The following is a 50,332-nucleotide window of genomic DNA, read 5'->3' as shown; positions in this document are numbered from 1 at the left end:
CTCGAGCGCGAGCATCCGGAGCTGCTGACTCCCGATTCGCCTACGCAGCGCGTGGGTGCCGCGCCCAGCGAGAAGTTCGGCGTCGTCGTCCATCGCAAGATGATGATGTCGCTGGCCAACGCGATGGACGCTGAGGAGATGGCCGAGTTCGACAAGCGCATCAAGCGCCTGATTCGCAGCGAAGCCGAAATCGAATACGTCGCCGAGGTGAAGCTCGACGGCCTCGGGATCGAGCTTGTGTATGAGGATGGGCGGCTCGTCGTTGGCTCAACGCGCGGCGATGGAATCAACGGCGAGGATGTTACCGCGAATATCCGCACTATAAAGAGCGTGCCGCTGCGCCTCCAGAAGCCATCGCACGGCAAGATCCCGAAGCTGCTCGAGGTCCGCGGCGAGGTGATTATTCCGCGCAAGGCCTTCGAGCGGATGAACGAGGAGCGCGAGCAGGCGGGCGAGTCGATTTTCGCCAACCCGCGCAATGCCGCGGCGGGAGCGTTGCGCCAGCTCGATCCGCGCATTACAGCATCGCGCCCGCTTGACATATTTCTCTACGCGCCCGGTACGATCGAAGGCGCCGAATTCGCGACGCAATGGGATTTCCTGAATGGGCTTCGCGAGCTGGGACTCCGCACCAATCCGCTCTCGCGCGTATGCCACGGCGTTGGCGAAGTTATCGAGTATTGGAATGAGACGACGGAGAAGCGCCTCGGCCTCGACTACGATGCGGACGGCGTCGTGGCGAAGGTCAATTCATTCGCGCTGCAGGATCAGCTCGGCGAAGTGTCGCGCTCGCCGCGCTGGGCGATCGCATACAAGTTCAAAGCGCAGCAGGCCGAAACTGTAGTCGAGAAAATCGACGTCCAGGTCGGACGTATCGGATCGCTGACTCCGGTCGCCAAGCTCAAGCCGGTCGCGCTCGCGGGCGTTACAATCTCAAACGCGTCGCTGCACAACCTCGACGAGATTCGCCGCAAAGATATCCGCGAGGGCGATACGGTTCTCATCGAGCGCGCCGGCGACGTGATCCCGTACGTGCTCGAAGTCACGAAGAAGGCGCATCCGCGCGCGCCCGAGTTCCAGATGCCGGAGCATTGCCCGGAATGCGGCGCCGCGATCGTTCACGAGGAAGGGGAGGTCGCGTACTTCTGCGTCAACGCCAACTGCCCGATGCGGATGCGCGAGTCGATTCGCCATTTCGCGTCGAAAAACGCGGTCGATATCGAGGGCCTCGGCGACAAGCTCGTCGCGCAACTCGTCGACAAGGGGCTGCTCAAGGAACTCGACGATATCTACAAGCTCAAGAAGTCCGACCTCACCGAGCTCGAGCGGATGGCCGACAAGAGCGCGCAAAACGTCCTCGATGCGATCGACAAGTCGCGCCGCGTCAAACTCGACCGGCTGATCAACGGCCTCGGGATTCGCCACGTCGGCGAACACACCGCGCGCGTGCTCGCGCTCAAGTTTCGTTCGATGAAGGCGTTGATGAACGCGAGCGAAGACGATCTCCAGGGCGTGCGGGATATCGGCGGCGAAGTGGCGCACAGTATCCGCGAGTACTTCGATGAGCCGCGCAATCGCCAAGCCGTCGAGCGCCTCGAAAAGGAGCTGGAGGTTGAGGAGGTCAAGGAGGCCGCCGGGCGCGGCGCGCTCCGCGACAAGAGCGTCGTGCTGACTGGCAGCCTCGAATCGCTAAGCCGCGACGACGCTGAAGGCCGGATCATGGCCGCAGGCGGACGCGTCACGGGATCAGTCAGCCGCAAGACCGACTTCGTGGTCGCGGGCGCCGATCCTGGCTCGAAGCTGCGCAAGGCGCAGGAGCTGGGCGTGCGCGTCCTCGACGAAAAAGAATTTTTGAAACTCCTCGAGGGCGGGGACGTCTGAATGAAGGGTGAGCCGCAGCGCCTGCATATGGTGATTTCCGGCCGGGTGCAGGGCGTGGGTTTCCGCGCTTGTGCCTATGACGAGGCGCGATCGCTGGGGCTCAAAGGATGGGTACGTAATCTCGCGTCGGGTGAGGTGGAGATGGTGGTTGAAGGGAGTCGCGAAAGCCTGGAGATTCTACTGGCCTGGGCTCATCTCGGCCCGTCGGGTTCTCGCGTGAGCGATCTGCGCGAAGATTGGAGCGCGGCTGAGGGCGATTTCGCCGATTTTCGTATCCGCTATTGAGCGCCCCTTTAAAGGCTGACAGGCATTAGCTATACTTCAACTCCGCACCTTTTGGTATTTGTATTCCTTCGAGTATTCGGAGTAATTTTCGGACAGGCTTAAAGCATAAGGAGATTGGACTGAGATGGCTGTACCACCTGAGGCGGCTGGACAAGCCGCCGAGTCTCATGGCGGCAGCGCCGGCGCGCCGCACAAACCAAATGAGCGTCGCGACAAAGTTGTAATTCGCTTCGCCGGAGACTCGGGCGATGGGATGCAGTTGACCGGGATGCAGTTTACGTCGGAGTCGGCGCTGGCCGGCAACGATATTGCCACACTGCCCGACTTTCCCGCCGAGATTCGCGCCCCTGCGGGCACGCTCGCCGGCGTCAGCGGCTTTCAGCTCAACTTTTCGAGCAATGAGATTTTCACGGCCGGCGACGAGCCCAACGTGCTCGTGGCGATGAACCCCGCGGCGCTCAAGGCGAATATTGACGACGTTCCGCCCAATGCCGTGCTTATCGTCGACCGCGAGGCGTTCACTGAAGCCAACCTCAAGCGCGCCGGCTACAGCGCCAATCCGCTTACCGATCACTCCCTCGACAAGTTCCAGGTTATCCAGGTCGACGTGACCAAGATGACCACGAACGCGCTGCACGGCTCGGGCCTCACCAATCGCGACGTATTCCGCACGCGCAATATGTTCGTGCTCGGGATGCTGTCGTGGCTCTATCAGCGCCCGATCGAGAGCACGGTCAAGTACCTCGACAGCCGATTCAAGAAGCGCCCTGAGATCCTCGAAGCTAACATCAAGGCGCTGAAGGCCGGTTACAACTACGGTGAGACGGCCGAGCTGTTCACCAGCTCGTACGAAGTGCCGCCCGCGCGGATCAATCCGGGCGTCTATCGCAATATCACCGGCAACAGCGCGACCGCGCTGGGCTTCGTCGCCGCGGCGGTGAAGTCTGGCCGCCCGCTCTTCCTGGGCTCATATCCGATCACGCCCGCCAGCGACGTGCTGCACGAGCTTTCGGGTTACAAGAACTTTCCGGTTTACACTTTCCAGGCGGAAGACGAGATCGCGGGCGTATCGTCGGCGATCGGCGCGGCCTTCGGCGGCGCGATCGCGATCACGACGACCTCCGGCCCCGGCATGAATCTCAAGGCCGAGGCGATCGGCCTCGCGATGAAGACTGAACTGCCGCTGATCATCACTGACATCCAGCGCGCTGGTCCCTCGACTGGTATGCCGACCAAGCCCGAGCAGGCCGATTTGATGATGGCGATCTATGGGCGCCACGGTGAATCGCCCATGCCGGTGATCGCGGCCTCGACTCCCGCAGACTGCTTTGAATGCGCCTACGAAGCCGTGCGGATCGCGCTCAAATACATGACGCCCGTGATTTTGCTGACCGATGGCCAGCTCGCCAATGGCGCCGAGCCGTGGCTGCTGCCGGACGCCGACAAGCTGCCCGAGATCAAAGTCGAGCTTCGTACCGATCCTGAGGGCTTCATGCCCTATATACGTGATGAAGAAACGCTGTCGCGGCCATGGGCGGTGCCTGGCACGAAGGGCCTCGAGCATCGCATCGGCGGCCTCTCGACCGAGAACCTCACCGGCAACGTCAGCTACTCGCCCGCTAACAACGAGTTGATGGTTCGCACGCGTGCTCGCAAGATTGCCGGTATCGCGCGCGACTATCCGCCCCTTTCGATCTTCGGTGATGCGGCAGGCGGAGACCTCGTCGTGCTCGGCTGGGGCTCGACCTTCGGCCCGATTCGCGAGGCCGTCAAGCAGTTGCGCGACAAGGGCAAGAAAGTTTCGCACATCCATCTGCGCTACCTGAATCCGCTCCCTCGCGATCTTGAGGAGAAATTGCGCCTGTTCAAGCAGGTGCTGATTCCCGAGATGAACATGGGACAACTGGTCAAGCTGGTGCGCGCCGACTATCTGATCAACGCGTCCGGCTTCAACAAGATCCAGGGCCGTCCCTTCAAGGTCAGCGAGATCGTTAACCGCATCAACCGCGCCCTGGAGGGCTGATCGAGCAATGGCTACCGCGCTTACTCGTAAGGATTTCGTCTCTGACCAGGAAGTACGCTGGTGCCCCGGATGCGGCGACTACGCGATCCTGGCCGCAGTGCAAAAGGTGATGCCGGAGTTCGGCGTGCCGCCGGAGAATGTCGTGTTTATCTCGGGCATCGGATGTTCGAGCCGTTTTCCGTATTACATGAACACGTACGGCTTCCATACGATTCATGGCCGTGCGCCGGCATTCGCAACCGGGCTCAAGATTTCGCGCCCCGAACTCGACGTATGGGTCGTCACCGGCGACGGTGACGGGCTGTCAATCGGCGGCAATCATCTGATCCACGTGCTGCGCCGCAACGTCGATTTGAAGGTGCTGCTCTTCAACAACCGCATCTATGGATTGACCAAGGGCCAGTACTCGCCGACCTCCGAAGTCGGCAAGGTCACCAAGTCGACACCGGCAGGATCGGTGGACTTCCCGTTCAATCCAATTACGCTCGCGCTCGGTGCTCATGCGACGTTCGTCGCACGCAGCGTTGACGTCGAGCAGAAGCATCTTGGCGATATGCTGAAGCGCGCGCATGGGCATCGCGGCGCGTCATTCGTCGAGATTCTCCAGAATTGCAATATCTTCAACGATGGCGCGTTCAACGACGTGACCGACAAGGCAATCAAGTCCGAGCATCAGCTGGTGCTAGAGCACGGCAAGCCGCTTATCTTTGGCAAGAACCGCGACAAGGGTGTGAAGATGAACGGCCAGCGGCCCGAGGTGGTGACGCTCGGCAACGGCGTGACCGAAAAGGATATCGTCGTGCATGACGAGACCAACCTCGCGCTCGCGTTCATGCTCGGCAACTTCGAAGCTCCGCTGCCCACGCCGGTAGGAGTGTTCTACGCGACCTCGCGTCCGACCTACGACGCGGCGGTCAACAAGCAGCTCGCAGACGCCAAGGCCAAGCAAGGGCCCGGCGATCTGAAGAAGCTGCTCGAAAGCGGGGACACCTGGTCCGTGAACTAAGCAGGCCATATACGATCGATGAAAGCAGGGCGGGACAAATGTCCCGCCCTTTTCTTTTTGCGGCTTCGCGAGTGAGGGCGACTTCGCACCAACGTCCGCGCCTCTCAGTGTCGACTCGCGCAATGTCGATTACAGAACGTCAGCGGACCTTGAATTGCTATTGCGGCAGTTGTTCGACTAAACGAGCACCAGCGAATCTTCGCCACGCGTTCGCGAAGATGCGCCGCAACTCGTCGGGATGCAGCCTGCTCAAATGCGCCAGCACCATCGGATAGTTGCGATAGTGCTCAGTGATGTAAAAGATCCGCGGCTCGCCTTCCATCAAAATTTCGCGCTCGCCGAATTCCATCCGAATCGCGAGCGACTCGCCATCTTCCTTCATGCGGCAGATGAGTTTCTTGCGCACGCGAAAAGCGAGGGTGCCGTAGGAGACGCCTTCCGCGACGCCCGGAAACGAAAGCGCGATTTCACGGAGCGTAACGACGCTTGATGTATGCCTATCTCGCGCGGGTTTTTTCGCAGCCATCAGCGGCTCAGGCGCAGTTGTAGACCTTCATCACGTTGGTGCCGAGCACCTTTTCGCGATCGCCGGGTTTCAGCTTGTGATGCAGTTCCTCGACTTCCTCGATGTAGTTGCCGACGTGGTCGGGATGAGGAAAATCCGAAGCCCAGAAGAATCGATCCGCGCCGCACAGATCGACCATCGCCGGCAGTGCGCGCTCGTCGGGATCGGCTGAGATCCACACTTGGCGATTGAAGTAGAAGCTCGGCTTCTCCTTGAGCGGCACGGTATTGCCGACGAAGGTGCCGTAGACCGCATCGAGGCGATCGAGCCAGTACGATATCCACCCCGCGCCGGCTTCGAGCAGCACAAGCCGCAGCTTGGGAAACTTCTCGAATGTACCGTATTGGAAGAAGCTCGTGAAAGCGTGACGAATCGCGTCTGCCGCCGTGATGCTTAGAAAGTAATACTGCCCGCGCATGTACTTCTTGTAGTCATAGCGGCCAGGCAGTGCCCATACGGGCTCGATCGACGGATGAATCCCGAGCGGCACGTCGAGCTCCTGCGCCTTGGCGAACAGCATATCGTGATCGGGATGCGCATGCGGTTTGCGCGTCATCACGAACTGACAAACCCATCCGCCTTTGCATCCGTCCTTGACCGCGCGTTCGAGCTCGCGCGCAGCGGCCGCAGGATCACCAAGCGACAGATGCGCGATCGGAATCAGCTTACCGCCGCTGTCGGAGCAGAAATCTACTACCCAGCGGTTGTATGCACGCGTGTACGCCTGTGCGAGGTCGGCGTCTTCAGTCTCGGTTTCATAAAGGAGCGAGAGAGTCGGGTAGAGGAATGCCGCGGCGAGGCCTTCCTGGTTGATACGTTGCAGGCGTTCCTTCGCGTCCATCGCGCCGAACGGCGCCATCCCGCCGTAGGTCGGCCGATTCTGCCACTGCTCGCCGCGCGTCGTGCCCATCGCGGAGAGCCCGCCGAGCCGCCCACCGCTGAAAATCTTCGACGGCTTGCCACCAATCTCGAGAAACTCAAGTCCCTTGTCATCAAGGCCGATCCTGAGCGCGACGCTCTTGTACTTGTCCTCGATGTAGCGCTGCCAAAGCGTTGCATCCTCGAGAATATGCCCGTCAGCATCGACCGCACCGGGAAAGGTGAGTCTCTGAATCTCGTCGTGATTGGAAGACATCGTATTTCTTTCTCCGACACAAGAAGGGATCGCGTACCTGTTCGGTAGTCCGCCCGCGGCCAATTCGTCAAGCGTGATCGGTTCCACGTATCAGACTGCGATGAGGTGCAGGTTCTCCGGCATCGCGCCGCTTATAGCTCGAAGTGAAATCGCGGCGTCAAACGTGGCGAGCCTGCCTCGATTGGCGACTGACAGGGCAAGCAAGTAGACATCAGTTAATTGGCGATGACCGCGGATATGCTGCCATCTGAAGGTTTTTTCTTCGCGAACGCTCACCGAGTCGCTCCAGAAAACGTGGTGGCGCTCGGTGCAGAAAGCTCTGAGACGCGAGGCCGCATCTTCGGGAGTAGTGCGCGCACCAGGATAGGCGGGGTTTGCCAAGACCCGAATAAATGCGGTCTCGGTCATCGCGCACGTCGCCCACCGACGCTTGCGATTCAGTGCGAACCAGGCATGCGCCGCATCGTGATGCAGATGAGATGGATCGAACAGTGCGATGAGAACATTGACGTCCAGGAGTGCGATCAAAATGAACGCTAATCCTCGTCGCGAAGTCGGTTAACCGTTTCTAACGTAACCAGCGGTCCGTGTTTCCGAATCGGCAGGAGTGGAACGCCGTTGCGAACGCGAGACTTCCGTTCACTCGGCGCCAGCGCGCTGCGCACAAGATCGGAAATCACTCGTCCTGCTGTGGTGCCTCGTCTCGCGGCCAGCTCCTTAGCCGTCTGAAGAACGTCTTCATCGATATCAAGAGTGGTGCGCACAGGCTGAGCATCATGCATCACCCATCAGATGTCAAACACATCGACTGATCACTACGTCCTTGTTTGTCTTCGTTAGAAGCTGACGCGTTTGAATTGGCGCTCTGGGATGAGGCGCAGGGCGGTCATGATTGGGCGCCAGAACCACGGGACGAATACTACTTCGGATCGTTTGCGATAGGCGCGGTAAATTAGGTCGGCGGCTTTGTCGGGCGAGATGGAGAGCAGGGCGCCTTCGCGGCCCCAGGTCATCCGCGTGTCAACCGTGCCGAGCTTCACTGTCATCACGCGGACGTTCGTGTTGGCGAGACGGCCGCGCAGGCCTTGCGCGAAAAGATGCAGGGCGCCCTTGGCCGAGCCATAGACGTAGTTGCGCGCGCGGCCGCGCTCGCCGGCGACAGAGCCGATGACGATCATGAAGCCTTCGCCCTGGTTTTCCAGATGGCGCGCGACGAGCGTCATCAGCGATACGGCGCCGGTGAAGTTCTGGCTGATCGTCGCGAGCGCCGCGCGCGGATCGATCTGCGCCTGCTCTTCGTCGCCGAGCGTGCCGAAGCATACGACGACGCCGTCGAGTCCGCCGAGCCTGGCGACCGCCTCGCGCAGAAACTCTTCGTGCAAGCTGACGTCGGCCGCGTCGAACGTGCCCGCAAAAGTCTCGACGCCCGCGCGCACTGCAATATCATCGGCGACGCGCTGCGTTTCGTTGGCATCGCGCGAGGCGAGATAGAGCTGCGCACCGTCGGCCGCGAATCGTATCGCGAGCGCACGTGCGATCGGGCTGGTCGCGCCGAGAATCAGAACTTTAGCCATTGTGATTCATTCTAGTCGGGGTCGAGTCCCAGTCGCCGCGAGAGGCTCGACGAAAAGCGGCCCTCGGGATCCGCCGTGGCCTTGATTGACTGCCAGTTAGCAAAATTCGGGTACATCGCGCGGAAGATCTCGGGGCGCATCCGTGCGTCCTTGGCGAGATAGACCCTGCCGCCGCGCTTCAGCACCATCTCGTCGAGCTCGTCGAGGAATTGCAGGAGGCCGTCGGCGACCGGAAAATCGAGTGCCAGCGTGTAGCCCGGCATCGGGAAGGAGAGCATTCCGTCCTGCGCCCCGAATTTCTTGAGCACGGTGAGAAACGAGGCGCGGCGGCTGCGGCTGATCGCCTCGAGCACTTCGACGAGCCCGGCGCGGCTCTCAGCCAGCGGCCATACGCATTGATACTGCACGAAACCGCGCTTGCCGTAGATACGATTCCAGTTGCTGATCGAATCGAGCGGATAAAAGAACCATTCCCAGTCGAAAATCTTGTGCTGCGAAGGCCTGCTCGTCGCGTAAATCCCGGCGTTGAACGCCTTGACGGTGAGCGAGTTGAGGGTAAAACCCGGCAACGTGAACGGAACTGCGAGCGGCAACTTCGCCGGTGTGCGATAAGGGTCCTGCGCGGCGCGACGCTGCAGCATCGCGGGATCCGCGAAGTTACCGACATTCAGAGTGCATCGTCCGAGCGTTCCCTGGCCGCCGGCACAATCGATCCACGCGACCGAGTATGCGTACTGTGTATCGGTGCGCTCGAACGCTTCGAGCGCCTCGTCGAGATTGCGCGCGCGAATCAACTCGCCCGCGATCCACGCACTCGGAATCGATTGCAGGCGCAGCTCGACACCGAGGATCACGCCGGTGAGTCCCATGCCGCCGACAGTCGCCCAGAAGAGCTTCGCATTTTCCTCGCGCGAGCATCGCCGGATCTCGCCCGACGCGAGCATCAGATCGAAACTCGTGACGTGAGCGGCGAGCGACGACGCGCGATGGTGATTCTTGCCGTGAACGTCTGCGGCGATCGATCCGCCGAGCGTGACGAAGCGTGTGCCCGGCGTGACGGGCGGGAAGAATCCGCGCGGCATGAACACGTCGATGATTTCCGCGATCGTGACTCCCGCCTCGGCGCGTAGCATTCCTGTCGCCGCCTCGAACGAGAGCATCCGGTTCAGCCGCTCGATATTGACGACGCGATTCTGATCGTTAAGTGCGGCGTCGCCATACGCGCGGCCTGCACCGCGCGCGATCAAGCTCGTCGAGTTGGATGCGACGACAGCCTGCAACTCGGCGCGCTTCTCGGGCCGATAGATGTCGCTCTCGCCGCTCGGATAGCGGCCCCATCCGGTGAGAATTCCGTGATGAGCCTTGGGTGTGGCGAGAGCGGCCGTGCGTGGCCGATCGAAGGGGACGAGGTTGCTTGGTGCGGCGCTCATTTCAGTCACGATTAAAACTAACAGGAAGGACAGGTATGCGGAATGCAGTCGCGTAGCGCAGCAATCGCAAGGCGCCTCTTGCAGCGGGTTCTTCGACCGTGATTGTTAGAGAAACGAGGTCGAGCACGTATGTCGTGGGAAAAAGAAGTCGAAGAGATTCGCCGGCGCGAGGAACTCGCGCGCAACATGGGCGGCGCGGACAACATCAAGCGGCAGCACGACGGCGGCAAGCTCACGGTTCGCGAGCGCGTTGAGAAGCTGCTCGATCCCGGCACGTTCCACGAATACGGCGCGCTCGCGGGATCAACGAAATACGAGGGCGAGACGCTGGCTTCATTTTCTCCGGCAAATTTTGTCGGCGGGGTCGGGCGGATCAACGGACGCCGCGTCGCAGTCGGCGGCGACGATTTCACCGTGCGCGGCGGCGCCGCCGATGCCAACGTCGGAAACAAGCGCGGCTATGCGGAGCTGATCGCGCTCGAATTGCGGATGCCGATCATCAGGCTGGTTGATGGTACCGGCGGCGGTGGCAGCGTCAAGACCTTCGAGACGTCGAAGTACACCTACGTTCCCGCCAATCCCTCGTTCGACGTGCTGGTCAAACTGATGGCGGAAGTGCCCGTGATCGCGGGATGCATGGGCTCGGTCGCGGGGATCGGCGCGGCGCGCGTTGCAGCCTCGCATTTCTCGGTGATGGTGCGCGGCACGAGCCAGCTCTTCGTCGCGGGGCCTCCGGTCGTGAAATGGGGCACCAGCGAAGACCTCACCAAGGAGGAGCTAGGCGGTTCCGAGATTCACGCGCATCAGAGCGGCGCCGTGGACAACGAGGCCGAGAGCGAAGAGGACGCGTTCGCGCAGATCCGCCGCTTCCTTTCGTATCTGCCGCAGAGCGTGTGGCAATTGCCGCCGCGCACTTCGCCCAGCGACGATCCGAATCGCCGCGAGGAAGAGCTGATCTCGATCATCCCGCGCAATCGGCGCCAGGGTTACGACGCTCGCCAGGTTGTCGAGCTCATTGTCGATCGCGATTCGTTTTTCGAGATGGGGCAGTTCTTCGGCTCGTCGCTAATCACGGGCTTTGCGCGCCTCGATGGTTATCCCGTCGGCGTGATGGCCAACGATCCTTACTTCATCGCGGGCTCTCTGGATGCGGCGGCGTCGGACAAGATGGTCAAGTTCGTTGACCTGTGCGACACGTTCCATTTGCCGGTGGTGAATTTCGTCGATCAGCCGGGCTTTCTCATCGGGCGCGAAGCCGAGATGCAAGGCACGATTCGTCACGGCGTGCGCGCGCTTTACGCGGTATTCCAGACGATCACGCCGTGGGTCGCGATTATGGTGCGCAAAGCGTTCGGCGTCGCGGGCGCAGGTCATGGAATCACAACGGGGTTGAACTTCAGATACGCGTGGCCGTCGGCTGACTGGGGCTCGTTGCCGATCGAAGGCGGGATTGAAGCTGCCTACAAGCGCGATCTCGCGGCCAGCGCCGATCCTGAGAAGCTCCGCCGCGAGCTCGAAGAAAAGTTCAACGCCGTCCGCTCGCCGCTTCGCACGGCCGAGGCATTCGGCATCGAGGAAATAATCGATCCGCGCGACACGCGCCCGCTGCTAGTGGACTGGGTGCATCAGGCCTACGAAATAGTGCCAACGCAACTTGGCCCGCGCACCCGCACGATGCGCCCGTAGCGCTAACTAAAGGTTATCTATTCCGACCTTTATTCGTTCTGTCCCCTCTCCGTATCCTAGGAGAGGCCGAGGGAGAGGTTCAGCGCTGGAAGTTCAACGTGTGCAGCGTTTTCGAGCAGTTCTCGGCCAACCCTCACCCGGCGCCGCGGTGCGGCGCCGACCTCTCCCTGGTCAGGGAGAGGGGTTTCAGAGCAAGGGCTGCGAAACGGATGTTAACTGGTCGTTAGCGAGATTGCGCCGCTATCAGATGTCCTTCATGCCGAGCTTCGGGGCGCCTACGAGCGCGACCATCTTGCCTTCGGGGGCGCGGTTTTCGTGCATGGCCTGGTGGCATTCGCCGATGTCTTTGAACTCGTAGGTCTTGGCCAGGCACGGGTCGATCTTGCCGTCGAGCACGAGCTGGTTGAACGCGTATGACTGCTCGTCATTGGCGAAGTGCGAGCCTTGTAAACGCTTCTGGCGCATCCAGAGGTAGCGCAGATCGGCGACCGCGTTGTAGCCGGTGGTGCCCGCGCAGATCACGACCATCCCGCCGGTGTCGCAGACGAACACCGAGGTCGGAATCGTGTCTTCACCCGGATGCTCGAAGACCAGGCGCGGGCTCTTGCGCTCACCGACAACGTCCCAGATTGCTTTGCCGAATGCGCGGCACTCTGCCGCCCACTTGTTGTAGGCGTCGGTGTCCTTCCAGTGCGGCATCATGCCCCAATGCAGGTACTTCTTGCGATTGATGACGCCCTTGGCGCCGAGCTTCATGCAGAAATCAATCTTGCGATCGTCGCCGACGACGCCGACCGGGATCCCGCCCTCGGCGTTCACGATCTGGATCGCCATGCATCCGAGGCCGCCCGAGGCGCCCCAGATCAGCACGACGTCATCTTTGCGCACGGTATGCGGCGGCCATCCCATCAGCATCCGGAACGCTGTTGCTCCGACGAGCGTCGGCGCTGCAGCTTCTTCCCACGTGAGATGCGAGGCCTTGGGCATGCACTGATGCCCCTGCACGCGGGCGAACTGCGCGAAGCTGCCCCAGTTGGTTTCGTAGCCCCAAATCTTGAAGGTGGGATCGTACATCGGATCGTCGCCGGTGCGGGCGGCGTAACAATCGCTGTCCCAGGTGCCGCAATGGATAACGACACGGTCGCCGATCTTGACGTTCTTCACGTCGCGGCCGGCGGCGTACACGATTCCCGAAGCGTCGCTGCCGCCGATATGAAAATCCGACGCGTCGTACTTCGCCTTCTGCCGCGCTGCGATCACGTTGACCGGCGAGCCGAGCGCCGCCCACACGTTGTTGAAGTTGACGCCGGCCGCCATCACATAGACCAACACCTCGTCGGGCTTGAGCTCGGGCACTCCGATCCGTTCGACCTGGAAGGCGCGCTTGGGTTCGCCGAAACGCTCGGCGCGAATAACCTGCGCGTACATTTCCTTGGGAACGTGTCCGATGGGAGGCACTTCGCCGATCTCGTAGATGGTCTTTGTGCTCATGATTCAGTTGTTACCCGCAGGCGACTGGCGCCCGGTCTGGTTGGCTCCGGCCGGTATTTTGGATTTGCGACTCAAGCGGCGACGCAACTAGGTACCTGTTTGTTTGGGAATTCTCAATACCCTTCCAAGCGTTAGGTAGCCCGGCGCGCGAGGCAAGAGGCTCGGTTGACGCGCTGAAACTATTTCCATATTAAACGGGTTCGTCCGTGTCATCGACCCGGGCGTAGCGGCAAGGAATCGCCGCCAAAGCCCGATGCCGCGAGCCTTCGCTTCGTGCTCGGCGTCGAGCTAATATCCGGGGACCACTCAAAGAAGCCAGGCTAATTCATATGGCGGAGCGCAGAATCGAACGTGGCCATTATTATGAGGATTTCGCCGAAGGCCACCTCTTCAAGCATCACTGGGGCCGAACCGTTACCGAGGGCGACAACAGCTTCTTCACCTCGGTGACGATGAACTTCAATCCGATCTACTTCAATCGCGAGTATGCGCAAAGCCTCGGCTTCAAGAACGTCGTGGTCAATCACATGCTGGTGATGAACGTCGTTTTCGGGCTTTCGGTTGAGGATCTCAGCGAGCGCGCGATCGCGCATCTCGGCTACGAGAAGATGAAGTTCGGCGAGACGGTTTACCCCGGCGATACGATCACCTCGCAGTCGCTGGTGCTCAGCAAGCGCGATACTTCGCGGCCCGATCGCGGCGTCGTCAAGTTTCGCACCACCGGCTTCAACCAGCACGGCCGCGTCGTCCTCGAATACGAGCGCCCGGTTTTGATTCGCAAACGCAATCCCGCGTAGGAGTAACGCACGATGCCCCTTGTCAGTCCCGAGCATGAGGAGATTCGCCGCTCGGTCCGCGAGTTCGTCGAAGCCGAGGTCAAACCGATAGCCAACGACCTCGATCGCAACAACCAGGAAATTCCCGAGCACGTCCTCAAGAAGATGGCTGAGCTCGGCTACTTCGGCATCATCTTTCCCGAAGAGCAGGGCGGCATGGGCCTCGATTACATCGCCATGGCGATCGTGACCGAGGAGCTTTCGCGCGGATGGCTCTCCGTCGGCTCGGTGATGACGCGCAACGTGATCACCGGCACGCTCATCGCGGCCAACGGCACGGCCGAGCAGAAGAAGCGTTACATGCCGAAGATCTCGCGCGGCGAAATTCTGACCGCGGCCGCGTTCACCGAGCCCGACTCGGGCAGCGACACGGCTTCGTTCAAGACGCGCGCGGTGAAGCAGGGCGACGGCTACCTCATCAAGGGATCGAAGATGTGGTGCACGTTCGCCAATCGCGCGCAGATGCTGACCGTGATGACGCGTACCGATCCGGACGTATCGAAGCGTCACAAGGGACTGTCGCTGATCCTTTTCGAGAAGGAGCCGGGCGACGACTTCATGCCGCCGCAGCTGACAGGCTCACCGATCCCGACGATCGGCTATCACGGGATGCGCAGCTACGCGCTCCAGTTCGAAGACGCTTATGCGCCCAAGGAGAATCTGATCGGTGGCGAAGAGGGGCGCGGATTCTACCAGCTCATGTCCTCCTACGAGGCGGCGCGAATTCAGACGGCCGCGCGCGGCGTGGGAGTCGCGCAGGCGGCGTTCGAATGCGCGGTAAAATACGCGAAACAGCGCACGCAGTTCGGCCAGCCGATCGGCGACTTCCAGGTGATTCGTCACAAGCTCGCGCATATGGCGGTCGAAATCGAAGCCGCGCGTCAGCTCTGCTACTTCGCCGCATCGCAGAAGGATACGGGCAAGCGATCCGACTACGAGGCAGGCCTTGCCAAGGCATTTGCGGCCGAGATGGCCGAGCGTGTGACGCGCGAAGCGATGCAGGTGCATGGCGGCTACGGCTATTCGATGGAGTTCGAGGCGCAGCGCTTCTGGCGCGACGCGCGCGTGCTGTCGATCTTCGAAGGCACCAGCGAAATTCAGTACGAGGTCATCGGCCGGCGTATCATGGAGCAGAATTGAGGTCGCATCGATGAGTATCACCAGCGACGGCAGCTACTTCGAAGACTTCACCGTGGGCGACACGTTGATTCATCAGCGCGGCCGCACCATCACCGAGGCCGATAATCACAACTTCACCTCGCTCGTGATGAACACGGCGGAGCTGCACTACAACCAGGATTTGATCGACAAGAATCCCGGCGCATACGTCGGCGGCAAGCTGTTGGTGTACGGCGGCGTCGTGCTCGCCTTCACGGTTGGGCTCGCGTCGGAAGACACGAGCGAAAACGCGCTCGGCGAGGTCGAGATGGACAACGGGCGGCATACGAATCCCGTTTTCCACGGCGATACGATCTATGCCCAATCGACGGTGCTCGAAAAACGCGACGCCGAGCGTCCCGACGCGGGAATCGTGAAGTTCAAGCTGGTCGGCAAGAAGCCCGACGGCACCGTGGTCGTCGAAATCGAGCGCACCGTGCTGATCAAAAAGAAATCGCATTACGCCAACCCGGGAGTGTGACCGGGAGTCAATCGATCGGGAGATAACTATGTACGTTCTCGACAAAGGACAGCGCTTCGTAATTCCGCGCACCGAGATGACCTATCCAGGTCACAGCATGAAATTGCATCAGAATGCGGCCGACGCGCAGAAATCGCCGGTCGATCACGTGATGGCGGATTTCGAAGACGCCTGCCCCTACGAGTTCAAGGGCGAGAAGAGCCGCAAGATTATGGTCGAGGCGATGAACACGCTCGACTTCGGCAAGAAGGTCGTGACCATTCGCCCCAACAACATCCACTCGAAGTTTTTCAAAGGCGACATGGAAGCGATCATGCTCGGCGCGCCGAACCGCTTCCACGGTATCATGCTGCCCAAGACGCGCGGTCCCGAGGAGATTCGCGAAGTCTCGAAGCTGCTCGACGATCTCGAAAAGCGCGGCGGATGGACCTACCGCGTGCAGATCGAGTCGCTGATCGAGACGCCGCACGCGGTGGTGAAGGCGTATGACATCGCGACCGCCTCGGATCGCATGTGCGGGCTCGTGTTTGGAATCGCCGACTATGCCGCCAACCTCGGTATCCGCGAGATCGTCGATAATCAGAACCAGAATTTTCACTACTCGAAGCAGGCAGTCGTCGTTGCCGCGAAAGCCGCGGGACTGCATGCGGTTGACAATGTGTTTCTGCGCCTGTGGCGCAAGGAAGATTCGCCCGAGCGCGTCGCCGATCTGCAGAAGCAGCTGCGCGACAAGAACACCGGCTCTGCGAATCTCGGCATGGACGGCACCTGGGTGATTCATCCGCAGCAGGCCGAGATCGCGAATAGCTGTTACTCGCCGACGCAGGAACAGATCGACGAAGCGCGCCGCGTCGTGAAGCTCTACCACGAGAAGGGGGGCGGCTCGATGGCCGATCCCAAGTCCGGCGAGATGATCGACGAAGCGACGATCAAGATCGCGCTGATGGACCTCGCCAAGGGCGCACAGGGCGGAGTCGTGAGCGATGCCGAGCTCCGCGAATGGTCAGCCAAGAGCCGCGACATTACAGGCTACGACATCCTCGAGCTGATGCGCCGAGTCGCGTAAGCATCGAGCAAATCTGCAAGCGAAGAAGGCCGCGAGCGCAAGCCGCTCGCGGCCTTCGTGTTTTCGGTCTTAAGAGCGTGACGTTGGGGCAGTTCTGACCTTTGGCTTTCGCCAGCAGTTTGTCGAGTTCGCGGCTGATGTCGTCGGTGGCTTTCAGCAATATGTCGAGGCTTCGATCCAACGTTTCGGGATCGATGTTGCGGTTGGTTTGATGAAGATCGGCGAAGGACTGCAGCTTCTTCTGATTTTCGCGAGTCTTCTTCACGAGTTCCGCCAGCCGTTCTCGTCCAGTCTGTAGCTGTGAGACTCGCGTGCCTTGGCTAGACACTCAATAGTAAGATGGACGATCCGCTGGAGTTTGTCCCTGAGAGACAGTTATCAAAGCATTGCGGCCGCGCCGGTAACGAGGTGATCTTTTCATGAGCGCGAAAATTCTGATCGTCTTCTACAGCATGTATGGACATATTCATCGCATGGCTGAGGCTGTCGCCGAGGGGGCGCGCGAGGTTGCTGGCGCGGAGGTCACGCTGGCGCAGGTTGCTGAATTGGTGCCTGATGCAGTCCTCGAAAGATCAGGCGCGAAGAAGGCACGCGCGGCTTTTGCGCATATTGCAGTCGCGACGGTCGAGGACCTCGAGCACGCCGATGCGATTATCGTCGGCACGCCGACGCGCTTCGGCAATATGTGCGCGCAGATGCGCAACTACTTCGATCAAACCGGCGGCTTGTGGGCGCAGGGCAAGCTGGTCGGCAAGGTCGGCAGTGTATTCACCAGTACCGGGACGCAGCACGGCGGGCAGGAGACGACGATCGTGAGCGTGCATGCGACGATGCTCCATCACGGGATGATCATCGTCGGCGTTCCCTACACGGCGCGAGGCTTGAGCAACATGAGTGAGATCACCGGCGGAAGCCCATACGGTGCGTCGACGCTGGCCGCATCGGACGGCAGCCGACAGCCCAGCGCGAATGAGCTGGAGATCGCGCGCTTCCAAGGCCGCCATGTCGCGGATGTCGCGCGCCGCCTCAAGGCTGCATGACCAGCAGTCAGGTTGCAGAAATCGCGCGGCGCGGAGGGTATCCTCTGGGATGCTTTGACGTTCGGCAGGAAAGCGGCACGACGCTCTGCGAGGGTGGCGATAATCGCCACTCTTGCGATGCTGGCGAATTCGCGGGTCGCGCACGCTGATCCTACGCCGCGCAGCTACGTCGGAAATTTCCTTGGCTACAACGCGGAGCCGGCAGACTACTTTTCGCTGCAGGGATCGGAGAGCAGCGGTCTCACCGCGGCCTCGGGTTACCTCGAAAAAAGAATCTCCCTCGAGTCGAGCATTTCGATCTTCGGAGGTGCGCAGCGCTACGACGGTCTCGGGGGCAACGGCTGGAACAATATCGAAATTTCTTACAAGCACATCATCCTCGATTTGCGCGACCAGGAGCTGCTGCTCTCGCTGGCGCCCAGTCTGGAAATACCGGTCGGCGATCCGAGCGTATCCGAAACGCATCCGCGCGGCGGTCTGGATTTTCTTTATGAGAAGGGCTTCGCCGGACTGCCCGAGTCGCTCGCTCCGTTGCGGGCATTTGCGATGGAGGGCGATTTCTACTGGGATTCGAAGCTGAGCGGGGCGCGCGACGATCTCATCTTCACCAACGCCGAGCTCGAGTACTCAATCGAGTATCTCAATGAAAACGTGATGCACGTTACGTCGAACGATTTCTTTCGCTATCTCACGCCGCACATCGACTTTGACTACGCGCAGTATTTCAGCGCGCATCGCAATACATCGTATCCTGACTTTGAGCTGACGCCGGCCGTTGCGTGGCTCAACTCGACCTTCGAAGTGAATCTCGGCACGCAAATCGCGCTGAATCCCGCGTCGTCATCGACCGGCTCAGTGGGCTTCGTGTGGCTGGTGGGCGTATCGCTCGATCAGATCTGGAAGGGCTTCGGCTGGACGCCGTTTAAATGAACGGGCCAAATTCCTACGGCACCGGGGCGACGTTGAGCAGGCCGGCGGCTTCGTCGAAGCCGAGCATCAGGTTCATGTTCTGAATCGCCTGACCGGCTGCACCCTTGCCGAGATTGTCGATCGCCGTGATCACGAGGAGCGTGTCTGTTCTGCGATCGAGTGTGTAGGACATCTCGCAGAAATTCGTCGCACGCACGTTTTTGATCTCGGGCAATTCGCCGGGCTTCAGGATCCGCACGAAACGCGATTTCGCGAAACTCGCTTCGAACGCAGCGGCGACATCAGCCTCAGTCGTGCCGGCGCGCGGGCGCATGAAGATCGACGACAAGATTCCGCGCGTCACCGGCAACAGATGCGGCACAAACATGATCGCGACATCGCGTCCGAGCGCCGCGCTGATCTCCTGTTCCATCTCGGGCGTATGCCGATGGTTGCCCACCTTGTAGGCGCGAAAGTTCTCGTTGACCTCGGCGAAAAGCTGTTCGACGGCAGCCGCGCGACGCGCGCCAGTGGTGCCGGATTTCGAATCGATAATGATCGATGATGGTTCAATCAGATCGCGCTTGATCAGGGGCAGCAGCGCCAGCAGCGCCGCGGTCGGAAAGCATCCGGGATTTGCGACCAGGCGCGCCTCGCGAATCTGGCTGCGATGAAATTCAGTGAGACCGTAAACCGACTCTCGCAGCAGAGCGGGCGCCGGATGGTCGACGCCATATGTCGCACGGTACTGCGCTGGATCGTTGAGGCGAAAATCCGCGGAGAAGTCGATGACCTTGACGCCCTCGAGCACGAGCTCGGCGAGCATCGCGGTCGCAGTCTTCTCCGGCAGGCACGACAGGACAACGTCGCAGCGGCCGCGCAGCAGGTCGGGGCGGAGCTCCTCGAAAGGCGGCAGGTCGATACCCGCCATGTGATGGTAAAGGTCAGCGACTTCGCGGCCCGCGTAGTTGCGCGAGCTGAGCACGCTGATTTCGACAAACGGATGGCCCGCGAGAATCCGGACTGCTTCGATACCCGAGTAACCGGACGCCCCGACTACGGCCACTCTGATCTTGTCATGCGACGCCATCGAGATTTTCCCGCCACTTCCTGCAGTTAGGGTTTGATGTGAGGATTTAACCGCGACAAAATCCAAGTATCACGAAATCATCGGTGACGCCACGTTTCGCCCGTCACTTCGTATCGAACTCGAACACCATCTCGCTCGGCGCAGTTTCCGCATCGGCGCCCAGCTTCTCAAGGTACAGCCGCACGACTTCGTCGTTGGGTCGTTCATTGTGCAATGCGAAGAGTTCGTCGCGCGCCTTCGTCGCGGCGCCGTCATGGATCAGATTGATCACAGATGCGAACCGATTGTAGAAGCCGGGCTCGACGCCGTCGCCCTCGTGGCCCGCGACTTCGACGACGGGAACCGCCTGCTCCTTGCCCTTGACCTTGACCAGACCGAGCTCGCGCGCAACATAACCACCGCGCGAATCGGTGAGCGTCAGCTTGCTTACCAGCAGATGCACTTTGAAATGCCGCGTCAGACCTTCGAGGCGCGAAGCGAGATTCACCGTGTCGCCGATCACCGAATAATCGAAACGATTTGCGCCGCCGAAGTTGCCGACGATCGCTTCGCCGGTCGCGATCCCGATCCCGATGTCGATGTCCTTGAAGCGCGGATCGTTTTTTCTGAGCGCGTTGAGCTCGGTGAGCATCGCGAGCGCCGAATCGATCGCCGCGCCGGCGTGATTCGGCACCGCGATCGGCGCGCCCCAGAAGGCCATGATGCCGTCGCCACGAATTTTGTCGACGACGCCGCCGCTCTCCAGAATGCGATCGGTCATCTTCGTCATGTAATCGTTGAGCAGCGCGACCAGCGCGGCCGGATCGGTTTTCTCGGAAAGGCCGGTGTAGTTGACGATATCGGCGAAAAGAATCGTGAGAATTTTTCGCTCGCCACCGAGCTTGAGACCGCCGGGCTGCTCGACGAGAGACGCGATGATATCGGGATGCAGGTAATGTTCGAACGCGTGTCGCAAATAAGCTTTCTCGCGACCCTCTGTCACGTAGCGATAACTGACGAGCGCCAGATACGTCAGCGTGAGAGTCGCGAGCGGAAACACGACGCCGATCACTTCGCCGGTCGCATTCAATCGATGCTGGGCGAAGGCGAAGTAGCCAATACCGAGCAGCACCGCGGCGATCAATGACGCGACGGCTGAAACGGTTCCGGCGGCGATCGCGATCGCCATCCCGAGGATCGCAGCGCCAGCATATTCGATCGTCGGCTCGTGCGGCTCGAAGATGAAATCGCCCTTCAGCACGTCGTCGATCGCGGTTGCGTGAATCTCGACGCGAGGCATCTCGTCGTCGACCGGGGTTACGCCGCGATCGCCGAGGCCAGTCGCGGTCAGGCCGATGATCACGATCTTGTTCGCGAGCAGCTCGGGCGCAATCTTGTGGTGGATGATGTCGGAGATCGAATAGTAGGGGAACGTGCCGCGCGGACCGCGGAACTTGAGCAGCATGTGCCCGGCCAGATCGACTGGAATCTCGACGTCCGCGATACGAACTTTCTCAACGCCGAACTCGCCAACGTTAAGTTGCAGCGGCGCATCGCCGGCGGCGGCTTTGGCAACCGCAAGAAAAAGCGGCGCGCAATAAAGTCCGCCGAATTTGATCGCCGTGTACTCGGAGCGGATCGCGCCGTCGAGATCGTGATCGACATTTACGAACGCGATCGATTTTGCCGCCTCGTTGAGCTGCGGAATCGGCGGCAGATACTCGCGCGCCGAGAATGGAGTCAGCGCGTGCGGTTGCTCGTTGACAATATTGTAAAAGAGCGGACCCGGCATGCGAATTTGTTCGAGTGAACCTTTGACGTGTGTCTGGTCGGCGGCGGCGCCGTTCTCGGAATAAATGTTTTCGAAGTAGTAGCTCAGAATCGTATTGCCCTGCGCTTTGATCGAAGCGGCAAGAGCTTCGTCGCCGCTCGTCCCGACGGCAGCCTTGATTGCGTCGAGCTTGAGTCCGTCGGCCTTGAGATGATCGGCGATAGCGGACCGTGTGATGTCGTTTTCGTCGCGCTCGGAGAAGAGCACGTCCGAGGCGACGATCAGCGCTTTGTAGTCGTTAAGCGCGCTGATGAGCTGGCCCATGACGCTGCGCGGCCAGATCCATTGGCCTAATTCGGCGATCGATTTGTCGTCGATGGCCGCAATCGCGACTTCGCCGCTCGGCGGCGCGATCTTGCCGGAGTACATCCGGACGTCGAAGGCCTTCAGCTCGAGGAACTCGAAGGCACGCGGAAAGCGTCCGTGCGCAACGAAGACGAGCACGACCACGAGCAGGCCAAGCGCGATCGTGCGCTTATGCCCGCGAACACGAACCGCAGTCACACGCCTGGTCGTTTTTCCCGCCATAGCGAACCCGTCGAGCTTAGCGCAGCCTCGGTTGATGCGCTAATCGCGGCCCTCGCTGGATCACGGTGAGGCAAATCTCGTTTCGCGAAAGTAGAGCGGCGCAGGAAAATATTACGACTAAGGCACGAAGGCACTAAGGCAAAGGCAGCAGGATGAGGATGCGGGCTGCGCCCTTCCGATTTTTCTTTGTGTCTTTGTGCTCTTCGTGGTGAGTGTTTTTTCTTGCCTTAATTTGACGTCGGCGTTGCAAAGAAAAAGAGGCGCGGGATTTCTCCCGCGCCTCTTGATGATCTCGAAACGGACAGCGCGTTAGCGCTTGGAGTATTGCGGCCGCTTGCGGGCTTTGTGATGGCCGTATTTTTTGCGCTCGACCTCGCGCGGGTCGCGCGTCAGCATCCCGTTTTTGCGCAGGGGCGGGCGCAACGCGTCTTCGGTCGCATCGACCAGAGCACGTGAGATGCCAAGACGCACCGCGTCGGCCTGTGCCGCGGTGCCGCCGCCCTCGACGCTCGCGAAGACGTCATACTGGCCCGTCGTTTCCGTGACCTCGAAAGGCTCCAGAATTCGCATACGCGAGGTGTCGCGCGGAAAGTAGTCGTTGAGCGTGCGCTCGTTGATAACGATCGTGCCCGAGCCGGGCAGCAGGCGGACTCGCGCTACCGCAGTCTTGCGGCGGCCAGTGGCCCAGATGATGTTCTTTTTTTCTGGCATCTAACGTCCCGTCTCGTTGATCAGACTGTTGCCTGCTCAGGCTTTTGCGCCGCGTGAGGATGCTCCGCGCCGCGATAAATCTTGAGCTTGGTGAAGAGCGCGCGGCCGAGCCGATTCTTCGGCAGCATCCCGCGCACCGCGTTCTCGATGAGGCGCTCCGGCTTCGATTCGAGCAGCTTGCCCGCGGTCGTCGAGCGGATACCGCCCGGGAACGTGGTGTGGCGATGATAAACTTTGTCGATAGTCTTGGCGCCAGTGAGCTTGACCTGGGCCGCATTGATCACGACGACAAAGTCGCCGGTGTCCTCGTGCGGTGTGTAGTCCGGACGATGCTTACCACGCAGGATACTTGCGGCGCGCGACGCCACGCGGCCAAGCGACTTTTCCGTCGCGTCGATCACGACCCATTTGCGGTCGCGGAGCGCGCTCTCGCGCGATGCGCTCCTGGTCTGTTCAGTCAGCTTCAAGTTGGTGCACCCAAAGTAAAATTTTGGCGGGGCCGATGGGATTTGAACCCACGACTTCCGACGTGACAGGCCGGCGTTCTAACCGGGCTGAACTACGACCCCGCCTGAACCATCCTTTGTTACATGTTCCGGCCCGCGGAGCAACATGGCGGGCAATGAGACTGCTTAGATCGAGGCATTCCGCTCGCGCGCATCTCTTATCAGGTCGGCGATGTTCCAGCCGAAGATCGTGAGGCCGGTAATGTTGGCGTCTTCGATGCTGACGTCGGCTAAGCTGACGTTGCGAAGCTTCGAGCCTTTGAAGTTGATGTCGGTGAACGACGCTTCCTGCATGTTCACGCCCTTGAACCGCGACTGCGACAGATTGACGTCATCGAACTCAGCCTGTGCGAGGCCGCATCCCGTGAACTTGGCGCCGATCATCAGTTCCTGACTGAAATTTCTGGCTTCACTCATCCTCTTCTGACTCCCTTCGAGAGCAACAATATAGGGATTCGAAATCGATGCCGCCACGCCGCTCCGATTGAGGATCGCCGATGGCGCCAGAGGCGAAGAATCTTGCCTCGACGGTCTCGACGCCATAATCTGTGCTCCAGTCACGGTTGTGTATTGAACCTGCGTAACTTGAGCCGCTAAAAGCGACGCCTAACATCGCCACGCTGTTATGTGGATAGTCCGATTAGCGCTGCGCCGGCCACTGTCGGTGGCTGTCATGGCGCTCCTGATGCTCGTCCTCGGGGTGTTGTCGTTCTCTCTGATGAACGTTGACATCTTCCCGTCGATCGACCTGCCGGTAGTGCTCGTGGTTTGGAACTATCCCGGCTTGTCGGCCTTCGACGTCGAGCGCCGGATGGTGTTCATCAGCGAGCGCGCATATTCGACGACCGTCAACGGCATCGAGCATATCGAGTCTGAATCGATCAACGGGCTCGGAATCTTAAAGGTTTACTTTCAGCCTGGATCGGATATCGGCGCCGCGATCGCGCAGATCAACGCGGTCTCCGAAACGATCCTGAGTAACCTGCCGCGCGGTATTCAGCCGCCGCAGATCATCTCGTATAACGCCGCCAACGTTCCCGTCGCGCAGCTCAACGTTTACAGCACGACGCTCACGACCAACCGGCTGTTCGACTACGGCCTCAACTTCATTCGTATCCAGCTCTTTACGATTCCGGGATTCTCGTCGCCCGCGCCGCTCGGTGGCGTGAGCCGGGAGGTGATGGTCAATCTCCATCCGACGGCGCTCTACGCCAACGGTCTGTCCGCTTACGATATCGGCAACGCTCTTGCCAACACCAACGTAGTCATCCCGTCAGGCACCGCCAAGATGGGCAACTACGAGTACGACGTTGACATCAACATGAGCGTGCCCAAGGTCAAGGACTTCAACGCACTGCCCATCAAGGTCCAAAACGGCGTGCCGGTTTTCCTTGGCGACGTCGCGCCGGTGACGGATTCGCATCCGCCGCAGACCAACGTGGTGCGCGTCGACGGCAACCAGGCCACCTACCTGATGGTGATCAAGCACGCCGATGCGTCGACGATCAAAGTCGTCGATGCGGTGCGCAACAAGATCCCGGAGATCAGGGCGACGGCGCCCAAGGGGCTCAACGTCTCGCTCTCGTTCGATCAGTCGAAGTTCGTGCGCGCCGCGCTCTGGGAGGTCGTGCAGGAGGCGGTCACCGCCGCGCTTCTGGTTGCGATCATGGTGCTGGTCTTCCTCGGCTCGCCGCGCAGCATGATCATTGTCATCACCTCGATTCCGCTGTCGATTCTGACTGCGATAGTCGCGCTCAAGCTGACCGGGCAGACGATCAACACGATGACGCTCGGCGGAATCGCGCTCGCGGTCGGAATGTTGGTCGACGATGCCACCGTCGAAATCGAGAATATCCATCGCAACCAGGCGATGCATAAGCCGCTGCTGGTCGCGATCCTCGACGGCGCGAGCCAGATCGCGACGCCGACCTTCGTCGGCACGCTCTCGATCTGTATCGTGTTCTTCCCGGTCGTGTTGCTGACCGGAGTTGCGCGCTTTCTGTTCACTCCGCTCGCGCTCGCAGTCGTGTTCGCGATGCTCACGTCGTACCTGCTTTCGCGGACGCTGGTTCCGACGATGGCGCGGTATTTATTGCCGGAGAATCACGAGGAACACGCCGGTAGCGGCCGATGGGGCCGCTTTGCGCACACGTTCGACAATGGCTTCAACCGCGTCCGCGACGGCTATCGCAATTGGCTCGCCGCCTTCATCGCGCGCCGCACTCTCTCGCTCTTATGCGTGGCACTGCTGATCCTGGTCTCGATCACGCTTGCGTTCGTAGTTGGGCAGGATTTTTTCCCGCGGGTTGACGCCGGCATGATGCGGCTCCATGTGCGGGCGCCGACCGGCACGCGTATCGAGCACAGCGAGCTCATAGTCGATGACATCGATCGCGCGATTCGCAAGGTTATTCCCCCCGGCGAGCTCGAGAGCATCAGCGACAATATCGGCTTGCCCATCTCATACGACCTGGCGTTTTATCAGACCGACAGTATCGGCCCGATGGATGCCGACATCCTGATTCAGCTCAAACCCAAGCACGAGCCGACCGCCATGTACGAGGATCGCATCCGGCACGCGCTCGCCCAGCAATTTCCCAACGTGACCACCTATTTCCAGGCCGCCGATATCGTCAGCCAGGTGCTGAACTTCGGCTTGCCCGCCGCCATCGACGCGCAGATCAACGGCAACGATCTCAACAAGGATTACAAACTTGCGGCTCAGCTGGCGCGCCAGATGAAGGTGATTCCCGGCGTCAGCGACCTGCGCATCCAGGAGCCGCTCGATTATCCCGCGTACAAGGTCGAGGTCGATCGTTCGAAGGCGCTCGAGATGGGAATTACGCAGCAGCAGGTCGCGTCGAGTCTGCTCGCTTCTCTCTCCGGCGCGGCGCTGCTCCAGCCGAACTTCTGGCTCGATCCGATAAGCGGCGTTAACTACCAGGTCGTCGCGCAGGCACCGCAGCATCTTATTGATTCGATCGGCGCGCTCTCGAACATTCCGCTCAGCACTCCGCAAATCGACGGCACGCCGAGTCAGGCGCAGTTGCTCGGCAATATCGCGGCGATTCACCGCGATATCGACCCCGCGATGATCGCGCACTACACCGTGCAGCGCGTGATCGACGTCGATTGCGCCGTAACCGGTCGCGACCTCGGCAGCGTGACCAAGGACGTTCAGCGCGAGATCGCAAGGTTGGGGAAATTGCCGCCCGGCACGCACGTTGTAATTCGTGGCCAGAGTCAGGCGATGAATGATTCGTTCCGCACCCTCGGCGAGGGAATCGTCTTGGCCGTTGTACTCGTCTATCTGTTGATGGTCGCGAATTTTCAGTCGTGGCTCGAGCCGTTCATCATCATGATGGCAGTGCCGGGCGCGCTCGCGGGCGTTCTGTGGATGCTCGCGGTTACCGGCACAACGATCAACGTCGAGTCGCTGATGGGCTCGATCATGGCGGTCGGCGTCGGCGTCGCAAATGGCAACCTGCTGATCACGTTCGCCAATGAACTGCGCGAAGAGGGCTATAACCCGGTTGCGGCGGCGATCGAAGCAGGGCGCATTCGCTTCCGCCCGATCATCATGACCGCGATGGCGATGATCCTCGGCATGTTGCCGATGGCGTTGTCGCTCGGCGAGGGCAGCGAGCAAAACGCACCGCTCGGCCGCGCCGTTATCGGCGGCCTTATCGCGGCGACTGCGATGACGCTGTTCGTGGTGCCGGCAGTCTACTCAATCTTCAGCCGCAGCCTGATGGGCAAGCACGAGCGCGACGCCGAGATCGAGGCGATCGGGCTGCCGGGCGCATAGTTTATGGCATCGATGGAAGAAGAAGATCCGCGCAATGTGAAGCTCACGAAGCCCGGCAAGTTTTTCGTGGCCGGGTGGATCGTGGCGGTGGCGATGGTGGTGGTGGCGACGGCGGGCCTCGTGCTCGCGCGCGATCTCTGGATTGGGCGGCAGACTTCCGAGCTCCAGCAGGAGGCTGACCGCGGTCCGCACGTGCTCGTCGCCGCAATCGGTCATAGCGTCGATCGCCGTCAGATTTCGCTACCCGCGACAATCCGCGGCTTCAACGAGACGCAGATCTACGCGAAAATTCCCGGTTACCTCAAGAAGATCTTCGTCGATAAAGGCGATCGCATTCGCGAGGGCGAGGTGATCGCGCTCATCGACTCGCCCGAGCTCGATCAACAGGTTGCTAACGCGCTGGCTACTTTGAAGCTTGCGCAGGTCACCGACCGCCGCAATCAGCTCCTCGTGCAGCAGGGCGTCGTATCGCAGCAGTCGGCCGACGAGACGCATCAGACGATGCTCGCCGACAAGGCTGCTTACCAGCAACTCGTCTCGGAGCAGGACTACAAGGTCATCAAGGCGCCGTTCGATGGAATCGTGACCGAGCGCGAAATCGATCCCGGTCACTTGATTCCGCAGTCGACGTCGGGCGCCGCCGCGACTGGGGCCGCAGTGGTATCGGTCGCGACGCTGAAGCCGCTTCGGATCTTTGCTTATGTGCCGCAGAACGTCGCGCCATTCATCCAGAACGGCGACCAGGCGGCGATCACGGTCACTGAGTATCCGGGCCGCAAGTACACCGGCACCGTGACGCGGCATCCCGAGGCGCTCTCGCCCAACACGCGCACGATGCTGGTCGAGGTCGATTTACCCAACCAGGATGTGTCTTTGCTGCCCGGAATGTACGCGACCGCCGGCTTTACGGTGAACGTCACGGGAGGCACGCCGATGGTTCCCGATGACGCGCTGGTCTTTCGCGACGGCAAAGTCTACGTGCCGGTCGTGGCGCAGAACCATCTGCATCTGGTGGAGGTCGCGCTCGGCTACGACAACGGCGAGCAAGTCGAGATCACAAACGGACTCAGCGGCAACGATACCGTTGCGCTCAACGTCGGGCAGGCCGCCCGCGACGGCGAGCCTGTCCAGCCAGTGCAGCAGGACAGTCACTAAGCCGCGCGCCGCACGAGTCGCGCCGCATAGAAGCCATCCAGGCCGCCCAAGTCGGGACGGGTTTTCATCGTGCCTGATTCGTCGAGCAAATCTTTGGTCTCGCCGATGTTCGGCGGCTTGCGATCGATCTCGAACTCCGGGTGGCGACTTAGAAACGCGTTTACGACGCCTTCGCCTTCTTCCGGCGCGAGGCTACACACTGAGTACACAATTACGCCGCTCGGACGAACCAATCCCGCCGCATTCGACAGCATCCGCAATTGAAGCGCCGCCATCCGCGCTGGATCGTCGGGACTCAGACGCCATCGAATCTCCGGATGCTCGCGCAGTGTGCCAAATCCCGTGCACGGCGCGTCGAGCAGGACGTGAGTGAGGCTTGCCGCACGCAGTGGCGCCGCCTTCGACATATCGGCGCGAACAAAATCGAGATTCCGATGACCGAGGCGTTGTGCCAGGCCGCGCGCGTTCTGCAATCCGCGCAGATTCAAATCGAGCGCGATTACGCGTCCATTACTGCCGACGAGTTCCGTGAGGTGAGTCGATTTGCCGCCGGGCGCGGCCGCGCAATCCGCGACGATCGCGCCGCGCGATGGTGCGAGCATCCGCACCACGAGCTGCGACGCCTCCGACTGCGGATGAAAGATGCCGTCGCGATAGGCAGCGGAATCGAAGCGCGCCGCACTCTCGAGAATTGCGGTCTCGGGAGCGCGGCCGCCGTCGCCGATCTCAAACTCTTCGGCGCGAAGCCTCGCGATGATGTCCTCGCGAGTGCTGCGCGCGAGATTCAGCCTGATTGCGTTGGGCGCAGCCTCGTTGTTCGCCGCCATCAACCGCTCCGCCGCTTCGACGCCGAACCATGCGATGAAGCGCTCGACCATCCAGCGTGGATGCGAGAGCTTCACGGTCAGATGATGCACTTCGTTTTTTTCGCGCGGCGGCAGCGGCACCGTTTCGCGCGTGGCGCGGCGCATTACGGCGTTGATGAATCCTGCGGCGAGGCGCGCGTCGCCGGTGCGCTTCGCCAGCGACACGGCAGTATCGACAATCGCATGTTGCGGCACTCGATCGAGGAAACGGAGCTGAAAAAGTCCGAGTCTCATGATCGCGAGCGCCGCCGGCTGGATCCCATCGAGCGGGCGGCCGGTGAACTGCGCGAGCTCATAGTCGAGTCGACCACGCCATGCGATCGTGCCAAGCACGAGGCGCGTGATCAGCCGGCGATCGTTGGGTGCGAATGCGGGCAGCCGTTCGCCGAGCAGCAGATCGGCGAATGCACCGTGCTCCTCGACACGGCGCAGAATATCGAGCGCGGTGGCGCGCGAATCGAGGCCCTCGCCTTCAGTGCGCGGCGTGCGCCGGCGGACTATGATCTGCCGGTCGCTCACTGGAAACGCGTGCCGGCTTCGAGCCGCTTGCCGCGCGCCCAATCGAGCGCGGGAATTCGCTTGCGCCCGGGAGCCTGAACTTCGACGAGTGCGAGCTGGCCGCGACCGCATTGCACGACGACGTCAGGTTTAATGCTTACGATCGTTCCCGGTGCGTCGCTTGCGGATTCGTCAACGACGCGAGCGCGCCAGATCATCAATTTCTCGCTATTGAACTTCGTGCGCGCCACCGGCCACGGATCGTAAGCGCGAATTGCGCGTTCGATTTCTGGCGCGGTGCGGCTCCAGTCGACCACTGCGTCCTTCTTTTCGATGATGCCGGTGAACGTCGCGAGCGACTCGTCCTGCGGCGTCTCGACCAGCGTTCCGTTGACGAGCTGCTCGAGCGCGTCGAGCAGAGCCACGGCGCCGAGCTCGGCGAGTTTCTCCTTGAGCGTGCCTTGCGTATCGTCAGATGCGATCGGAATCGTGCGCTTCAGGATCGTCGGACCCGCATCCATCTTCTCGACGACGCGCATGATCGTAACACCCGTCAACTTGGCGCCCGCGAGGATCGCGCCTTCGATCGGTGAGGCGCCGCGATGCCGAGGCAGGAGCGACGCGTGCACGTTCATCGGCATGATCCGCGGCGCGTCAAGAATCGACTGCGGCAGAATCCGACCGTAGGCCGCGACGACAATCAGATCCGGCTCGAATGATTTCAGCTCCGCCAGGAATTCCTTCGTGCGAATTTTGGTCGGCTTGAGTACCGGGATTCCGAGGCTTGCGGCCGCCGATCCCACTTCACTCGGCTCCATGACGAGCTTGCGGCCGCGCGGCTGGTCGGGCCGCGTGATTACGCCGACGACGCGATACTTCGACGCGTCGGCCGCCGCGAGGCGTTCCAGGATATGGGCCGCGAGCGCGGGCGTGCCCATGAAAACGATGCGCAGCGGCAATCGAATATCAGATACGGACCTTGGAGGGGCGTTCGAGATCGGCCTTGCCCTCCTTGATCATCTTGTTGAGTTTGCGTTTGTACAGCTCGCGCTTGATGCGGCTGATGCGATCGATGAAGAGCTTGCCGTCGAGGTGATCGATCTCATGCTGCAGCGCCACGGCGAGCAGCTCGTCGGCTTCGATTTCGATCTGCTTCTGTTCGGGCGTCCACGCGCGCACCAGCACGCGCTGCGCGCGCTCGACATCGGCATTGTAATCGATGACCGACAGACATCCTTCTTCCCAGATGATCTTACCCTCGGCTTCGACGATTTCCGGGTTGATGAGCTTGAGCAGATGCTTGCCGGGATTTTCGTGATCGGTATCGATCACGACGACGCGCTGCGATTCGCCCACCTGCGGCGCGGCGAGACCCACGCCCGGCGCGGCGTACATCGTCTGCGTCATGCTATCGATAAGACCCGCCAGCTTGCCGTTGATATTCGCGACCGGCTTGGCCGGCTGTTTCAAAACGTCGTCGGGAAATTTTCTGATTTTGAGAAGCGCCATGTCATTTCTGATTTTACCAAAGCATCCCCAATGCCGATAGTTGGCGCGGCAGGGGTCTAGCCAATAGCCTACAAAGCGTTAGGATTCGTCGGCAGGAGGACGAACATGGCTGCATCGGCAACGCCCGGGATCTTCGAACGCGCGCGCTCACAATGGGGATGGGTTTTAGCGATGGGCATCGGGCTCATCGTGCTTGGTTTTATTGCACTCACGGATACGGTGGTCGCAACGCTGGTGTCGGTGACACTGCTCGGATGGATCCTGATCTTCACGGGAATTTTCCATGCTGTGAACTGGTTCCGCGGGCGCGAAGTGCGCAGCGTCTGGCATTTGATCAGCTTTGTGCTGGACCTCGTCGTCGGCGGGCTGTTGCTGGTCGATCCAGGGATGGGCGCGCTGACGTTGACGCTCGTGCTGGCGATCTTCCTGCTGGTCGGCGGCTCAATGCGCCTGTTCTATGCAATCTCGTCATCGGCGCCGCATCGCGGATGGGCGATACTCGACGGCGGCATCTCCGCGCTCTTGGGAATTTTGCTGTGGGTGCATTGGCCGGCATCGGGCGTATGGTTCATCGGCTTCGCAGTTGGCGTGCAACTAATCTTCCGCGGCTGGTCGTGGATCATCCTCGCGATGTGGCTAAGAAAACCACCCGCGGCAGGCGGCCCGATGGCACCGTCGCCCGCGTAGGAGAATCTCCACATTTTGGCTGGCGCCTAATCTTTATGTAGTGGGGCTGGCGTCGCTGTCCGCCATAGAGACGGCGCGTTGCGCCTTTCCATGCTGAACAAAAGGTGGCGCGAGCCGGGCGGCTCGCGCATCTTAATGGCGGGCAGGGACACCCGCCCCACTACGATAAGAGTGGTCGAGTCATACGGCGCCGAGGCCGAGCGGGCGCAGGAAGTCCTCCATTGCGCGGATGCATTCCTCGGGGCGCTCGATTTGGAGGAAGTGCGATGTTTCCGGGATCGACTCGTAGTTGATGCCGGTGTCCTCGGCGAGCGCCTTGCCGATCAGCGTTGGAGCGTCGGCGCCTTCCAGCGTCGGGTCACCGCATACCAGTTTGATCGGGACCGGGCTGTGCGCGAGGCGCGTCCACAGGTTGACGTCGCTGGTCGATGAAAACACGTGCGCCTCGTACTCGCGCGGGCAGGCGAGCACCCATTCGTCGCTCGCGCGATCGTGACGGAGAGTCGCGCGCGCCATCAGCTCGTAGGCCTCGGGCCGCCAGCGCTTGAAGCGCCGCTCGAACTGCCGCGCCAGCTCCATCGGATCCTTGTAACTCGGCGGCCGGCGCCGCGCGCGATCGGCGAGTCCGCCCTTATCGGTTTTCTGAAAATGCTTCAGCAGATCGTGACCCTCGCGCGGCACGATCGGCGGATCGAACAGCACCAGCGCATCGAAGCGGCGGCCGTGCGAAAGTGAATGGATCGCGGCGACCACGGCGGACATTGAGTGAAACACACCCGCGGCAGGCTTCGCGCCGAGTTCGCGATCTATCGCCTGGTAAATCGTTTCCATGTCGTCGGGAAAATTCGCCCACGAATGGCCTTCGAGCGTGTGCAAGGGATTGCGTCCATGATTGCGCATGTCGAACAGCACGACTTCGTAGCGCTCGCGGAGCGGGCCCCAGAATGGCAGGTAGCCATCGATCGCGAGGCCATTGCCGTGACTCAGCATGAGCCGCGGCGCGTCGGGCTTGCCGTGCTGCCGCACGCGGATAATCGCGCCGTCGCGAAGCGTGACTTCGAACGAATGCCGCGCCGGCGGCACATGATGAACTTCCTGATGCTCATGCTCACTCATGGTTGATTTCTTACAGCATCCTAACCGGATCGACATCCGTAATCAGATAGACGTGATCGCGCTCCGCCTGCGGGCCGACTTCCGAGCGCATCGAAGCGAGCGCCGCACGCATCGGGCGCAACTCGCGCGACTTTATCATCACCTGCCATCGGTAGCGCTGCTTGATGCGCTCGATTGGCGCCGGCGCGGGGCCCAACACCCGGATGCCCTCAGGCGAAGCGGCGCGCGCGAGCGAGGCGGCCACGGCGTCAGCCACGCGCGCGACGAGCCGCGGCTCCGCGCCTTCGATCCGCACCATCGCAAGGCGCGCAAAGGGCGGATACATCAGCTCGCGGCGCAATTGCAACTCGCGGCGGATGAAACGCGCGTAATCCTGATCGCGCGCGGCGCGAATACTGTAATGGTTGGGCGCGTAGGTCTGGATTATCACGCGGCCGGGACGCTCGCCGCGTCCCGCGCGTCCCGCGACCTGCGTCAGCAACTGAAAGGTGCGCTCGGCGGAGCGGAAGTCGGGCATATTGAGGCCGAGGTCGGCGAGCACCACGGCGGCGAGCGTCACGCCAGGGAAATCGAAACCTTTGGTGATCATCTGCGTGCCGATCAGGACATCGATTTCGCCGGCGCGGAGTTCGGCCAGGATTCGAGCGCGCGCGCCCTTGCGCCCGCTCGTATCGGAGTCCATCCGCTCGATATGCGCTTCGGGCAAGAGCTCCGCGAGCCGCTGCTGCAGGCGCTCGGTGCCGAAACCCTCACCGCGCAGGCCGAAGGCGTGGCATTCGGGACATTCGTCCGGCGCGGCCATCCGGTTGCCGCAATAATGGCATCGAAGCGAGCGATCGCGCAGATGAAACGTCATGCTCACCGAGCAGTCGGGACAGGCGATCACGACGCCGCAGGTGTGGCACTGGAGAAAATTGTGATAGCCGCGGCGGTTGAGGAACACCATGCTCTGGCCGCGCGCGACGAGGTTGGCTTTGAGCGCTTCGATGAGAGTCGTGGAAAGCGGGATCGCATCTGCAGCAGCGCTTTCACTGTTTCCATTCGTGGAGGGCGGCGGTTTGGCGGGAGATTCGGCGTTCTCGCGCCGCATGTCGATTACTTCGACCTGCGCGAGCGGGCGATCGTTGATTCGGCGCGTCAGGCGCAGCAGACGGTAGCGTCCGCGGCGCGCGTTGGCGAATGATTCGGCCGACGGCGTCGCCGAGCCCATCACGACCGGGCACTTCGAGAATCCCCCGAACGCAACGGCAAGGTCGCGGCCGTGATAGCGGATGCCTTCCTCGTTTTTGTAGGCGGCGTCGTGTTCTTCATCGACAACGATCAAGCCCGCGTCGGCGAGTGGCGCGAAGATCACGGAGCGCGGGCCGATCATGATTCGCGTCGTGCCGCCGAGCGCCGCCATCCAGCTTGCCCATCGTTCGGCGACGTTCTGCGCGCTGTGCGCGACGCCCACCATCGCGCCGAAGCGGGCGCGGAACGCGCGCACGATTTCGTCGGCGAGCGCGATCTCGGGGACCATCACGAGCACGTTGCGGCCGGCGGCGATCGTGCGCGCGGCGAGATTCAGATAGACCTCGGTCTTGCCGCTCGCGGTAACGCCCCAGAGCAGGAACGTCTCGAAGCGGCGGCTCGCGATCGCGGGCGCGATCGCATCGACGGTGAGCCGTTGCTCATCGGTGAGGTCGAACCCGGGGAGCATATTGGGAGCGGCACGCTCGGCTTTTTCGATCGCGACAAGGCCGCGGCGCTCGAGGCTGCGCAGCACTGGCATCAGTCCTTCGATTTCGACTTTGAGTTCATCGAGCAGGCGCCCCGCAGCGCCGCCAGGTTCGAGCGCCGCGACGACTTCGCGCTGCTTGGGGCCGCGAATCGTATCGAGCTGCGCGCCAGGGACGACCCGCGCGACGAGATCGGCGGTCTCGCGATGGCGTCCGCGCGTCGTATCTTTGCGCACGGCGAAGCCGTCGTTCAGCATCCGCGAAATTGCGTTGCGAACTTCGCTCGGCGGGCCCAGCTTTTCGAGTTGACTCGATGTCATCGCACGGCGCGCGAGCGCATCGAATACTGCCCGCTCAACGCGGGTGAATGTGGCGCGGGCGAGAGGGTCGGGCGCTCGGCCGAGCGCATAAGCGGCCCGCGATTCGATGCGTGCGACGGAAGGCACGACGCTGCGATAAGCGTCGGCGAGCGGCGCCATGTAGTAGGAGGCAAGGAACGCCATCAACTCGAGATGGGCCTGGTCGAAAAGCGGACGCTCGTCGAGAACTTCGAGCAGCGGCTTGAGATTGGCGCTAGAAAGATCGTCTCCGGTCGCGGTGACGACGCCGGTGACCTTGCGCGAGCGCAGCGGCGCGAGCACGCGATGCCCTGGAGCCACGCGATCGGCAAGCGCAGGCGGGACGGCATAGGTGAGCGCATCGAATCCGCGCGTCGCGCCGACCAGCACTACGTTTGCTTGCGTTACCACTATGCAGAATCCTGCTTACGGCTTTTTCTTATAGGCTCTCCCGCGTTGCGGGCGAGGTTATAGGAAGATTGGCGCGAGAGGCCGCTCGAAATCTACACTACCGATGGCGATGGTGCCCGCTTTCGCCGCCCGGCGTAGTCTGGTTGAATCGACATACCCGGTCGCGCCGTTATGGCGCGGCGTACAGGATATCCAACTGATGCTGCGTTTTCTGACTGCCGGTGAATCTCACGGCCCCGAACTTGTCGCGGTGGTCGAGGGCGTGCCCGCCGGCTTCCATATCGACCTTGCCGCAATCAACAACGACCTCGCGCGTCGCCAGAAAGGTTATGGCCGCGGCGGCCGCATGCTGATCGAAAAAGACGAAGCGCGTCCCGTCTCCGGAATCCGCTTCGGCACGACGATGGGCAGCCCGATCACGTTCATTGTCGAGAACCGCGACTTCAAAAACTGGACGAAGCGGATGTCGGCCGACCCCGCTGATCGCGGCGAAGCGAAAGTCGTCACGCGGCCGCGCCCGGGACATGCCGACCTCGCCGGCATTCTCAAGTACGATCTGGACGATATCCGCGACGTGCTGGAACGCGCGTCGGCGCGCGAGACCACCGCGCGCGTAGCGATCGGCGGCCTCGCGAAGGAACTCCTCAAACCGTTCGGCATTACCGTGCTCGGCTACTGCGTGAGTATCGGCGCGACCGAGGCGAAAACGCCTGAGAATCTCAGCCTCGAAGAGCTGGCGCGTGTCACCGAGGAATCGCAGGTACGCGTTGCGGATCCCGAAGCCGAGAAGAAGATCATCGCGGAGATCGATGCTTGCAAGGGCACCGGCGACACTCTTGGCGGTATCGTCGAAGTGGTCGCGGTGGGGCTCCCGGTCGGCCTCGGCAGCTACGTGCAATGGGATCGCAAGCTCGATGCGCGCCTCGCGTTCGCGCTGATGAGCCTGCAGGCGACCAAGGGCGTGGAGTTCGGAATCGGATTTACGGCAGGGCGCGTGCGTGGCTCTGCCCTGCACGACGAGATCGGATACGACCGCGAGGAGCGGCGCTTCACGCGCCATTCGAACAACTCTGGCGGCAGCGAAGGCGGGATGAGCACGGGTGAGCCGCTGCGGGTGCGCGTCGCGTTCAAGCCGCTCTCCACACTGATGCAGCCACTGCGCTCGGTCGATGCGAAGACCAAAGAGGAAGCGCTCGGCACGATCGAGCGTTCCGATGTGTGCGCAATTCCCGCCGCCGCGGTGATCGCGGAGTCGGTAGTAGCGTTCGTGCTGGCACAGATGTTTATCGAAAAATTTGGCGGCGACTCGCTGACTGAAATTACGCGCAACTGGCAGGGCTATCTCGAACAAGTGCGCGACTATTGAGCGCGCGTGCGGCGCGATCTGCGATGACTCCGAAGCTAATCCTCACCGGCTTCATGGCGACCGGCAAAAGCGCCGTCGGCCACGTGGTCGCGGCGCGGCTTGGATGGGAACTTATCGATACCGACGCGGAAATCGTGAGGCTTGCGGGCAAGCCGATCGCGCAAATTTTCGCTGATGAGGGCGAGGCGCGGTTTCGGCAGATCGAGCGCGAGGTGATCGCGTCGATCGGTCGGAGCCATCGCCGATGCCCGCTTTGCCATGGGCATTATCCGGCCGTAGTTTCGACAGGAGGTGGCGCGCTGGTCGATGAATCGAATTGCGCGGCGCTCAAGCGCGCGGGCGTCGTGGTATGCCTCACGGCGCGCGCCGAGGTTATTGCGGCGCGCGTCGAGCGATCGCATGCCAAGCGCCCCAAGCTGACGGAGGGCAGCAAGCCGGTCCTCGACCGAATCAACGAGCTGATGGCGGCGCGTGCCGAAGCCTATGCGCGTGCAGATGTCTGCGTCGATACGTCGGACATCTCGATCGCCGAGGCAGCAGAACGCGTTATCGAAGGTTTCAACAATTACAAACGATGCAATCCTTCCGCGTAGAACTGGGACCCGCTTCGCACGACGTGCACGTGGGGAGCGCGCTGCTCGACGAGCTGGGCGCGCTCGCGCTCGGTGCGGGCCTGAAGCCCGCGAAATCGATCATCGTGACCGATTCGAACGTGACGCAATTCTATGGAAAGCAGGTCACCGGTTCGCTCGAGCGTGCGGGTTTTTCGGTGCAGCTCCTGACGATACCGGCGGGCGAACAAAGCAAGTCGGCGGAGGTTATTGCGGCGATCTACGATATGATGACCAATCTCGGCATCGATCGCTCGGGGACTGTGTTCGCGCTGGGCGGCGGCGTGGTTGGTGATCTCGCCGGCTTCGCGGCGGCGACCTATCTGCGCGGGATCGCGGTGGTGCAGATTCCCACGACGGTCACGGCGCAGGTCGATTCGTCGCTCGGCGGCAAGACTGGGATCAATCATCGGCTGGCGAAGAATCTGATCGGCGCGTTTCATCAGCCGCGGCTGATTGTCGCAGATATCGACACGCTGTCGACATTGCCAGACCGCGAGTTTCGCGAGGGTCTCGCCGAAGTCATCAAGTATGGCGCGATCATGGATGCGCCGATGATCGTCAGCCTGGAGCACGGCCTCGAGGCGATACTGGCGCGCAACCAGGGCGCGCTCGAAGAGATGGTCGCGCGCTCGCTCAAGCACAAGGCCGCCGTCGTCTCCGCCGACGAACGCGAGGGCGGGCTGCGCAAGATCCTCAACTTCGGGCACACGATCGGCCACGCGATCGAGGCCAGTGCCGGCTACGGCGAGTACCTGCATGGCGAGGCGGTTGCGATCGGGATGGTCGCAGCGGCGCGGCTGTCGAGCCTCCATTCGGGTCTTTCGGCCGACGAATCGTCGCGTCTGTTTCGTTTGATCGAGCGAGCAGGGTTGCCGGTGGAAATGCCTTCGGAATGGCGGGACGAGAGCTTTATGAGAGCGCTGAGGCTCGATAAAAAGCGCAGTGACGGCGGGGTGGAGTTCGTTCTTCTCGACCGGCTGGGTCACGCGCTCACGCGGAAGCTGGACGTTGACTCAATTGTAGCATTGTTAAACTAAATGGTTTCTGCAGTGCTACAAGTAACAAATTTTGTTGTTTCAACCCTGCAACAGCTTGCGCGCACTGCGCAGCTATGTTGTCTTTAATGCATACTACTAACGCTCGCCGGGCTTATTGGCCCGATTCTCTTGTTCTGCGGTCTGCGAGCAAGGGAAGGGGGAGGCGTGGGACGCTGAGGTGTTTATGGAACGGTTTGATCAGATGAAAAGCAGGGTTCTTACGGTCCAGGAAGTGTCGAACTATCTACGCGTCCACCCCTCGACGATCTACAGGATGCTCAAGCGCAACCAGATTCCGGCCTTCCGGGTTGGCAGCGACTGGCGCTTCACGGTGGAAGCTATCGATAGGTGGCGCTCGCAGGCGGAATCGTCTGCTCTGCAGCCGGAAGTAAGATCCGCGAAGTAGGAAATGGCAGAAGGGGCCGGATTGAGCCGGTCCCGCCCCTTCCACCTTCCAAATCAGTTTCCGAAGAAGCGGCGCGGATTCTCGACCAACATCGACTTCACTTTTGCCTCGCTGACTCCAGCGCGCTTTAGTGCGGGCACGATGTTCTTGAATACATGGGTCGGCGTCCAGTTCTCGACACCCTTTGCCAGCTCGGGCGGTAGTTCCATGCCGCGGCCGAGCCAGCATGCGACGCTATCGTGTGACAGGACGATCTGCGATTCGTAGCCCACACCGGCGAGGCCGATCAACGCCGCCAGCCGCAGCTTGTCCGGATGTATGAAGTCCAGGCCGAAGCGGTCGAAGCCGAGGACGCATCCGCGATCCAGCATATCGGTGTGATACTTCAAATCCGCTGACCCGCAGCTGTGCCCGATAATCACGTGGCGGAGGTCAACGCCCTCTGATGCGAAGATGTCGAGCTGCTCGCGGCCCATCGTGCCTTCCTCAGTATGGGTCGTGATGGGCACTCCCGTCTTCTTGTGCGCGCGCGAGGCGGCGCGCAGGCACATCTCCTCGTACTTGGTAACTTGGCCCTTGCCGGTCGCGCACTTGATGATACCGGCGCGGATCCCGGTCCCGGCGATGCCTTTTTCGATCTCAGAGGTGTAAACGTCGGCAATATCGTCGATGGTGCGCTGCTTGAAGTAAGCGGTGTTGCCGAGGTCTTCCTTGTAGAGTCCCGTCGCGCAGATGATGTTGACGCCGGTCGCGGAGGCGACTTCAGCCATGAAGCTTACGTCGCGTCCGATATCCATCGGGCACGGATCGACGAAGGTCTGAAGTCCAAGGTCGCGCGTCTCCTTGAGGCGCTCGGTGCAGTTCTTGAGCGCGGTCTTGCGATCGAACTTTGGCGCGGCGGAATCGAGCTCCCATCCGGCCCATCCGATCAGCAGATGCTCATGCATCAGGGTGGTGCCGAGCTGCTCGGGCGAAATCGTTCCTGTGACGGTGTTAATTGACGGCATGGCAGTAGCTCCTTTGCCGAAAGACTCGCGAGCGATGAGGGTGAACTTAGTCCGCGCCAATCGCGATCGTCAAACGAGAAGGCAATTCCGCGCCTCTGACTTTTCTGGGTTTCCTCCCTTGTCTCTGATCCCCTCTCCTAGGATAAGGAGCGGGAACCAGAAGAGAAGGCGAGGGGGCCAAAAAACAGGGAGAGGAGTAGAAAACGGCGGCGGGATTCGGTCCCGCCGCCGTTGGTTTCGAAATTGACGCCGTTTTTTCTTACGCGTCGTAGTAGAGCGCGAATTCGTAGGGATGCGGACGGAGGCGGATCGCGCTTACTTCCTTGCTCATCTTGTAGTCGATCCAAGTCTCGATCAGATCCTCGGTGAACACGTCGCCCTTCAGCAGGTACTCGTGATCCTTCTTGAGATTCTCGAGCGACGCTTCGAGTGACGGCGGCATGCTCGGCACTTCGGCAAGCTCGGCCGGCGACAGGGCGTAGATGTCCTTGTCGAGCGGCTGGCCCGGATCGAGCCGGCGCTGGATACCGTCGAGACCCGCCATCAGCATCGCTGAGAACGCGAGATACGGATTGCAGGTCGGGTCGGGGAAGCGCACTTCGATTCGCTTGGCCTTGGGCGACGGCGAGTACATCGGGATACGCACCGAGGCCGAGCGGTTGCGGCTCGAGTATGCGAGGTTGATCGGCGCTTCGAAGCCCGGCACGAGGCGGCGATACGAGTTAGTACCGGGGTTGGTGAACGCGGCGATCGACGGCGCGTGATGGAGGATGCCCGCGATGTAGTGCATCGCCAGCTCCGACATCCCGGCGTAGCCCGAGCCCGCGAACAGTGGAGTCTCGCCCTTCCAGATGCTCTGGTGGGTATGCATTCCCGTGCCGTTGTCGCCGAAGATCGGCTTGGGCATGAAGGTCGCCGTCATTCCATGACGCTTGGCGACGTTCTTCACGATGTACTTGTACCAGGTCAGCCAGTCGCCCATCTTCACCAGCGACTGGAAGCGCATGTCGATTTCAGCCTGACCGGCGGTCGCGACCTCGTGATGCTGCTTCTCGACGCGGATGCCGACGCGCTCCATCTCGAGCACCATTTCGGTGCGGATGTCCTGCAAGCTGTCGGTCGGGGGAACGGGGAAGTAGCCTTCCTTGTTGCGGACCTTGTAACCGGTGTTGAGCCCGCCGAGAACGGCATCCTGGCGGCCGCTGTTCCAATTACCTTCGTTAGATTCGATGTGGTAGTAGCTCGAATTCTGCGTGGTATCGAAGCGCAGACCGTCGAAAATGAAAAACTCGGGCTCCGGGCCGAAGAAGGCGACGTCACCGATGCCGGTAGACTTCAGATAAGCCTCGGCCTTCTTTGCGATGTTGCGCGGGTCGCGGGTGTAGTCGGCGCGGGTGATCGGATCCGAGATGTCGGCGATCAAGCTGAGCGTCGGGTCCTTGGTGAAGGGATCGAGCACCGCGGTGTCTGGATCAGGGATGACCAGCATGTCGCTCGCGTCGATCGCCTGCCATCCGCGAATCGACGATCCGTCAAAGCCAAGGCCCTCTTCGAACGGGGCCGTGTCTTTGAACTCCGAGATTGGAGCGGAGAAATGCTGCCACGTGCCGAGCAGGTCGATAAACTTGATATCGACCATCACCACTCCCTTATCTTTGATAAACTGCAGTACCTCTTTAGGCGTCATCGAACGACTGTCCCTCCTCGCCGCTAATACGGGGCGGCGAACCCTTCATCTCTAAAAGCCAAATTGGTTTGGTTGTGGGCGGCAGCCGATCGAAGAGAGCGGGGAATCCTCCGCCAAGTCGAAACCGAAACCAACCGCCTTGGTTTCATCATGAAATCCGAGTTATCGCAAATGCACTCAAAAAAGGCATTCGACGCCTGTTTGCGCAGCAAACTGGCGCCGTTGCCATCGCGCTTCCCTTGAAACTCGAACGCAGGTGGCCCTTTTAGCGTCCCGCTCTTCGCTTTCATGAGGCAAGCTTGAGTACAGCAAAATAGATACCCAGCAGCACGATTCCAATGGGAACTCCGACGCGAGCCCATCGCTGGCTGTCGATCCTGAGCGCACCGGCGCTCACGATATTCGGAATATTGCCCGGAATCAGCATCCCGCCCGAGACGAGGAGAGAGATAATCGCCTCGCGTGCGCGATCCAGCGGCATCTGATGAACTTCGAGTGCAACCAGCGTGGCGTTGTCGAGCGCGGCCGACACCATGTTGGCGAAGAAGAGCGCGTCGTTCGAGAGCATCGCAACGTACTTGGTCGCGATCGGACCGTAGGCGTGGCTGATCAATACCAGGCCTGCGACGAAGGCGAAGACCTTTGCGGTTTGAATCACGATCGAGCTGACGGTCTGATCCTTGTGAGCCGTTCCTTGCGCATGAACGTAATCGCCGCGCGCTAGGAATCCGGCCAGTAGCGCGGTGGCGACGACACCGGGAATGACCCATGGTGCGAGTAGCTCAAACAACCCAAAGAAGCTGAGATTGAGCGCATAGGCGGCCAGCGTCGAGAGCGGCTCCCCAATCGGAGTGAGCGAGGCGCCCATCCCGACGGCGAAGCATGCCGCGACTGTCACGGTTGGCCGTCGTTCCGGTTCCAGATGCAGCAGTCCAATGACCTGCACGAGGACCAGGGCGGCAACGATCGCGGTGATAAGGCTCGCCAGCATTGCGATCGCAAAAATCGATACGGCAGCCAGCATCCCGCGCGAGGCCTTTGCTCGCAGCCCTCCGAACGCGTCGTCGATACGCGGTCCGACCCAGCGGAAGATCAGAGCTGCAACGAAAACCGCGGCGCTTATCTCCAACGGCTCGGTGAGCGCCTCTTTCAGCAGATGCGCACTGAAGCCTTCGCCGATCAGCGTCGCGATAACGCCGAGGACGAGAAAGTACGCCTCGATGTTGTGCTCGACGGACGCAACGGCGAGCGGACCGAAGAGCAGCAGGACGAGCAGGATGACGCCGGCGGTTTCGTTCATCGCGCAGACACTGGTATCAGGCGCCGCAGCTTAAGCGAAGATCGGGATTCGAAAAAGGAGAGGGGCGGCATCGCGCCGCCCCTCCTGTGAACTTGCTGAGTACCTCCGCAGGTTTAGAAGGCGTAGATGAGGGAACCCGTGAGGGTGTCCTGTCCGCGCCAGAGCTGCTGAGCCGGTTCGTTTTGAGTCGTAGAGTTGTTGGTTACGAAGTTGTTGTTGGTGAAGTAGTGTTTGCTCGAGTTGTCGTGCCGATACTCGAGGCGCGCGAGCAATCCTGTAACCTCAGGCACCTTGTAAGTGAGCGTCTGCGTGACTTCCCACAGGTTCTGGCGGGCGGGGCCGGTGCCATTGGGAGGGCTGTTGGGTCCAGGGCCGTCAAGAACCTCCGCAGTGCGGGCGCCGTCCATATCGTCGAACCATTCACCGCGCGTCGCAAACTCCCACTCCTTCCAATCGTAGACGAAGTACTGAGCCACGCCCTGCCAACTCGCACTGTGGCCGTTGACGACGGGGCCGCTCTCAGAGGCGTACAGATACTCGGTCTGGAAAGTGGTGTTGGGCAGGAAGCCGGGCTTCAACGTGAGGATTGGATCGATCGCACCAAGGTTCGAATTCGAGGTGCCAGTTGCGACGTTCGTTCCAAGAGCGCTCGCCGTGTTCACAAGGTTGGGGCCCCAGATGCCATTGACCACCAATGCATAATTCTTGTCTTTGGTGTTCAAGGTTAGCTCGCCCTCGTAGTTCGGCCCATTGTTGCTGAGCTGGGCCGGATTATCCCATCCGTTGTTCACGCCACCGGTGAAGGCGACGTAGTCGTTGAACGTATACGAGCCGCGGATACCGGTGTGGGTCAGCGGTTCGCCAAGGGTGAACAGCAGGCCGCGCGTCTCGTTGTAGTTCTGGTTGGTATAGGTCGGGATGATTTCGGCGCCGAGCAGGGTGACGAAGCGTCCGCCCTGGAGCGCGATTCCCGAGCCGAGCGGCAGTGTGTATGTCAGGTAGTACTGCGTCGGATCGATCCACGTGCCGCCCGAGCCGAAGCCGTTCGAGTTACCGGCGGTGTTCGAGTAGTGCGTTACAGACGAGACGGAGTTGGCGACCTGGCCGACGTTGATATCGGTCACGAAGCCCACCGTTCCGTCCTTCTCTATATGCAAGTTGCCCTGCGTGAGCTGGAAGCCGTTGTTATCCCAGGCGTGGGTCAGGTTGACGTTGTTGATCGGCTGGTTGAAATTGTGCTCATAACTGGCATCGACCAGGCCGTGCACTTTGATGCCGAGGTCAGTTTCGATTTGAGTCTTGAAATCGCCAAAGTTCTTTTCGTCAACCGCGACGTGTTGCCCTACCGTCGTCGGGGCCGCGCTCCCAGCCGGAGGCGCGACCGTGATTGCGGCTTCGATCTGCTTCATCTCGCCGGTGTTCTCGTCGGTCTGCTTCTGCAGGTTGCCGACCTGTCCCGCGAGGGCGTTGAGGCGCTGATCCTCCGACACGCTGGTCGTGACCGTGGTAGTAGTCGTGGTCTCTTCCGCGTGATGGTGATGCACCTTCTTTTTGCCGGTGGCCGCCCATGCGCTGGCACTGGACAGCATCGCGACGGTTACTACGCCGGCGATGAGCCGTGCTCTGCCCGGTACGGCAGGTTTATTCGGAATGTTCACTCTATCCTCCTCCAAGCGGCCCCCTCGGCCGCGTTCACTTTGCCCAAACCAATGGGACGCTGGTGATGAACCGCGTTGCACGTTTACAAGATTCGTACCGTCAGCTTAGGGAGGACGAGCAAATAAAGTGTGGAGAAATCGACAAAATTTCCATTTGCCCTGAAAATGTGACCGGAAAATGACGCCCGTCGGATGGGCAGGTGCCGAAGTTTTACGCATCCAGGCTGCGCCTTATCACCGATCGATAGGTTCCAAAACATCCTCGATCGGTTCACTTTGGAATGGAGATGAACGATGAATTTTGAACTGACCCAGGCCCAGGAAGAGATCGTCCGCCAGGTTCGCGCCTTGTGCCAAGGATTCCCCGACGAGTATTGGCGCGAGCGCGATCGCAAGGCGGAGTTCCCCCACGACTTCTACGCCGCCATCGCCAAGGCCGGTTACCTCGGCGTCGCGATACCGGAGGAGTACGGCGGCAGCGGCCTTGGAATCACCGAGGCCGCGCTCGTGATGCGGGAGGTCGCCGCATCAGGTGCGGCGATGGCGGGTGCGAGCGCTATCCACCTGTCGATTTTTGGTGTGAGCCCGCTAGTCTTTCACGGCAGCGAGGAGCAGAAGAAACGCTACTTGCCCAAAGTCGTCAGCGGGGAGATGCACGTGGCGTTCGCGGTGACCGAGCCTGACGCCGGCAACGACATCACGCACATAAAGACGGCGGCGCGCCGCGAGGGCGATTCATACGTGATCAATGGGCGCAAGGTCTTCACCACCAAGGCGCGCGAAGCCTCGCGGATGCTCCTGCTGACCCGCACCACGCCGTTTGAGCAGGTGAAAAAGAAAACCGACGGCATGAGCTTGTTCTTCGCTGAGCTCGAGCCGTCGGCCGTCGAGGTCCGGGAACTCGAGAAGCTCGGCCGCGCAGCGGTCGACACCAACATGTTGTTCATCGATAACCTGCGCACGTCCGCCGACGACCTGATCGGCGGCGAGGGCCGCGGCTTTCATTGCCTGCTCGACGGACTCAATCCCGAGCGAATCCTGGTTGCGGCAGAAGCGATCGGAATCGGACGCGCGGCGCTCGCGCGGGCGGTGCGCTACGCCAACGAGCGCGTGGTATTCGATCGGCCCATCGGCAAGAACCAGGCGATCGCGCATCCGCTGGCGGATTCCTACTCGAAGCTCGAAGCGGCGGAGCTCATGATGCTCAAGGCGGCCTGGCTGTTTGACAATCGCAAGCCATGTGGCCCCGAGGCCAACATCGCAAAGCTGCGCGCGGCGGATGCGGGCTTCGAGGCCTGCGATCGTGCGGTGCAGACGCTCGGCGGCTACGGTTATATCCGGGACTACGACGTCGAGCGCTATTTTCGCGAATGCCGGCTCATGAAGATCGCGCCGGTCTCGCAGGAGATGGTGCTGAACTCGATAAGCGAGCACGTGCTCGGCCTGCCGCGGTCGTACTGAACGTGAAGCGTCGCAATCGGACGGGAGCGGCCATCATCGTGGTGGCGGCTATCGCTTTCGTCGGATGGGTTTTCTATTCGCTCACGCGTGTTGAACCGATGAAGGTTGTCGCCAGTCACCTTGATCGCGGCAACCACTCTGTTAAGGTAACTGGGAGCGTAGAGAACACAGGCAATCAGGTAGCGGCGGTCGAGATTGAGATTCGATATTTCGACGCTGACGGCAAGTCAATGGCGAGTGACAAGGTAGCTATCGGCTCGTTGCAGCCCGGTGCGAGCGTCACATTTACCGGGCCGGCGCATCCCGACAACGTGGCAAGTTATTCGATCTATTTGAATCACGGACGAAATCCCTACGGAAACTAGGCGTTCGCCGGCTTTTTCCTCTGAAACCGAAAATATTTCCCTACGTACTGTAAGCAGCCGAATTCATTTTTCCGTAATGAAGATTTTATTGGATGCGAACGTCTAATCCCTAAGCAGCGACGAGAAAGATGAAGCGGTTTTCTGCTCTATGATGCGTTTATCCGCACATATGGCTCACTCAGATTGCCATTCAGTGGTACTGATGGTACTAATTGTAGAGCCAAATTTCACTGAAATTGTAATGAGGACGAAGTCTGTCCTTTGACCGAAATCAAGGGTTGCAGGGGATTATGCCAATGGCACGGCCGAAAGAACGTACGTTTGGGCAAGTGATTCGCGAGCGGCGCCGCCAGCTCGACCTGACTCAGGAAGAAGTGGCCCGTCGGATCAAGACGTCCACGCCCTATGTCGGACATCTCGAATCAGCCAAGCGTCATCCATCCGACAAGATCGTAACCCGGCTCGCTGAAGTGCTCGGCCTAGATCGGCGCGAGTTGTTCTTCCTGGCGAATCCGCGCGCGCAGGCGTTGCTCACGCCCGAGCCCGACAAGGCAACGCGCTCGGCTTGGGAAGATTTCAGGCGCAACGATCAGCTCCGCCGCGTTCATCACATTTCCGAAGAGGAGATGGAGATGCTCGGGCGCGTAGCGCTGCTAGGTGAAGTGCGTTCGCCGCGCGACTTCATCTATATCCTGAACACGGTGCGCCACGCGGTAGGACGGTGAGAAGCCGACCTCGGCCGCTCCGCGTCTCGCTCGCTGACTCCCAATAATCAAAGGCACGCCTGCCGCCCACGCGTGAAACTCGCGCGTGGGCGGCTGGTCTTGCTCCGCGCTGGTAGCGCGAGGCCGCGGCGGATAAGCTTGGCCCGCCGCTGCGATGAATGCCGCCGTCTCCCGCGCTCCTTCGCCTACGACTCAGGCTCGATGGCCCGAGCGTTACACGATTGTCGCGCTCTTTTTCCTTAGCACCGCACTCTGTTACATCGACCGTGTAAGTATTTCCGTCGCGATCATCCCGCTCGCCAGCCAGTACCATCTTGATTCGGCCGCGCAGGGCATCGTCCTGTCGGCCTTTTTCTGGGGCTACTTGTGGCCGCAGCTTCTGGGCGGATGGATGGCGGATCGCTTCGGCGGCTACCTGGTGCTCGCGGCGGGCGTCGCAGTCTGGTCGCTCGCGACGATCCTGACCCCGCTCGCCGCCGCGCTCTCGTTCGCCACGCTGCTCGGAGTTCGCGTGATGCTTGGGCTGGGCGAGGGCATCAACTTTCCGTCGATTCACTCCCTCGCCTCACGATGGACGCTGCCGTCCGAGCGCACCCGCGTCATCGCGCTCAACTTCAGCGGGATGTATGTCGGCACGGTCGTCGCGCTGACGGCGACTCCCGCGATTATCGCGCATTTCGGATGGCCGTCGGTCTTTTATATTTCCGGCGGCATCGGCGCCGCATGGGTGGCAGTGTGGCTCGCCCGTTCCGCGGCTCAGCCTGAAAAATCGCCCCACGTCAGGGGCGACGAGCTCGCACTCATCACGGCCGGCCGCACAGCAGAAGCGGTCGCGGGCCCCGTGCCCTGGCGTCGGATTGTGCGCGAATCCGCCGTATGGGCGATCGTGCTGGCGCATTTCTGCAGCAACTTCGGCTTCAACATCCTGCTGCTCTGGCTGCCGACGTATCTGAAGCACACCTTCGGCATGTCGCTGAGCCGGGTCGGCCTCTATTCGCTCGTCCCATGGATCGCCACGTTCGCGACTATCAACACGGGCGGATGGATTTCCGACTTGCTGATCGCACGCGGCATGAGCGTGACCGTCGTCCGCAAGACTATGCAGGGCGTCGCGTTCTCTTTCGGTGCGCTGCCCCTGCTGATGATTCCCGCTGCGCATTCGCCCGCCGCGGCCATCGCACTGATCACCTTGTCGGCATCGGCAAACGGCCTCAGCCAGTCCGCCTACGGTGTCAATCATCTCGATGTCGGCCCATCCTACGCCGGACTCCTGATGGGGCTCTCGAACACGATCGCGACGGTGCCGGGAATCATCGGCGTTGCGATCGCGGGCCTGATCGTCCAGGTCACGCATTCGTTCGCCGGCGTCTTCTACATGATTGCCGCCGTCTATGTCGTCGGCCTCGCCAGCTATCTCAGCTGGGGCAGCGGCGAACAGCGCATTTAGCGCCGATGAAAAAGTTTATGGTGGCAATCCCGTAGTGCGCGGGATATACGGTCGTATGTCCAAGGAGTAGCCGCGCGATGGAAGACACCAAGCAGCTTTCAGCATATCGCTGGGTAATCGAAGTTCTCCTCTTCCTGTTGCTCTTCAGCCAGGCCGTGACGTGGCTCGCGCCCGCGCCAATCCTCGCGCCGATCATCAAATCGCTGGGACTCAAGCTCGGCCAGGCTGGCCTGATTATCTCGGTGATAGCGCTGTGCATCTCGGTGTTCTCGCTCTTGGGCGCGATGATCGCGGGACGCCTTGGTGCGCTCCGTGCGCTCATCATCGGCATCTGGCTGATGGCGATTTCCGCCATTCTGAGCGGCTTCACCCATTCGTTCGGCGCGCTGCTCGCGTGCCGCGTGGTCGAGGGCATCGGCTTTGGCGTGGTGATCGCGCCGCCCGGCACGCTCACGATGCAATGGTTCGGCGAGCATGAATGGCCCTATATCAACATGATCAATGCGCTCTGCTCGTATATTGGACTCACCGCCGTATTCTCCGTGACGGCGCCGCTTTACCTGGCACTCGGCCACTCATGGCAGAGCGTGCTGATGTGGTACGGGATCATGACTGCCGGAATTGCGCTCGCGTGGACGATCCTCGGCAGAGAGCGCGGCGAATCGCAGGATCCGTCGGTCGCCGCCCTGCCAGGCGGCTCGGCGCTCGGCGAAGTCGTCAAGATGCGCGACGTGCTGCTCATCGCGACCGGGCTCTTCGGCGGCATGTGGGTGTTCCAGCTCTACACTGCGTTCCTGCCGCAATACTTCCACGACGTGCGTGGCCTCGGCCTCGCGGAGGCATCGTCGCTGACGGCGGTCCTTCCGTTGACGGGCATCTTCGCGGCGGTAGGCGGGGGAATGGGAACGGGCTTCTTCGGGTTGAGGAAACCGTTCACCTGGCCCATCGCGATCTGCACGCTGGTAGGATGCGCCGGCGCGATCGTTTTCACTGATCCAGCGTCGATTCGGTTGTCGCTCGTGCTGGTCGGAATCGGAGCCGCCGGCTCACTCGCCGCGATTACCACACTGCTGATGGAACTGCCGGGCATGACTCCGGCCAAGATGGGCGCGGGCCTCGCGTTCGTCTGGTCGGTCGGCTACGCCGGCGCGTTCGCATCGCCATTCATCGGCGGCGTGCTCGCGAACTTTCTCGGCCTGCGCGCAGTGATGCTCGGCTTCCTGGTGTTCCAGTTCCTGCCCATCGGCGCGATGTACCTGCTCCCCGAAACAGGCCCAGGCCGAACCCGCCTCAGCCCCGCGGCGGCCACAGCGAAATAGCAGAGCAGACTTCCTCAACGCGGGAGCGGATGCTCCTTGCGCCACTCCGATGCTGCCTCGGCCATCGTGATGAATTTCACGTCGCGATGCGTCCCGATGTAGTCGATTAGCCGCTCCAGCATCAGCATCCGATGGCCGCGGCCGATGACCTGCGGATGCATCGTCAGCGTGTAGATGCCTTCGCCGACTCGCTCGTGAAGATAGTCGAAATCTCCAGCCCAGATTTCATACACCGCTGACGGCGACGACAATCCCTGCTGGATTCCCCAACGGCTCGTCACGTACTCGAAGGCAGGAAAATCGTCGAGGCCCCAGGTGAACGGAATTTCGACCACATCGACAGGCTTACCGAATTCGAAGGGGCCATCAGCGGCGGGATTGTCGCCGAGCCGCATGTAGTACGGCGAGAAGTCATCACCCATCAGGCTCGAATCGTAAGCAAAGCCGCGCTCCTGCAGCAGCTTGACCATGTTGAAACTAAGCCCCGCGCCCGGCGAGCGAAATCCAATCGGCTTGCGCCCGGTCATCCGCTCGAGCACAGCCGACCCGCGATCAAGAATCGCGGCTTCATCCTCAGGGCTCTTCGGTTGCGTGTGCAGATAGCCGTGATGTCCAATCTCATG

The 50,332-nt window shown here is 61.2% G+C and carries 45 protein-coding genes and 1 tRNA gene; 23 read left to right on the top strand and 23 right to left on the bottom strand.

Annotated features, from left to right (window positions below; all coding sequences use genetic code 11):
• The 4 genes from ligA to VMA09_05310 all read left to right on the top strand — a co-directional run.
• Nucleotides 1–1,881: NAD-dependent DNA ligase LigA (ligA, locus tag VMA09_05325; GenBank protein ID HUA33004.1), on the top strand; the 1,881-nt coding region annotated here is incomplete at its 5' end.
• Nucleotides 1,882–2,166 (top strand): acylphosphatase, encoded by a 285-nt coding sequence (locus tag VMA09_05320; protein ID HUA33003.1) that lies wholly within the window; start codon nucleotides 1,882–1,884, stop codon nucleotides 2,164–2,166.
• A 124-nt stretch (nucleotides 2,167–2,290) separates the two neighbouring features.
• Nucleotides 2,291–4,189 (top strand): 2-oxoacid:acceptor oxidoreductase subunit alpha, encoded by a 1,899-nt coding sequence (locus VMA09_05315; GenBank protein ID HUA33002.1) that lies wholly within the window; start codon nucleotides 2,291–2,293, stop codon nucleotides 4,187–4,189.
• Between the two features lie 7 nt (nucleotides 4,190–4,196).
• Nucleotides 4,197–5,195: a 2-oxoacid:ferredoxin oxidoreductase subunit beta gene (locus VMA09_05310; GenBank protein ID HUA33001.1), complete on the top strand. Its 999-nt coding sequence runs from the start codon at nucleotides 4,197–4,199 to the stop codon at nucleotides 5,193–5,195.
• Between the two features lie 157 nt (nucleotides 5,196–5,352).
• Here the strand turns inward: VMA09_05310 and VMA09_05305 are convergent, their stop codons facing one another.
• The 5 genes from VMA09_05305 to VMA09_05285 form a co-directional block, all read right to left on the bottom strand.
• A complete protein-coding gene (locus tag VMA09_05305; GenBank protein ID HUA33000.1) occupies nucleotides 5,353–5,721 on the bottom strand; it encodes an MmcQ/YjbR family DNA-binding protein in 369 nt (122 codons plus the stop codon).
• A 7-nt stretch (nucleotides 5,722–5,728) separates the two neighbouring features.
• Nucleotides 5,729–6,895 (bottom strand): amidohydrolase family protein, encoded by a 1,167-nt coding sequence (locus VMA09_05300; GenBank protein ID HUA32999.1) that lies wholly within the window; start codon nucleotides 6,893–6,895, stop codon nucleotides 5,729–5,731.
• Between the two features lie 90 nt (nucleotides 6,896–6,985).
• Nucleotides 6,986–7,423 carry a TA system VapC family ribonuclease toxin gene (locus tag VMA09_05295; protein ID HUA32998.1) on the bottom strand — a complete coding sequence of 146 codons (438 nt, stop codon included), beginning with the start codon at nucleotides 7,421–7,423 and terminating at the stop codon, nucleotides 6,986–6,988.
• Nucleotides 7,424–7,731: 308 nt separating this feature from the next.
• Nucleotides 7,732–8,469, bottom strand: a complete 738-nt coding sequence (locus VMA09_05290) for an SDR family NAD(P)-dependent oxidoreductase (GenBank protein HUA32997.1) — start codon at nucleotides 8,467–8,469, stop codon at nucleotides 7,732–7,734.
• Nucleotides 8,470–8,480: 11 nt separating this feature from the next.
• Complete coding sequence (locus VMA09_05285) at nucleotides 8,481–9,899, bottom strand: FAD-binding oxidoreductase (GenBank protein ID HUA32996.1); 1,419 nt, start codon at nucleotides 9,897–9,899, stop codon at nucleotides 8,481–8,483.
• A gap of 129 nt (nucleotides 9,900–10,028) precedes the next feature.
• Between VMA09_05285 and VMA09_05280 the strand changes: the two genes are divergently transcribed.
• Nucleotides 10,029–11,585, top strand: coding sequence for a carboxyl transferase domain-containing protein (locus tag VMA09_05280; protein ID HUA32995.1), 1,557 nt, complete (start codon nucleotides 10,029–10,031; stop codon nucleotides 11,583–11,585).
• A 243-nt stretch (nucleotides 11,586–11,828) separates the two neighbouring features.
• Here VMA09_05280 and ccrA read toward each other — a convergent pair whose 3' ends face one another.
• Complete coding sequence (ccrA, locus tag VMA09_05275) at nucleotides 11,829–13,076, bottom strand: crotonyl-CoA carboxylase/reductase (protein ID HUA32994.1); 1,248 nt, start codon at nucleotides 13,074–13,076, stop codon at nucleotides 11,829–11,831.
• Nucleotides 13,077–13,405: 329 nt separating this feature from the next.
• Here ccrA and VMA09_05270 point away from each other — a divergent pair, with 329 nt between their 5' ends.
• The 4 genes from VMA09_05270 to VMA09_05255 are packed head-to-tail and all read left to right on the top strand — an operon-like array spanning nucleotide 13,406 to nucleotide 16,617.
• A complete protein-coding gene (locus VMA09_05270; protein HUA32993.1) occupies nucleotides 13,406–13,873 on the top strand; it encodes a MaoC family dehydratase in 468 nt (155 codons plus the stop codon).
• Between the two features lie 12 nt (nucleotides 13,874–13,885).
• Nucleotides 13,886–15,052, top strand: a complete 1,167-nt coding sequence (locus VMA09_05265) for an acyl-CoA dehydrogenase family protein (GenBank protein ID HUA32992.1) — start codon at nucleotides 13,886–13,888, stop codon at nucleotides 15,050–15,052.
• Between the two features lie 10 nt (nucleotides 15,053–15,062).
• Nucleotides 15,063–15,551, top strand: coding sequence for a MaoC family dehydratase (locus tag VMA09_05260; protein ID HUA32991.1), 489 nt, complete (start codon nucleotides 15,063–15,065; stop codon nucleotides 15,549–15,551).
• A 28-nt stretch (nucleotides 15,552–15,579) separates the two neighbouring features.
• A complete protein-coding gene (locus tag VMA09_05255; protein HUA32990.1) occupies nucleotides 15,580–16,617 on the top strand; it encodes a CoA ester lyase in 1,038 nt (345 codons plus the stop codon).
• Here the strand turns inward: VMA09_05255 and VMA09_05250 are convergent.
• Entirely contained in the window at nucleotides 16,574–16,882 is a 309-nt protein-coding gene (locus VMA09_05250) for a hypothetical protein (GenBank protein ID HUA32989.1), read from the bottom strand. The genes VMA09_05255 and VMA09_05250 overlap by 44 nt on opposite strands.
• A gap of 154 nt (nucleotides 16,883–17,036) precedes the next feature.
• On the opposite strand from VMA09_05250, the gene wrbA reads away from it, so the two are divergent.
• Both wrbA and VMA09_05240 read left to right on the top strand, forming a co-directional pair.
• Entirely contained in the window at nucleotides 17,037–17,657 is a 621-nt protein-coding gene (gene wrbA, locus VMA09_05245) for an NAD(P)H:quinone oxidoreductase (protein ID HUA32988.1), read from the top strand.
• Between the two features lie 93 nt (nucleotides 17,658–17,750).
• The gene (locus tag VMA09_05240) at nucleotides 17,751–18,587 is read left to right on the top strand and encodes a hypothetical protein (GenBank protein ID HUA32987.1); all 837 of its coding nucleotides are present in this window, start codon (nucleotides 17,751–17,753) and stop codon (nucleotides 18,585–18,587) included.
• A 13-nt stretch (nucleotides 18,588–18,600) separates the two neighbouring features.
• Here the strand turns inward: VMA09_05240 and argC are convergent, their stop codons facing one another.
• The 6 genes from argC to VMA09_05210 all read right to left on the bottom strand — a co-directional run bounded on the left by argC (nucleotide 18,601) and on the right by VMA09_05210 (nucleotide 23,628).
• Nucleotides 18,601–19,656, bottom strand: a complete 1,056-nt coding sequence (gene argC / locus VMA09_05235) for an N-acetyl-gamma-glutamyl-phosphate reductase (protein ID HUA32986.1) — start codon at nucleotides 19,654–19,656, stop codon at nucleotides 18,601–18,603.
• 103 nt (nucleotides 19,657–19,759) lie between these two features.
• Nucleotides 19,760–21,994 (bottom strand): adenylate/guanylate cyclase domain-containing protein, encoded by a 2,235-nt coding sequence (locus VMA09_05230; protein ID HUA32985.1) that lies wholly within the window; start codon nucleotides 21,992–21,994, stop codon nucleotides 19,760–19,762.
• A 309-nt stretch (nucleotides 21,995–22,303) separates the two neighbouring features.
• Complete coding sequence (gene rpsI / locus VMA09_05225; protein HUA32984.1) at nucleotides 22,304–22,705, bottom strand: 30S ribosomal protein S9; 402 nt, start codon at nucleotides 22,703–22,705, stop codon at nucleotides 22,304–22,306.
• 20 nt (nucleotides 22,706–22,725) lie between these two features.
• On the bottom strand, nucleotides 22,726–23,166 hold the full coding sequence (gene rplM / locus VMA09_05220; protein HUA32983.1) for a 50S ribosomal protein L13: 441 nt from the start codon (nucleotides 23,164–23,166) through the stop codon (nucleotides 22,726–22,728).
• A gap of 30 nt (nucleotides 23,167–23,196) precedes the next feature.
• Nucleotides 23,197–23,274, bottom strand: a tRNA-Asp gene (locus tag VMA09_05215).
• A gap of 63 nt (nucleotides 23,275–23,337) precedes the next feature.
• Nucleotides 23,338–23,628 (bottom strand): pentapeptide repeat-containing protein, encoded by a 291-nt coding sequence (locus tag VMA09_05210; protein HUA32982.1) that lies wholly within the window; start codon nucleotides 23,626–23,628, stop codon nucleotides 23,338–23,340.
• A gap of 208 nt (nucleotides 23,629–23,836) precedes the next feature.
• Between VMA09_05210 and VMA09_05205 the strand changes: the two genes are divergently transcribed.
• Nucleotides 23,837–27,019 (top strand): efflux RND transporter permease subunit, encoded by a 3,183-nt coding sequence (locus tag VMA09_05205; GenBank protein HUA32981.1) that lies wholly within the window; start codon nucleotides 23,837–23,839, stop codon nucleotides 27,017–27,019.
• 3 nt (nucleotides 27,020–27,022) lie between these two features.
• The gene (locus tag VMA09_05200; GenBank protein HUA32980.1) at nucleotides 27,023–28,174 is read left to right on the top strand and encodes an efflux RND transporter periplasmic adaptor subunit; all 1,152 of its coding nucleotides are present in this window, start codon (nucleotides 27,023–27,025) and stop codon (nucleotides 28,172–28,174) included.
• Here VMA09_05200 and rsmB read toward each other — a convergent pair.
• The 3 genes from rsmB to def are packed head-to-tail and all read right to left on the bottom strand — an operon-like array spanning nucleotide 28,171 to nucleotide 31,047.
• Entirely contained in the window at nucleotides 28,171–29,559 is a 1,389-nt protein-coding gene (gene rsmB, locus VMA09_05195; protein ID HUA32979.1) for a 16S rRNA (cytosine(967)-C(5))-methyltransferase RsmB, read from the bottom strand. The two genes, VMA09_05200 and rsmB, sit on opposite strands and share 4 nt — an antisense overlap.
• The gene (gene fmt / locus VMA09_05190; protein HUA32978.1) at nucleotides 29,556–30,497 is read right to left on the bottom strand and encodes a methionyl-tRNA formyltransferase; all 942 of its coding nucleotides are present in this window, start codon (nucleotides 30,495–30,497) and stop codon (nucleotides 29,556–29,558) included. The genes rsmB and fmt overlap by 4 nt, the downstream gene beginning before the upstream one ends.
• Nucleotides 30,498–30,504: 7 nt before the next feature.
• The gene (def, locus tag VMA09_05185) at nucleotides 30,505–31,047 is read right to left on the bottom strand and encodes a peptide deformylase (protein ID HUA32977.1); all 543 of its coding nucleotides are present in this window, start codon (nucleotides 31,045–31,047) and stop codon (nucleotides 30,505–30,507) included.
• Nucleotides 31,048–31,152: 105 nt separating this feature from the next.
• On the opposite strand from def, the gene VMA09_05180 reads away from it, so the two are divergent.
• On the top strand, nucleotides 31,153–31,734 hold the full coding sequence (locus VMA09_05180) for a DUF308 domain-containing protein (protein ID HUA32976.1): 582 nt from the start codon (nucleotides 31,153–31,155) through the stop codon (nucleotides 31,732–31,734).
• Between the two features lie 180 nt (nucleotides 31,735–31,914).
• On the opposite strand, the gene VMA09_05175 is transcribed toward VMA09_05180, so the two are convergent.
• Together VMA09_05175 and priA are read right to left on the bottom strand one after the other, a co-directional pair.
• Nucleotides 31,915–32,850, bottom strand: a complete 936-nt coding sequence (locus tag VMA09_05175) for an alpha/beta hydrolase (GenBank protein HUA32975.1) — start codon at nucleotides 32,848–32,850, stop codon at nucleotides 31,915–31,917.
• 10 nt (nucleotides 32,851–32,860) lie between these two features.
• Nucleotides 32,861–35,317, bottom strand: coding sequence for a primosomal protein N' (gene priA / locus VMA09_05170; GenBank protein HUA32974.1), 2,457 nt, complete (start codon nucleotides 35,315–35,317; stop codon nucleotides 32,861–32,863).
• Nucleotides 35,318–35,516: 199 nt separating this feature from the next.
• On the opposite strand from priA, the gene aroC reads away from it, so the two are divergent.
• The 4 genes from aroC to VMA09_05150 all read left to right on the top strand — a co-directional run bounded on the left by aroC (nucleotide 35,517) and on the right by VMA09_05150 (nucleotide 38,740).
• Nucleotides 35,517–36,683 (top strand): chorismate synthase, encoded by a 1,167-nt coding sequence (gene aroC / locus VMA09_05165; GenBank protein ID HUA32973.1) that lies wholly within the window; start codon nucleotides 35,517–35,519, stop codon nucleotides 36,681–36,683.
• 23 nt (nucleotides 36,684–36,706) lie between these two features.
• Nucleotides 36,707–37,276, top strand: a complete 570-nt coding sequence (locus VMA09_05160) for a shikimate kinase (protein ID HUA32972.1) — start codon at nucleotides 36,707–36,709, stop codon at nucleotides 37,274–37,276.
• Complete coding sequence (gene aroB, locus VMA09_05155; protein HUA32971.1) at nucleotides 37,258–38,334, top strand: 3-dehydroquinate synthase; 1,077 nt, start codon at nucleotides 37,258–37,260, stop codon at nucleotides 38,332–38,334. The genes VMA09_05160 and aroB overlap by 19 nt, the downstream gene beginning before the upstream one ends.
• Nucleotides 38,335–38,518: 184 nt before the next feature.
• On the top strand, nucleotides 38,519–38,740 hold the full coding sequence (locus VMA09_05150; protein HUA32970.1) for a helix-turn-helix domain-containing protein: 222 nt from the start codon (nucleotides 38,519–38,521) through the stop codon (nucleotides 38,738–38,740).
• 53 nt (nucleotides 38,741–38,793) lie between these two features.
• Here VMA09_05150 and VMA09_05145 read toward each other — a convergent pair whose 3' ends face one another.
• The 4 genes from VMA09_05145 to VMA09_05130 form a co-directional block, all read right to left on the bottom strand.
• On the bottom strand, nucleotides 38,794–39,747 hold the full coding sequence (locus tag VMA09_05145) for a hypothetical protein (protein ID HUA32969.1): 954 nt from the start codon (nucleotides 39,745–39,747) through the stop codon (nucleotides 38,794–38,796).
• 259 nt (nucleotides 39,748–40,006) lie between these two features.
• Nucleotides 40,007–41,434: a type I glutamate--ammonia ligase gene (gene glnA, locus VMA09_05140; GenBank protein HUA32968.1), complete on the bottom strand. Its 1,428-nt coding sequence runs from the start codon at nucleotides 41,432–41,434 to the stop codon at nucleotides 40,007–40,009.
• Nucleotides 41,435–41,720: 286 nt separating this feature from the next.
• Nucleotides 41,721–42,734: a DUF1646 family protein gene (locus VMA09_05135; GenBank protein HUA32967.1), complete on the bottom strand. Its 1,014-nt coding sequence runs from the start codon at nucleotides 42,732–42,734 to the stop codon at nucleotides 41,721–41,723.
• A gap of 113 nt (nucleotides 42,735–42,847) precedes the next feature.
• Nucleotides 42,848–44,392: an outer membrane beta-barrel protein gene (locus VMA09_05130; protein HUA32966.1), complete on the bottom strand. Its 1,545-nt coding sequence runs from the start codon at nucleotides 44,390–44,392 to the stop codon at nucleotides 42,848–42,850.
• Nucleotides 44,393–44,686: 294 nt separating this feature from the next.
• Between VMA09_05130 and VMA09_05125 the strand changes: the two genes are divergently transcribed.
• The 5 genes from VMA09_05125 to VMA09_05105 all read left to right on the top strand — a co-directional run bounded on the left by VMA09_05125 (nucleotide 44,687) and on the right by VMA09_05105 (nucleotide 49,709).
• Nucleotides 44,687–45,853, top strand: coding sequence for an acyl-CoA dehydrogenase family protein (locus VMA09_05125; GenBank protein HUA32965.1), 1,167 nt, complete (start codon nucleotides 44,687–44,689; stop codon nucleotides 45,851–45,853).
• 2 nt (nucleotides 45,854–45,855) lie between these two features.
• The gene (locus tag VMA09_05120) at nucleotides 45,856–46,218 is read left to right on the top strand and encodes an FxLYD domain-containing protein (GenBank protein ID HUA32964.1); all 363 of its coding nucleotides are present in this window, start codon (nucleotides 45,856–45,858) and stop codon (nucleotides 46,216–46,218) included.
• Nucleotides 46,219–46,514: 296 nt separating this feature from the next.
• Nucleotides 46,515–46,943: a helix-turn-helix domain-containing protein gene (locus tag VMA09_05115; GenBank protein HUA32963.1), complete on the top strand. Its 429-nt coding sequence runs from the start codon at nucleotides 46,515–46,517 to the stop codon at nucleotides 46,941–46,943.
• 154 nt (nucleotides 46,944–47,097) lie between these two features.
• On the top strand, nucleotides 47,098–48,390 hold the full coding sequence (locus tag VMA09_05110; GenBank protein ID HUA32962.1) for an ACS family MFS transporter: 1,293 nt from the start codon (nucleotides 47,098–47,100) through the stop codon (nucleotides 48,388–48,390).
• Nucleotides 48,391–48,467: 77 nt separating this feature from the next.
• Nucleotides 48,468–49,709, top strand: a complete 1,242-nt coding sequence (locus tag VMA09_05105; protein ID HUA32961.1) for an MFS transporter — start codon at nucleotides 48,468–48,470, stop codon at nucleotides 49,707–49,709.
• Nucleotides 49,710–49,723: 14 nt separating this feature from the next.
• On the opposite strand, the gene VMA09_05100 is transcribed toward VMA09_05105, so the two are convergent.
• A partial coding sequence (locus VMA09_05100; GenBank protein HUA32960.1) for a hypothetical protein occupies nucleotides 49,724–50,332 on the bottom strand: 609 nt, incomplete at its 5' end.

The organism is Candidatus Binataceae bacterium (genome assembly GCA_035508495.1).
Classification (GTDB): domain Bacteria; phylum Desulfobacterota; class Binatia; order Binatales; family Binataceae; genus JASHPB01.
This window is presented reverse-complemented; position numbering and strand designations above follow the sequence as displayed.

Bases quoted from the DNA above. Each gene is read 5' to 3' on its own strand.
- VMA09_05125 (HUA32965.1), top strand. From the start codon at position 44,687: ATGAATTTTGAACTGACCCAGGCCCAGGAAGAGATCGTCCGCCAGGTT.
- VMA09_05230 (HUA32985.1), bottom strand. From the start codon at position 21,994: ATGGCGGGAAAAACGACCAGGCGTGTGACTGCGGTTCGTGTTCGCGGG.
- ccrA (HUA32994.1), bottom strand. From the start codon at position 13,076: ATGAGCACAAAGACCATCTACGAGATCGGCGAAGTGCCTCCCATCGGA.
- VMA09_05200 (HUA32980.1), top strand. From the start codon at position 27,023: ATGGCATCGATGGAAGAAGAAGATCCGCGCAATGTGAAGCTCACGAAG.
- VMA09_05280 (HUA32995.1), top strand. From the start codon at position 10,029: ATGTCGTGGGAAAAAGAAGTCGAAGAGATTCGCCGGCGCGAGGAACTC.
- VMA09_05260 (HUA32991.1), top strand. From the start codon at position 15,063: ATGAGTATCACCAGCGACGGCAGCTACTTCGAAGACTTCACCGTGGGC.
- wrbA (HUA32988.1), top strand. From the start codon at position 17,037: ATGAGCGCGAAAATTCTGATCGTCTTCTACAGCATGTATGGACATATT.
- VMA09_05265 (HUA32992.1), top strand. From the start codon at position 13,886: ATGCCCCTTGTCAGTCCCGAGCATGAGGAGATTCGCCGCTCGGTCCGC.
- VMA09_05105 (HUA32961.1), top strand. From the start codon at position 48,468: ATGGAAGACACCAAGCAGCTTTCAGCATATCGCTGGGTAATCGAAGTT.
- VMA09_05135 (HUA32967.1), bottom strand. From the start codon at position 42,734: ATGAACGAAACCGCCGGCGTCATCCTGCTCGTCCTGCTGCTCTTCGGT.
- VMA09_05310 (HUA33001.1), top strand. From the start codon at position 4,197: ATGGCTACCGCGCTTACTCGTAAGGATTTCGTCTCTGACCAGGAAGTA.
- VMA09_05145 (HUA32969.1), bottom strand. From the start codon at position 39,747: ATGCCGTCAATTAACACCGTCACAGGAACGATTTCGCCCGAGCAGCTC.
- VMA09_05255 (HUA32990.1), top strand. From the start codon at position 15,580: ATGTACGTTCTCGACAAAGGACAGCGCTTCGTAATTCCGCGCACCGAG.
- VMA09_05150 (HUA32970.1), top strand. From the start codon at position 38,519: ATGGAACGGTTTGATCAGATGAAAAGCAGGGTTCTTACGGTCCAGGAA.
- VMA09_05115 (HUA32963.1), top strand. From the start codon at position 46,515: ATGGCACGGCCGAAAGAACGTACGTTTGGGCAAGTGATTCGCGAGCGG.
- VMA09_05110 (HUA32962.1), top strand. From the start codon at position 47,098: ATGAATGCCGCCGTCTCCCGCGCTCCTTCGCCTACGACTCAGGCTCGA.
- VMA09_05315 (HUA33002.1), top strand. From the start codon at position 2,291: ATGGCTGTACCACCTGAGGCGGCTGGACAAGCCGCCGAGTCTCATGGC.
- VMA09_05180 (HUA32976.1), top strand. From the start codon at position 31,153: ATGGCTGCATCGGCAACGCCCGGGATCTTCGAACGCGCGCGCTCACAA.
- VMA09_05290 (HUA32997.1), bottom strand. From the start codon at position 8,469: ATGGCTAAAGTTCTGATTCTCGGCGCGACCAGCCCGATCGCACGTGCG.
- VMA09_05210 (HUA32982.1), bottom strand. From the start codon at position 23,628: ATGAGTGAAGCCAGAAATTTCAGTCAGGAACTGATGATCGGCGCCAAG.
- VMA09_05270 (HUA32993.1), top strand. From the start codon at position 13,406: ATGGCGGAGCGCAGAATCGAACGTGGCCATTATTATGAGGATTTCGCC.
- argC (HUA32986.1), bottom strand. From the start codon at position 19,656: ATGGCGTCGCATGACAAGATCAGAGTGGCCGTAGTCGGGGCGTCCGGT.
- VMA09_05305 (HUA33000.1), bottom strand. From the start codon at position 5,721: ATGGCTGCGAAAAAACCCGCGCGAGATAGGCATACATCAAGCGTCGTT.
- aroB (HUA32971.1), top strand. From the start codon at position 37,258: ATGCAATCCTTCCGCGTAGAACTGGGACCCGCTTCGCACGACGTGCAC.
- def (HUA32977.1), bottom strand. From the start codon at position 31,047: ATGGCGCTTCTCAAAATCAGAAAATTTCCCGACGACGTTTTGAAACAG.
- VMA09_05175 (HUA32975.1), bottom strand. From the start codon at position 32,850: ATGAGTGAGCATGAGCATCAGGAAGTTCATCATGTGCCGCCGGCGCGG.
- VMA09_05285 (HUA32996.1), bottom strand. From the start codon at position 9,899: ATGAGCGCCGCACCAAGCAACCTCGTCCCCTTCGATCGGCCACGCACG.
- VMA09_05160 (HUA32972.1), top strand. From the start codon at position 36,707: ATGACTCCGAAGCTAATCCTCACCGGCTTCATGGCGACCGGCAAAAGC.
- rpsI (HUA32984.1), bottom strand. From the start codon at position 22,705: ATGCCAGAAAAAAAGAACATCATCTGGGCCACTGGCCGCCGCAAGACT.
- glnA (HUA32968.1), bottom strand. From the start codon at position 41,434: ATGACGCCTAAAGAGGTACTGCAGTTTATCAAAGATAAGGGAGTGGTG.
- VMA09_05205 (HUA32981.1), top strand. From the start codon at position 23,837: ATGTGGATAGTCCGATTAGCGCTGCGCCGGCCACTGTCGGTGGCTGTC.
- aroC (HUA32973.1), top strand. From the start codon at position 35,517: ATGCTGCGTTTTCTGACTGCCGGTGAATCTCACGGCCCCGAACTTGTC.
- VMA09_05320 (HUA33003.1), top strand. From the start codon at position 1,882: ATGAAGGGTGAGCCGCAGCGCCTGCATATGGTGATTTCCGGCCGGGTG.
- VMA09_05300 (HUA32999.1), bottom strand. From the start codon at position 6,895: ATGTCTTCCAATCACGACGAGATTCAGAGACTCACCTTTCCCGGTGCG.